This window comes from Shinella yambaruensis (assembly GCF_050859155.1).
Classification (GTDB): domain Bacteria; phylum Pseudomonadota; class Alphaproteobacteria; order Rhizobiales; family Rhizobiaceae; genus Shinella; species Shinella yambaruensis.
Map to the genome: position 1 here is coordinate 114,167 of NZ_CP150642.1, position 54,650 is coordinate 168,816.

General features: G+C 59.5%; 58 protein-coding genes and 8 pseudogenes (2 of these 66 running past the window's edge). 25 read left to right on the forward strand and 41 right to left on the reverse strand.

The window, feature by feature from the left end; all coding sequences use genetic code 11:
* The 4 genes from aac(3) to WMC41_RS29965 form a co-directional block, all read right to left on the reverse strand.
* Nucleotides 1–706: the 5' portion of an aminoglycoside 3-N-acetyltransferase gene (gene aac(3) / locus WMC41_RS29950; protein ID WP_432350101.1), read on the reverse strand. It extends 155 nt beyond the left edge of the window; only the first 706 of its 861 coding nucleotides appear in the window; its start codon is at nucleotides 704–706; its stop codon lies beyond the left edge, outside the window.
* Nucleotides 707–816: 110 nt separating this feature from the next.
* A complete protein-coding gene (locus WMC41_RS29955) occupies nucleotides 817–1,644 on the reverse strand; it encodes a DJ-1/PfpI family protein (RefSeq protein ID WP_432350103.1) in 828 nt (275 codons plus the stop codon).
* 220 nt (nucleotides 1,645–1,864) lie between these two features.
* On the reverse strand, nucleotides 1,865–2,290 hold the full coding sequence (locus WMC41_RS29960; RefSeq protein ID WP_432350105.1) for a BA14K family protein: 426 nt from the start codon (nucleotides 2,288–2,290) through the stop codon (nucleotides 1,865–1,867).
* Between the two features lie 39 nt (nucleotides 2,291–2,329).
* Nucleotides 2,330–2,755, reverse strand: coding sequence for an EF-hand domain-containing protein (locus WMC41_RS29965; protein WP_432350107.1), 426 nt, complete (start codon nucleotides 2,753–2,755; stop codon nucleotides 2,330–2,332).
* Between the two features lie 231 nt (nucleotides 2,756–2,986).
* Here WMC41_RS29965 and WMC41_RS29970 point away from each other — a divergent pair, with 231 nt between their 5' ends.
* The 11 genes from WMC41_RS29970 (at nucleotide 2,987) to WMC41_RS30020 (ending at nucleotide 9,946) form a co-directional block, all read left to right on the forward strand.
* Nucleotides 2,987–3,418 (forward strand): EF-hand domain-containing protein, encoded by a 432-nt coding sequence (locus WMC41_RS29970; RefSeq protein ID WP_432350109.1) that lies wholly within the window; start codon nucleotides 2,987–2,989, stop codon nucleotides 3,416–3,418.
* A gap of 49 nt (nucleotides 3,419–3,467) precedes the next feature.
* Complete coding sequence (locus WMC41_RS29975) at nucleotides 3,468–3,848, forward strand: hypothetical protein (protein WP_432350111.1); 381 nt, start codon at nucleotides 3,468–3,470, stop codon at nucleotides 3,846–3,848.
* 6 nt (nucleotides 3,849–3,854) lie between these two features.
* Nucleotides 3,855–4,475, forward strand: a complete 621-nt coding sequence (locus WMC41_RS29980; RefSeq protein ID WP_432350113.1) for an RNA polymerase sigma factor — start codon at nucleotides 3,855–3,857, stop codon at nucleotides 4,473–4,475.
* Nucleotides 4,472–4,921, forward strand: coding sequence for a hypothetical protein (locus WMC41_RS29985; RefSeq protein WP_432350115.1), 450 nt, complete (start codon nucleotides 4,472–4,474; stop codon nucleotides 4,919–4,921). The genes WMC41_RS29980 and WMC41_RS29985 overlap by 4 nt, the downstream gene beginning before the upstream one ends.
* A complete protein-coding gene (locus WMC41_RS29990) occupies nucleotides 4,918–5,316 on the forward strand; it encodes a periplasmic heavy metal sensor (RefSeq protein ID WP_432350117.1) in 399 nt (132 codons plus the stop codon). Before WMC41_RS29985 ends, WMC41_RS29990 begins: the two co-directional genes overlap by 4 nt.
* A gap of 110 nt (nucleotides 5,317–5,426) precedes the next feature.
* Nucleotides 5,427–6,413, forward strand: a complete 987-nt coding sequence (locus tag WMC41_RS29995; protein WP_432350119.1) for a GlxA family transcriptional regulator — start codon at nucleotides 5,427–5,429, stop codon at nucleotides 6,411–6,413.
* Between the two features lie 237 nt (nucleotides 6,414–6,650).
* The gene (locus tag WMC41_RS30000; RefSeq protein WP_432350121.1) at nucleotides 6,651–6,791 is read left to right on the forward strand and encodes a hypothetical protein; all 141 of its coding nucleotides are present in this window, start codon (nucleotides 6,651–6,653) and stop codon (nucleotides 6,789–6,791) included.
* Nucleotides 6,792–7,152: 361 nt separating this feature from the next.
* Entirely contained in the window at nucleotides 7,153–7,449 is a 297-nt protein-coding gene (locus tag WMC41_RS30005) for a DUF1778 domain-containing protein (protein ID WP_432350123.1), read from the forward strand.
* Entirely contained in the window at nucleotides 7,446–7,943 is a 498-nt protein-coding gene (locus WMC41_RS30010; RefSeq protein WP_432350125.1) for a GNAT family N-acetyltransferase, read from the forward strand. Before WMC41_RS30005 ends, WMC41_RS30010 begins: the two co-directional genes overlap by 4 nt.
* Before the next feature lie 442 nt (nucleotides 7,944–8,385).
* A complete protein-coding gene (locus WMC41_RS30015) occupies nucleotides 8,386–8,700 on the forward strand; it encodes a helix-turn-helix domain-containing protein (protein WP_432350127.1) in 315 nt (104 codons plus the stop codon).
* Nucleotides 8,693–9,946, forward strand: coding sequence for a type II toxin-antitoxin system HipA family toxin (locus WMC41_RS30020; RefSeq protein WP_432350129.1), 1,254 nt, complete (start codon nucleotides 8,693–8,695; stop codon nucleotides 9,944–9,946). The genes WMC41_RS30015 and WMC41_RS30020 overlap by 8 nt, the downstream gene beginning before the upstream one ends.
* Before the next feature lie 33 nt (nucleotides 9,947–9,979).
* Here WMC41_RS30020 and WMC41_RS30025 read toward each other — a convergent pair.
* Together WMC41_RS30025 and WMC41_RS30030 are read right to left on the reverse strand one after the other, a co-directional pair.
* Nucleotides 9,980–10,761: pseudogene (locus WMC41_RS30025) on the reverse strand (IS5 family transposase).
* 69 nt (nucleotides 10,762–10,830) lie between these two features.
* Nucleotides 10,831–11,727, reverse strand: coding sequence for a recombinase family protein (locus WMC41_RS30030; protein ID WP_432350131.1), 897 nt, complete (start codon nucleotides 11,725–11,727; stop codon nucleotides 10,831–10,833).
* Nucleotides 11,728–11,778: 51 nt separating this feature from the next.
* On the opposite strand from WMC41_RS30030, the gene WMC41_RS30035 reads away from it, so the two are divergent.
* Nucleotides 11,779–12,690: an HNH endonuclease gene (locus tag WMC41_RS30035; RefSeq protein ID WP_432350133.1), complete on the forward strand. Its 912-nt coding sequence runs from the start codon at nucleotides 11,779–11,781 to the stop codon at nucleotides 12,688–12,690.
* Here the strand turns inward: WMC41_RS30035 and WMC41_RS30040 are convergent.
* From WMC41_RS30040 to WMC41_RS30080, 9 genes and pseudogenes are all read right to left on the reverse strand, one after another.
* Nucleotides 12,687–13,643, reverse strand: a pseudogene (locus WMC41_RS30040) (IS481 family transposase). The gene WMC41_RS30035 and the pseudogene WMC41_RS30040 overlap by 4 nt on opposite strands.
* A 586-nt stretch (nucleotides 13,644–14,229) precedes the next feature.
* Complete coding sequence (locus WMC41_RS30045) at nucleotides 14,230–15,099, reverse strand: alpha/beta fold hydrolase (protein ID WP_432350135.1); 870 nt, start codon at nucleotides 15,097–15,099, stop codon at nucleotides 14,230–14,232.
* A 19-nt stretch (nucleotides 15,100–15,118) separates the two neighbouring features.
* Nucleotides 15,119–15,607, reverse strand: a complete 489-nt coding sequence (locus WMC41_RS30050; protein ID WP_432350137.1) for a GFA family protein — start codon at nucleotides 15,605–15,607, stop codon at nucleotides 15,119–15,121.
* On the reverse strand, nucleotides 15,489–17,096 hold the full coding sequence (tnpC, locus tag WMC41_RS30055) for an IS66 family transposase (RefSeq protein ID WP_432350139.1): 1,608 nt from the start codon (nucleotides 17,094–17,096) through the stop codon (nucleotides 15,489–15,491). Before tnpC (WMC41_RS30055) ends, WMC41_RS30050 begins: the two co-directional genes overlap by 119 nt.
* Before the next feature lie 41 nt (nucleotides 17,097–17,137).
* Nucleotides 17,138–17,491, reverse strand: coding sequence for an IS66 family insertion sequence element accessory protein TnpB (gene tnpB, locus WMC41_RS30060; RefSeq protein ID WP_269832258.1), 354 nt, complete (start codon nucleotides 17,489–17,491; stop codon nucleotides 17,138–17,140).
* Nucleotides 17,475–17,915 (reverse strand): IS66-like element accessory protein TnpA, encoded by a 441-nt coding sequence (gene tnpA, locus WMC41_RS30065; protein ID WP_332909300.1) that lies wholly within the window; start codon nucleotides 17,913–17,915, stop codon nucleotides 17,475–17,477. The genes tnpB (WMC41_RS30060) and tnpA (WMC41_RS30065) overlap by 17 nt, the downstream gene beginning before the upstream one ends.
* 189 nt (nucleotides 17,916–18,104) lie before the next feature.
* The gene (locus tag WMC41_RS30070; protein ID WP_432350141.1) at nucleotides 18,105–18,467 is read right to left on the reverse strand and encodes a GFA family protein; all 363 of its coding nucleotides are present in this window, start codon (nucleotides 18,465–18,467) and stop codon (nucleotides 18,105–18,107) included.
* A 178-nt stretch (nucleotides 18,468–18,645) separates the two neighbouring features.
* On the reverse strand, nucleotides 18,646–18,912 hold the full coding sequence (locus tag WMC41_RS30075; RefSeq protein ID WP_432350143.1) for a hypothetical protein: 267 nt from the start codon (nucleotides 18,910–18,912) through the stop codon (nucleotides 18,646–18,648).
* A 300-nt stretch (nucleotides 18,913–19,212) separates the two neighbouring features.
* Nucleotides 19,213–19,938, reverse strand: coding sequence for a DUF1236 domain-containing protein (locus WMC41_RS30080; protein ID WP_432350145.1), 726 nt, complete (start codon nucleotides 19,936–19,938; stop codon nucleotides 19,213–19,215).
* A 236-nt stretch (nucleotides 19,939–20,174) separates the two neighbouring features.
* Here WMC41_RS30080 and WMC41_RS30085 point away from each other — a divergent pair, with 236 nt between their 5' ends.
* On the forward strand, nucleotides 20,175–20,612 hold the full coding sequence (locus WMC41_RS30085) for a hypothetical protein (protein ID WP_432350147.1): 438 nt from the start codon (nucleotides 20,175–20,177) through the stop codon (nucleotides 20,610–20,612).
* Here the strand turns inward: WMC41_RS30085 and WMC41_RS30090 are convergent.
* The 4 genes and pseudogenes from WMC41_RS30090 to WMC41_RS30105 form a co-directional block, all read right to left on the reverse strand.
* A complete protein-coding gene (locus WMC41_RS30090; RefSeq protein ID WP_432350149.1) occupies nucleotides 20,609–21,268 on the reverse strand; it encodes a response regulator in 660 nt (219 codons plus the stop codon). The genes WMC41_RS30085 and WMC41_RS30090 overlap by 4 nt on opposite strands.
* A complete protein-coding gene (locus WMC41_RS30095; RefSeq protein WP_432350151.1) occupies nucleotides 21,265–22,362 on the reverse strand; it encodes a sensor histidine kinase in 1,098 nt (365 codons plus the stop codon). Before WMC41_RS30095 ends, WMC41_RS30090 begins: the two co-directional genes overlap by 4 nt.
* 43 nt (nucleotides 22,363–22,405) lie before the next feature.
* Nucleotides 22,406–22,954, reverse strand: coding sequence for a YecA family protein (locus WMC41_RS30100; RefSeq protein ID WP_432350153.1), 549 nt, complete (start codon nucleotides 22,952–22,954; stop codon nucleotides 22,406–22,408).
* Nucleotides 22,951–23,094 (reverse strand): annotated as a pseudogene (locus tag WMC41_RS30105) (transposase domain-containing protein); the annotation flags it as partial. The pseudogene WMC41_RS30105 and the gene WMC41_RS30100, both read right to left, overlap by 4 nt.
* Nucleotides 23,095–23,218: 124 nt before the next feature.
* On the opposite strand from WMC41_RS30105, the gene WMC41_RS30110 reads away from it, so the two are divergent.
* The 3 genes from WMC41_RS30110 to WMC41_RS30120 are packed head-to-tail and all read left to right on the forward strand — an operon-like array spanning nucleotide 23,219 to nucleotide 26,378.
* Nucleotides 23,219–24,460 carry a site-specific integrase gene (locus WMC41_RS30110; RefSeq protein ID WP_432344158.1) on the forward strand — a complete coding sequence of 414 codons (1,242 nt, stop codon included), beginning with the start codon at nucleotides 23,219–23,221 and terminating at the stop codon, nucleotides 24,458–24,460.
* The gene (locus WMC41_RS30115; protein ID WP_432344161.1) at nucleotides 24,457–25,380 is read left to right on the forward strand and encodes a tyrosine-type recombinase/integrase; all 924 of its coding nucleotides are present in this window, start codon (nucleotides 24,457–24,459) and stop codon (nucleotides 25,378–25,380) included. The genes WMC41_RS30110 and WMC41_RS30115 overlap by 4 nt, the downstream gene beginning before the upstream one ends.
* Nucleotides 25,377–26,378, forward strand: a complete 1,002-nt coding sequence (locus WMC41_RS30120) for a tyrosine-type recombinase/integrase (RefSeq protein WP_432344164.1) — start codon at nucleotides 25,377–25,379, stop codon at nucleotides 26,376–26,378. The genes WMC41_RS30115 and WMC41_RS30120 overlap by 4 nt, the downstream gene beginning before the upstream one ends.
* Before the next feature lie 140 nt (nucleotides 26,379–26,518).
* Here WMC41_RS30120 and tnpC (WMC41_RS30125) read toward each other — a convergent pair.
* From tnpC (WMC41_RS30125) to WMC41_RS30145, 5 genes and pseudogenes are all read right to left on the reverse strand, one after another.
* A pseudogene (gene tnpC / locus WMC41_RS30125) lies at nucleotides 26,519–27,916 on the reverse strand (IS66 family transposase); the annotation flags it as partial.
* A gap of 48 nt (nucleotides 27,917–27,964) precedes the next feature.
* Nucleotides 27,965–28,288, reverse strand: coding sequence for an IS66 family insertion sequence element accessory protein TnpB (gene tnpB / locus WMC41_RS30130; RefSeq protein WP_380689341.1), 324 nt, complete (start codon nucleotides 28,286–28,288; stop codon nucleotides 27,965–27,967).
* Nucleotides 28,289–28,314: 26 nt separating this feature from the next.
* A complete protein-coding gene (tnpA, locus tag WMC41_RS30135; protein WP_432350156.1) occupies nucleotides 28,315–28,773 on the reverse strand; it encodes an IS66-like element accessory protein TnpA in 459 nt (152 codons plus the stop codon).
* Nucleotides 28,774–28,857: 84 nt separating this feature from the next.
* Nucleotides 28,858–29,220: pseudogene (locus WMC41_RS30140) on the reverse strand (sensor histidine kinase); the annotation flags it as partial.
* A gap of 131 nt (nucleotides 29,221–29,351) precedes the next feature.
* On the reverse strand, nucleotides 29,352–29,759 hold the full coding sequence (locus WMC41_RS30145; RefSeq protein WP_432350158.1) for a DUF1236 domain-containing protein: 408 nt from the start codon (nucleotides 29,757–29,759) through the stop codon (nucleotides 29,352–29,354).
* Nucleotides 29,760–29,937: 178 nt separating this feature from the next.
* Between WMC41_RS30145 and WMC41_RS30150 the strand changes: the two genes are divergently transcribed.
* From WMC41_RS30150 to WMC41_RS30160, 3 genes are all read left to right on the forward strand, one after another.
* Nucleotides 29,938–30,255, forward strand: coding sequence for a PepSY domain-containing protein (locus WMC41_RS30150; protein ID WP_432350160.1), 318 nt, complete (start codon nucleotides 29,938–29,940; stop codon nucleotides 30,253–30,255).
* Between the two features lie 24 nt (nucleotides 30,256–30,279).
* Nucleotides 30,280–30,873 carry a general stress protein gene (locus WMC41_RS30155; protein ID WP_432350162.1) on the forward strand — a complete coding sequence of 198 codons (594 nt, stop codon included), beginning with the start codon at nucleotides 30,280–30,282 and terminating at the stop codon, nucleotides 30,871–30,873.
* 196 nt (nucleotides 30,874–31,069) lie between these two features.
* Nucleotides 31,070–31,738, forward strand: coding sequence for a BA14K family protein (locus WMC41_RS30160; protein WP_432350164.1), 669 nt, complete (start codon nucleotides 31,070–31,072; stop codon nucleotides 31,736–31,738).
* A gap of 91 nt (nucleotides 31,739–31,829) precedes the next feature.
* Here the strand turns inward: WMC41_RS30160 and WMC41_RS30165 are convergent, their stop codons facing one another.
* The 3 genes from WMC41_RS30165 to WMC41_RS30175 all read right to left on the reverse strand — a co-directional run bounded on the left by WMC41_RS30165 (nucleotide 31,830) and on the right by WMC41_RS30175 (nucleotide 35,224).
* The gene (locus tag WMC41_RS30165) at nucleotides 31,830–32,183 is read right to left on the reverse strand and encodes a hypothetical protein (protein WP_432350166.1); all 354 of its coding nucleotides are present in this window, start codon (nucleotides 32,181–32,183) and stop codon (nucleotides 31,830–31,832) included.
* Nucleotides 32,184–33,002: 819 nt separating this feature from the next.
* On the reverse strand, nucleotides 33,003–34,406 hold the full coding sequence (gene chrA, locus WMC41_RS30170) for a chromate efflux transporter (protein ID WP_432350168.1): 1,404 nt from the start codon (nucleotides 34,404–34,406) through the stop codon (nucleotides 33,003–33,005).
* Between the two features lie 5 nt (nucleotides 34,407–34,411).
* Nucleotides 34,412–35,224, reverse strand: coding sequence for a chromate resistance protein ChrB domain-containing protein (locus WMC41_RS30175; protein WP_432350203.1), 813 nt, complete (start codon nucleotides 35,222–35,224; stop codon nucleotides 34,412–34,414).
* 279 nt (nucleotides 35,225–35,503) lie between these two features.
* On the opposite strand from WMC41_RS30175, the gene WMC41_RS30180 reads away from it, so the two are divergent.
* Nucleotides 35,504–37,696 carry a putative bifunctional diguanylate cyclase/phosphodiesterase gene (locus WMC41_RS30180; protein ID WP_432350170.1) on the forward strand — a complete coding sequence of 731 codons (2,193 nt, stop codon included), beginning with the start codon at nucleotides 35,504–35,506 and terminating at the stop codon, nucleotides 37,694–37,696.
* A gap of 549 nt (nucleotides 37,697–38,245) precedes the next feature.
* On the opposite strand, the gene WMC41_RS30185 is transcribed toward WMC41_RS30180, so the two are convergent.
* Both WMC41_RS30185 and WMC41_RS30190 read right to left on the reverse strand, forming a co-directional pair.
* Nucleotides 38,246–39,306 (reverse strand): IS630 family transposase gene (locus WMC41_RS30185; protein WP_432347912.1). Its coding sequence is split into 2 segments (ribosomal slippage): nucleotides 38,246–38,814 and nucleotides 38,814–39,306, totalling 1,062 coding nucleotides; the frame shifts between segments, so codons are not numbered across the junction.
* Nucleotides 39,307–39,471: 165 nt separating this feature from the next.
* A pseudogene (locus WMC41_RS30190) lies at nucleotides 39,472–39,906 on the reverse strand (IS3 family transposase); the annotation flags it as partial.
* Between the two features lie 123 nt (nucleotides 39,907–40,029).
* Between WMC41_RS30190 and istA the strand changes: the two are divergent.
* Both istA and istB read left to right on the forward strand, forming a co-directional pair.
* A complete protein-coding gene (gene istA / locus WMC41_RS30195) occupies nucleotides 40,030–41,526 on the forward strand; it encodes an IS21 family transposase (RefSeq protein WP_288083247.1) in 1,497 nt (498 codons plus the stop codon).
* Nucleotides 41,523–42,281 (forward strand): IS21-like element helper ATPase IstB, encoded by a 759-nt coding sequence (gene istB / locus WMC41_RS30200; RefSeq protein ID WP_432349975.1) that lies wholly within the window; start codon nucleotides 41,523–41,525, stop codon nucleotides 42,279–42,281. Before istA ends, istB begins: the two co-directional genes overlap by 4 nt.
* Here istB and WMC41_RS30205 read toward each other — a convergent pair.
* The 5 genes and pseudogenes from WMC41_RS30205 to WMC41_RS30225 form a co-directional block, all read right to left on the reverse strand.
* Nucleotides 42,214–42,636: a SemiSWEET family sugar transporter gene (locus tag WMC41_RS30205; protein WP_432350205.1), complete on the reverse strand. Its 423-nt coding sequence runs from the start codon at nucleotides 42,634–42,636 to the stop codon at nucleotides 42,214–42,216. The genes istB and WMC41_RS30205 overlap by 68 nt on opposite strands.
* A gap of 80 nt (nucleotides 42,637–42,716) precedes the next feature.
* Nucleotides 42,717–42,851: pseudogene (hemH, locus tag WMC41_RS30210) on the reverse strand (ferrochelatase); the annotation flags it as partial.
* Between the two features lie 53 nt (nucleotides 42,852–42,904).
* Complete coding sequence (locus WMC41_RS30215; RefSeq protein WP_432350172.1) at nucleotides 42,905–44,152, reverse strand: class I SAM-dependent methyltransferase; 1,248 nt, start codon at nucleotides 44,150–44,152, stop codon at nucleotides 42,905–42,907.
* A gap of 72 nt (nucleotides 44,153–44,224) precedes the next feature.
* Entirely contained in the window at nucleotides 44,225–45,049 is an 825-nt protein-coding gene (locus tag WMC41_RS30220; RefSeq protein ID WP_432350174.1) for a DUF1365 domain-containing protein, read from the reverse strand.
* Between the two features lie 20 nt (nucleotides 45,050–45,069).
* Entirely contained in the window at nucleotides 45,070–45,450 is a 381-nt protein-coding gene (locus tag WMC41_RS30225; RefSeq protein ID WP_432350176.1) for a DUF2147 domain-containing protein, read from the reverse strand.
* Between the two features lie 120 nt (nucleotides 45,451–45,570).
* Between WMC41_RS30225 and WMC41_RS30230 the strand changes: the two are divergent.
* Nucleotides 45,571–45,972 (forward strand): annotated as a pseudogene (locus WMC41_RS30230) (DUF2177 family protein).
* On the opposite strand, the gene WMC41_RS30235 reads toward WMC41_RS30230, so the two are convergent.
* From WMC41_RS30235 to WMC41_RS30255, 5 genes are read right to left on the reverse strand one after another with little or no spacing between them, the layout of a single operon-like run.
* Entirely contained in the window at nucleotides 45,937–46,536 is a 600-nt protein-coding gene (locus WMC41_RS30235) for a hypothetical protein (protein ID WP_432350178.1), read from the reverse strand. The pseudogene WMC41_RS30230 and the gene WMC41_RS30235 sit on opposite strands and share 36 nt — an antisense overlap.
* The gene (locus tag WMC41_RS30240) at nucleotides 46,533–47,570 is read right to left on the reverse strand and encodes an SAM-dependent methyltransferase (RefSeq protein WP_432350180.1); all 1,038 of its coding nucleotides are present in this window, start codon (nucleotides 47,568–47,570) and stop codon (nucleotides 46,533–46,535) included. Before WMC41_RS30240 ends, WMC41_RS30235 begins: the two co-directional genes overlap by 4 nt.
* On the reverse strand, nucleotides 47,567–48,382 hold the full coding sequence (locus WMC41_RS30245) for a DUF1295 domain-containing protein (protein WP_432350182.1): 816 nt from the start codon (nucleotides 48,380–48,382) through the stop codon (nucleotides 47,567–47,569). The genes WMC41_RS30240 and WMC41_RS30245 overlap by 4 nt, the downstream gene beginning before the upstream one ends.
* Nucleotides 48,383–48,385: 3 nt before the next feature.
* On the reverse strand, nucleotides 48,386–49,036 hold the full coding sequence (locus tag WMC41_RS30250; protein ID WP_432350183.1) for a ChrR family anti-sigma-E factor: 651 nt from the start codon (nucleotides 49,034–49,036) through the stop codon (nucleotides 48,386–48,388).
* The gene (locus tag WMC41_RS30255; RefSeq protein WP_432350185.1) at nucleotides 49,033–49,671 is read right to left on the reverse strand and encodes a sigma-70 family RNA polymerase sigma factor; all 639 of its coding nucleotides are present in this window, start codon (nucleotides 49,669–49,671) and stop codon (nucleotides 49,033–49,035) included. The genes WMC41_RS30250 and WMC41_RS30255 overlap by 4 nt, the downstream gene beginning before the upstream one ends.
* Nucleotides 49,672–49,806: 135 nt before the next feature.
* Between WMC41_RS30255 and WMC41_RS30260 the strand changes: the two genes are divergently transcribed.
* Both WMC41_RS30260 and WMC41_RS30265 read left to right on the forward strand, forming a co-directional pair.
* On the forward strand, nucleotides 49,807–51,138 hold the full coding sequence (locus WMC41_RS30260; protein ID WP_432350187.1) for an NAD(P)/FAD-dependent oxidoreductase: 1,332 nt from the start codon (nucleotides 49,807–49,809) through the stop codon (nucleotides 51,136–51,138).
* A 131-nt stretch (nucleotides 51,139–51,269) separates the two neighbouring features.
* Complete coding sequence (locus WMC41_RS30265) at nucleotides 51,270–51,848, forward strand: biliverdin-producing heme oxygenase (protein WP_432350188.1); 579 nt, start codon at nucleotides 51,270–51,272, stop codon at nucleotides 51,846–51,848.
* Here WMC41_RS30265 and WMC41_RS30270 read toward each other — a convergent pair.
* Nucleotides 51,845–54,307, reverse strand: a complete 2,463-nt coding sequence (locus WMC41_RS30270; RefSeq protein WP_432350190.1) for a PAS domain-containing protein — start codon at nucleotides 54,305–54,307, stop codon at nucleotides 51,845–51,847. The two genes, WMC41_RS30265 and WMC41_RS30270, sit on opposite strands and share 4 nt — an antisense overlap.
* 169 nt (nucleotides 54,308–54,476) lie before the next feature.
* A protein-coding gene (locus WMC41_RS30275; RefSeq protein WP_432349837.1) for a response regulator crosses the window boundary here: on the reverse strand, nucleotides 54,477–54,650 show its 3' end. The gene runs 231 nt beyond the window's last position; 174 of the gene's 405 nt are visible here — the last part of the coding sequence; its start codon lies off the right edge, out of view — the gene reads right to left on this strand; the stop codon is at nucleotides 54,477–54,479.

Below are 54,650 nucleotides of genomic sequence, written 5' to 3' on the forward strand. Positions count from 1 at the left end.
GGCGACCGAGCTTCACGTAGGCATTTGCTATAGTTTCGACCGCATCCGGCTTTCCTTCGATAGCAAAGCAATCGAGAATACCGTTTGAATCGTACTCTGATACCGTTTTCCAGGCGACTTCACCATTTTTTCCGGGCATCGGCATCTCATACGTCACCCGCCGTTTGTTGGGGACAGCCGCAACCGCCTCGGCGTAGTGCAATGCGGTAACGGAGTTTAGCGGCGCACCCAACAGCAGGGCCTTCCCGCCAAGGCGGACGAACCGCTCGATGGGTGACCCTTCCCCCAAGGCGTGACCGAGTTCGTGAGGCTCCGTCAGCGTTTCAGCTAGCGGACCAACCGCTACCATCGATGCATCGGGGTGCGCGCTGCGCCGCGCGCCGGGGGTTTGAACCAGAAACTGATTCAGCAGGCCGAATCCAGGGTAAGTCCCGGCCGTTGCGGGGTCGAACGGCGGCCAGGTACGGCGGGCTTCGTCATCCAACCGAGCGCCATTCAGAGTCTCCTCGTAGGGTGATCGGTCCCACGATGCGTATCCCAACACAGTGCCAGTCGACCCAACCGCGGAGCGTAACGCGGCAACGACCGTCTCCGCTCCTCCTTCGACCGGACCAATCGATTTAAGTGAGGCATGCACCATCAACAGGTCACCGGTTTGCACTCCGAGTTTTCGAAGCGCCTCCGTTATTGCCTTCCGCGTATGCATCGCGATATCTCCTCTAAACTGCAAACTATACCTGCCGTGATATCACTCTACCTCTCGCTGCTTAACCGAGGTGGGGGCCGCCGCCGTTGGGTGGCTTTTTGGCCAAGCGCTTATCCGCGTCGTCTCGCCGCCCGCTCCGCCTCCGCGCGAATCGCAAGCAGCGATGGACCAAGAAGCCCACGCGCATGAGCGACGGTTTCGGCGGATGCCGTGTTTAGTGAGCCGCTGTCAAAAGGAGGCCTGGGATCGTATTCCATGATCAATTGCTGCAGGCGCGCGCGCTGCTCGCCACGTAGCTCCGCTGCGAGTTCAAGCCCAAAGTCGAGTCCGGCGGTAATCCCGCCGCCCGTAATTCGGTTTCGATCCTTTACGACGCGATCGCTAACGGGCGTCGCCCCGAACACTGGAAGCATGTCGAGCGTGCCCCAGTACGACGCCGCCTTGTAGCCTTTGAGGAGACCGGCAGCTCCGAGAAGGACGGAGCCGGTGCAAACGCTGGTGATGTATCGCGCACGTGATCCCCGATGAGACACGAAATCGAGAAGCCGATCATTCTGGAGCGCGGTCAATGTACCCTTCGGCCCGCCGGGAACAAAGAAGACATCCAGTTCGTCAGGACACTGTTCAAAAGTCATTGTCGGGACGATTGCCAGATCGCTGTCCGACATCACCGGGCCTTGGCTCTCGGCAATCAGATGAACGACTGTATTCGGAAGTTTCGACATCACTAGCTGGGGCGCAACAAGGTCCAAGGCGGTCATATTCGGGAAGAGCAGGAGCCCACAGGTCAAGGGCTTTTCGGAGTCGCGGGCAACCAGCTGCGATTGATCCTTCGCCTTGGTTTGCGCGGCCGAATCGCTGGATAGTAGTGCGCTAGTTGTACCAAACGTTAGCGCAGAAAAGACTTCGCGGCGAGTGAAGTTCAGGTCTCGATTCATAGATGCCTCCGGTTTCGCCGGCAGCTTAGTGACCCCGGAGCCTTGACGAACGACAAACCGCCATCAGTTTCGGCCAAGAGATCGTAGAGCTGCTTCGAATTCAGCGCGACCGGTTGAGGTTCGCTGCTAACCTGCCGCCAGCGACTTTCTCCCATGGAGAAGAACCGACCGACGGTGCCCCTGCCGATCGGTTCGTCACACGCGTTCGACATTTCCTACGTCAGCTGTAGGGCGACCAGCACTGTTCGCGCGGACCGTCGTACGGCTGATAGGTGTTATCGTACGCACGATATGACCGATATTGATCGAAGCACCACTCGATATGGGCGGCGGTCAGACGGCGCGCCAGTGGCACGGGATGGGCCAGTGTTCGGCCAACGATCACGCCGGTAGCGAAGGCCGCGGGCGGAAACCAGTATCCTCGATAGAAGCGGTAGCCAGGACGCGCGACGACAACGCCGCGATATCCATTGTAGTAGTGGACGCCGCGGACCACGTAGAAGCCGTGCCGGTGGGCGACTTCTCGCACGAGGCCCCCACTCTCGATCGTTACCGACGATCGAACGAGCGGATTCGCCGATGCAGGAGCGGCATGGGAAAAAAGGATGAGCGCTGCGGCGCCCATGGAGGCAATTGTCTTTCTCATCGCGTTGTGTGTCCTGTTCTTTGAAAGCCGAGCTGACGATTAGCGTTGCCGAAGCGACCTGAGTTCGGAGAGCGAAAGTGAACGGTCGCCGTTTGCATCGGCGTGCTGAAGCCGATCAGGAATGAACTGAGCGAATTCCGCTCTCGTAATTCCGCCGGCGCCATCCGCGTCCATCCGGCGAGCCTGCGTTTCCAGACCTTCCGCCGTTGCCATCTGGAGCCTACCGCCCTCTCTCACACGCTTTAGGGCGGCCTGCGCCTCACCTTTTTCGAGAACGCCATTCCGATTTGCGTCCAGCCGGTCGAACAAGGACGCACGCGCCGCCTGTATTTCGGTAAACTGAAGCGCTCGATCACCGTTTTGGTCCGTTTCGCGGAATGCCTGCCGGACTCTTTGTTCGTCCGCCGCGCAAGCGCTGCCAGTCGCGAGGACAACCATCACGCAGGCCAGCAATTTCAACTTCATTATTTTCTCCCCTTCCTCGGGTGGGATGCGTCAACGCGAGCTTCTACGCATGGGAACGGCAGCTCCTACGCGCCGCCGGACATTCTTCTTTGCGAGGGGCGTCCGTCGACGGCCACCGCCTTGACGTCAGGAATCCGTGATTGAGCGCGTAGGAGATAAGCCAGCGGTTCGTATTGGTTCACGTAGCTGCCCATCGGCAGACGAAACCAAAGAACCGAAGGAAGACATTCGATGAAAAAGGCTTCATACGCGCTGGTCTCAGCGCTGGTCGCCGCTTTGTCCCTGCCGGGGATCTCGGCTCACGCGCAAACGGTATCGCCTTTTTTTCAGCGGCTCGATGCGAATAATGACGGCGCTGTCTCGCACGGCGAGACAGTCGCCGCGCGGGCAAGAGTCTTTGCTCGCCTCGACGCAAATAGCGACGGTGTTATCGACGAAGACGAAACTGAAATGCGCGGCGATGCGATCATGGATCGCGCGACGGCCATGCAGGCGCGTCTCGCAAATCAGATGCGGCGGCTCGACACGAGCGGCGACGGAAAGGTGTCGAGGGACGAGCTTGGTGCTCGCACGCTCTTCTTCGACCTTGCCGACCGAGATGGCAACGGGAAGCTGTCGGCCGCCGAGTTTCTCGTCATCCGCGGCATCATGTTCGACCGCTGAGTTGACCGCAGCTCTGAGCAAAAATTGAATTAGCACTGAGGAGTTCAAGATGTTCATTTCCTGGAAGAGAACCGTCGCCGCGCTTGGTGTTGCCATGTTGCTTGGCGCGGCCCCGGCCATGTCGGCCGAATGGACGCGCGAAACGCGGAATGGCGGCCAGATCACCCGTAGCGTGATGAGAGATGGCAACATCTATTCCGGCCAGACGACACGTGTCGGGCCGAACGGTGCGACCTACACGTCAAATGCGACCTGCCGCAACGGGTTCGTCGACCGGTGCCGGCGCAGCTATTCTGCGACCGGCCCGAACGGACGGACCTACTCCGGAAACGCCGTGAGGGCGCGAGGCCCCCATGGCGTGCGGTCCATCGGTGTTCACGCCGGGGCGCGCGGAAATGTCGGCATCGGCTTTCGCCGCCACTGGAGGTAAGCTCGCGTGAGCCAAGCGCGTGCCCCCGAAATCGCAAGACTGCCGGAGCGCCTCGACGACGAGGTTTTGCTCGTCCGCGTGGCTGCGGGCGAGCAGTTTGCCCTTCGGCAGCTGATAGACAGGCACGGACGCGGTCTACGCCTCTTCGCCGGGCGCTATCTTGGTGGTTCCGATGAAGCCGAGGATATCGTGCAGGACGTCTTCATTGCGGTCTGGAAGAACGCGAAGCGCTTCGATCGTTCGAAAGGACGCGCGACAACGTGGATCTATCGGATCGCTGCAAATCGATGCGTCGACGTGAGGCGCTGGCGCAAATTGCGCATGTTCATCGGCTTCGAAGAGGCGCACGAAGGATTTCCTTCGGAAGACCCCGATGTCGACTCGTGGATGGGCGCTCGGCAGGAGTTGACCATCGTTCGCGCCGGCCTCGAAAAACTGCCGGAACGACAGCGAATGGCGCTGCTCCTTCGAGCAGTCGCCGACCTCGACGTTCCCGCGATTGCCGAAGTGATGGATGCAAGCGCCGGATCAGTAGAGCAACTGCTTGTCCGAGCGAGGCGAACGTTACGCGCCCAGCTTTCGGAAGTCGGGACGACTGAACCACAGAATGAAAGGAAAACAAGATGAACAGGGGCGAATTTGAAGGCTTGGAAGTTCGATTTGGAGCCGATGTCGCATCATGGCCGGCACCGTTTCGCCGCGAGGCCTTGCTGATTCTAGCGACTGATCGACGCGATACGATCAGCGAGGAAGAGAAACTCGACCGCCTCGTGCTTGAAGCAACGATCGAGCCGACTGACGAGCGTGCGCTTGCGCGCAATGTGCTGGCCAAAATTGCGCTGCCGAAGCGCCGACCCTTCAGCCTGCCGATCGGTCTCGGATCGTGGTCGATGCCGGCGAAAGCGGCGAGCATGGCACTTGTTCTTACAGTGTCGGCGGTCGGTGGCTACGTGGCCGCCGGGGTGGAAACGCAGATATCGGACAACGCTCTCTTGGCGTTTGCTGTCGGTGTTCCGCCTTCTGAGCTTGCGGAGACCATTACTGTCACACGAAGCAACGGAGGCCGCCTGTGAAACGATTTTCATGGCTGCGAACACTTCTGTTCGCCCTCTTCGCAGCGTCGCTGGTCGGAAACTTCTTCTCGCTCGGGTACGCCTTGAAAAGCCAGCGTGACGCGCCGGCGATGTCTATCCTCGCCGAGAGTGCGTTCTCAGCTTACCCTGACGAGGTCCGCTCTGAATTCCGACGATTGCTCCGCGAGAACAGACCGCGGACTGTCGCGGCGCTCGGCAAGCTGAGAGAGGCGCGTCGCGAATTAGCCTCGGTCGCCGGTTCGTCCCCGCTCAACGAGGCGGATGTGACGAAGGCGATGACCGACGTGCGCAACGCGACAGATGCGCTCCAGCGCCTGATGCAGGATCTGTTTTTGGAGGCACTTCGCTCGAGGGAACGCACAAGGTCGTCCTGATTGATTTGGAGTTGGACGCGCATCCGAGGGCGATATTATCGTCTGGAAGGAGGCAGGGTTCCCTATCGCACCGAGGAATACTTCAGTAGTTTTCTGCATGATGGATATAGGTGGGCGCGCTCCAGATGGTGCGAAAAATATTGCTGATCGCATACAACGGCGTTACCGCGCTTGACCTAGTTGGGCCGATGCAGGTCTTCTCAACTGCATCAGGTTATTCGAAGGCAACGACTGGCGTAGCGCTTTACGATCTCGCGGTGGCGTCCGTGGATGGCGGAGCCGTAGCAACGTCGACCGGCCTCCAGATCCTCGCTCAGCCCCTCCGCGAAATCGGCCTCGAGCAGATCGACACAATCATCGTCCCTGGTGGCAGGCCGAATGACAACAGCGTCTTCGACACTAGGCTCGTCCCATGGCTGGTTGAGAATGGTCCACGCTCCCGCCGCGTATGCTCCGTGTGCGTCGGGGCGTTCCTCCTTGCAGAAGCGGGCTTGCTTGCTGGTCGCTCTGCCACGACGCACTGGGATTTCATAGAAACACTAAAGCGCAAGTGTGACGGCGCGACCATTCTTGATGGCCCAATCTTCGTACACGACGGCAACATCTGGAGTTCGGCCGGTGTGAGCGCAGGCATCGATCTTGCGCTGCATCTTGTCGAAGATGACCACGGCCGGAAGCTTGCAATGGATGTCGCGAAGATGTTGGTGGTATACTTCCGCCGCCCGGGAAATCAGCATCAATTCAGCAGCAGCCTGTCGCTCCAGGCTTCGACGGACACCGATTTTTCCGATCTCCTTACTTGGGCAGCTGGCCATCTAAACGAGAATCTTTCCATTGAGATACTGGCGAGCCGCTCCGGAATGAGTCCGCGGTCATTTACCCGCAAGTTCAAGGCGGCCGTCGGGTTAACCCCGGCTGCCGCAATCGAGAAGATGCGCTTCGAGCGGGCCAAACAACTCCTGTCCGAGGGCGATCTACCCCTGAAGCGAGTAGCCACTGTCTGCGGCTTTCAAGATGAGCAAACGCTGCGGCGAGCGTTTTACCGGATTGCGGACGTGTCGCCCAGCGAGTACCGCCAGCGGTTCAGCAGCTCGTAGGTCTGGCCGACATTATTCGAACGAGCGACCCGGCTAGCGGCGATCATCCTCATAAGGCGAGGCTGTCTGGGACGCATCAGAGACCATTCCGCCGGGTCTAATAGTCGCGCTACCCGGCTACGTTCGGTGCTAGCCGGCGGGCGCCGATTGCCTGCGAAACGCGAGTCTAATGCCGCGGCGTGGGCGATCACAGATTGCCGGAAGCAATGGCGCTTGTAGCTGATATGGTGCAGGTTCATGGTCACGACCGGCATGATCTCAGGTATGAGCCTGGCCACCACCTGTGCACAAATTGCCCGCGCCACCTTGAGACTGATCGAGCAAACCGGGTCGTCGATGACCGGAATGGCCATGCAGGCAGGTGTTCGGGAGCATTAGGAGCTTCAGCGCGGCTTTCTTAAGCTCTATGGTAGGGGACCGTCCAGCATACGAAAACAAAGGCGCTAACGATCCGTTCGATCCGACTCAGGACCAAAGGAGTTCTCAGTAAACGTGTCACGCTCCTGGAGTGGATCGGGCAGCTCGGGGCGAGCGTCTGCTCCGGTACCCCAAGTTACTGACGATCTCCATGCCTCGCTTTCTCGAAACGTTTGCAAAGCCGGGTCGCTGGTTCGATTCCCTTCAAGAGCTTAATGACCGCCAGTGACGCGTTGCGTGACGTTTGTAACGACACAATCATTACGGCTATTGTAATGATGGTGTCGTTACGTTATATGAAGTACGCACATTGGAGTTTCTCATGTCGACGTCACACACAAGTAAGAACATGGACGCAAGTGTTCCACTAAATATGCGGATTAAGCCGGCGACGCGCAATTTGATTGACCGTGCAGCTGAGTTGCTTGGCAAGACTCGCACAGATTTCATGTTGGAAGCGTCTGAACGTCGGGCTGAGGAAGTGCTGCTCGATCGTACGATTTTTACGGTGAGCCCTGAAGTCTATGCCGAATACCTTGCTCGCCTTGATGCGCCTGCACAGATTAATGTGCGTTTGAAGCGCACCATGTCTACCAAGGCGCCGTGGGACAACGCGTGACCATAACTGCGCCTTCTCCTTTGGCCGATCATCATGAGTTCGCCGAGTTCGATTCCGACGTTTCTGAATTGGATAATTGGCTTCGTCGACGTGCCCGCGCCAATCAGGCAAGTGGCGCGTCACGTACCTTTGTTGTTTGTGAAGGAAGCTGTGTCATTGCCTATTACGCGCTCGCCTCAGGCGCAGTAAAGCCGCCAGAAGCACCCGGCCGTCTTCGGCGCAATATGCCGGATCCGATCCCAGTCGCCGTGCTAGGCCGGCTTGCTATTGACCGGTCATATCAAGGCCGAGGTATCGGTCGGGCGCTCGTCCGCGACGCTGGACTGCGCCTGCTCAGTGCCGCTGAAATACTCGGCATCCGTGGCGTGCTCGTGCATGCAATTTCAGATGAAGCACGAGCCTTCTATGAGGCTGTCGGCTTCCTGCCTTCTCCGTCAGACCCAATGATGCTGATGATAGGACTAGGGGACCTCAATAGTGCGCTTGATGACTAGTATGCAACTAATTACCCCGCAGACGGTAATCTGGTGTTCTGCATTGACGTGTGTCAATTGAAGGCCTTCGCCAAAGCCTCGCCGGTGAAGACAGAGCGCCGCGGTGCAGTCTGATTGAGGATGTCGGTGGAATACGCACCTCGCAGAACTCCGAAATTCTTCGTTGAAAATGACGTGATGGAAGCTCGTGTTTGGGCATGCTCATCCGTTTCTCTCTGGCATTAGTGCTGGGGCGAGGGGAAATTGGGGATGTGACTTTAGTAACGCATGTATGGTGGACGGGACTCGCTGGCCCTTACCCGGTCCTTCGGAGAACGGCAGGAATGATATATAAAGGGATCAATTAACAAGCGATGATCCGTTTATATATCATTGGCGTTGACTGAGCTCGGAATTTTTGAATTAGCTTGTCTACTCCACGGAGAACTTTAGGGTAGGTAGGATGGCACGGTCTGAGTCAGATGCCTTGCTGGAAATCGGGCAGTTGCTGAAGGCTACGCGTAAAGGCAGGCAACTGACGCAGGAGCAGGTTGCCGACATGGCGGGTATATCGCGCCCTCGCTATCGTGAGATAGAAGCCGGAAGCAGTGCTGCGCGCACGACGACCCTGATCAACATCGGCCGCGCTCTCGGGCTTGAGCTGATGCTTATACCGCAGGCGATGGTTCCGGCCGTCGACGCGCTGCTGCGACCGCATGACGATCTCGACGATCTCCCGGCATTCATGGCTCATGCAGACGGGGATGAGAATGCCTGAAGCTTCATCCGATCCGAGATCCATCTCGTCGCTCGACGTGCTGCTGAACGATATGAAGGTCGGCACGATCGTCAGGACGCCCGGCGATTTCAACGCCTTCAGCTTGGAGGACAGCTATCGCGCAACGGGCGGCTTCCCGGTGCTCAGCCTGTCTTTTCGCGCAGCCACTGGCGGCTTGCGTAAGGACCCGAAACCCGTTGCCAGAGCGTTGCCGGCGTTCTTCGCCAATCTGCTCCCTGAAGACAAGCTGCGGGAAGCAATGGAAAAACACCACGCGGGGAGTGTCCGCGCCGGAAACGATTTCGATCTGCTCGTCGCGCTCGGTTCGGATCTGCCAGGCGCCGTCCGCGTCGTGCCGGGTGACGGGACGATTGCCCGTCTCGACAATCTGCCCGCTACCAAGCCGAAAGCCCGGTTTTCGCTCGCCGGCGTTCAGATGAAGCTTTCGGTTATCAAGAACACGGGGAAAGGCGGTGGACTGACGTTGCCGATCGGCGACGAGCAGGGGGCCTACATTGCCAAGTTTCCATCGACCTCGTTTCCCGGCGTGTCGGAAAACGAATATGCCAATCTTGCACTGGCTGAAGCGATCGGCATGGAGGCTCCGGAGCGTGAACTCGTCGAGCAATCAGAGTTCGAAGGTATCCCGAAGGAGTTCGAGACGTTGTCCGACGGTAGAGTCCTGCTCGTCAAACGTTTCGATCGTGGCGCAAACGGCGAGCGGATCCATATCGAGGATTTCGCGCAGGTATTCGGCGTCTATCCTTCGCGGAAATACGAGGGTGCCGCCTATCATGATATCGCCGCAGCCTTGAACGTTGCCGTTTCGTCCGACGCTGCGCTCGAGTTCGTCCGCCGACTGGCTCTGGCTGCCATAACCGGCAATGGTGACATGCACTTGAAAAACTGGTCGCTGATCTATCGCGGAGCGGGCGACAAACCGGAGTTTGCGCCTGTCTACGACGTGCTCTCGACGATCCCTTACATCCCAGCAGATGCCATGGCTCTGTCGCTCGCCGGCGAGCGCCCCTTCAAGGCGTTGAATGCGCAACGATGGAAAGCCTTCGCCAATCGCGCGCGCTTGCCGGAAGCGGCCGTGCTTAAAGCGGTGGTCGATACGGTCGAGCGCGTCAACGAAGTTTGGTGGTCGCTGCCGGAACGTAGTGTCGCTCCGGCGAAGGTTCTCGAGCGTATCGATACGCATGTAAGACTGATGACGCCGATCCTTGGCACGTGCGCGGAGTGAAGCCATCTGGCCGAACCGTAGCCGAGGCTTGTCCTAGGTCCTGTTGACAAAGTATGGCAGCCATATCTTTGCGGCTGCCAGGGCGAGGAATGCCGAGAAGGATTTTCGTGTCTTGTCGTATCGGGTCGCGACGCGCCGGAACTGCTTGAGACAGTTGAACATCCGCTCGATGCGGTTTCGATCTTTGTAAACCCGAAAGTCGCAGGCAGGCGGGTTCTTTCGGTTGGTTTTTGGCGGAATGACCGGCCGGATACCGTGGATCAGGAGTTCTTCACGCAGGAAGTCACCGTCGTAGCCTTTGTCGGCGAGGAACAACCTCGGCTTGCCGACCGGTATCGCCAGCAAGTCAGGAACGGCGTTGTAGTCCGAAGCCTCGCCGCCTGTCAGGACGAAGCCAAGAGGGCGGCCCTGACCGTCTGCTCGGGCGTGGATTTTCGTCGTAAAGCCGCCGCGTGATCGACCAAAAGCCTCCTGATAAGTCCCCCTTTTGCGCCCGCCGCCTGCGAATGGCCGCGAACAGTGGTGCTGTCGATCATGTGCTGCCAGTCATCCGTCAGCCCCAGTTCGACGAGGGTCTCAAGCAGGGCGTCCCAAACGCCTTGTTCGGCCCAACGGCGGAAGCGCACATAGACCGAATTCCACTTTCCGTATCGCTCATGCATGTCGCGCCACGGGCATCCGACCCGAAGGACATGCAGCATACCGTTCAGATATTGCCGATTATCGTGCGACGGTCGGGACTTCCTGCCGCGTTCGGTGGGCAACAACCCCTCGATGATCCGCCATTCCATATCTGTCAGGTCGCCGCGAGCCAAAACTGCCTCCTAAAAAGCAGTCTTGAATCACGCTTCTGCTGATTTGGGAATCCACTTTGTCAACAGGACCTAGCCCGCGCGCCAGTTCTCCTGGCGGGTCTTCACCTGTTGCCAAAGGGCATTTTCAACAATTCTGAGCGACGGCACCTCCTGCACGACATGGTGTTCGACAGCATTCTCCCGAGAGACCCGACGTTCTGTCGCAGGATTTTTCCGATAGGCGAGGCGGTTGAAGACGATCAGTCCGATATAGGCCTGATTGTTCAGAATTCCGCTGCCACGATTACGATGACCGCGAATTGCGGTCCCTTGCCAAGGTCGACCGCGCGGGCCGGGTACCCCGCGTGCATTGAGTTCGTCAGCGATCCTGACCGGGCTCATGCCGTCTGCGTACCGCTCAAAAATCCAGACGATGGTTGCCGCCTCGGCGATGTCGATCGAACGCAGGCCGCGCACCGGCTCCCCGTTATCGTCGAACTCACGTCGCACTCTGTAGCCGTAACAGATGCCGCCTGGCACCCGGCCATGCTTGGCGACAGTCTTCATGCCTTCGCGCGTGCGATAGCGAACCTGTTCGAGCACCTCTTGATTGAGAACCGCCCTCAGTCCCAATTCCATTGACGACACCGCCGCGGCGCCGTGTACCGTCCACAGTTCGACATCATAAAACTGCAGGATCTTGAGAATGCGAGCGCTGTGCTCGAGGTCGCGGGAAAGGCGATCGAGGGTAAGGCAGAGAAAGACGTCATAGGCGCCAGTGCTCGACCTGGCCAACGCGGCGTGGAGACCGGGCCGCGTCTCAAATGACGAGCCGCTGACACCAGCATCAACGAAGGTGTCGGTCAGATGCCAACCTTGCCGTAGGACGAATTCCTTTCCGAGATCGAGCTGGGTTTCGATCGAAGCGGGGTTTTGTTGATCTGTCGAGTAACGCGCGTAAAGTACGACGCGCTTGAGGGCATGCATAGTGATCGTTCTCCCTGGTTTGAATCGCGGTCACCATGATAGAGATCGAGTATGGGATTCGGGGTTTTTATTCACCGCACAGATTCGATCTACGACGACAGTCCGGCTGAACAATATCAGTTTCCGAGCCAGTATCTCGGTCGCGTTCAAGCCTGCGTTGGGGACTGGATCATCTACTACGAGCCTCGAAAGGTTGCGGCGACGCGCGGATATTTCGCGGTGGCCAAAGTCGCGCAGGTCATTCCGGATCCTAAAGCGCCCGGGATGTATATGGCTCTGCTTGAACCCGGAAGCTATCTTGATTTCGTAAATGCCGTTCCCTTCAACGGGCCAAATGGTGTGATCGAGCACGGGGTGCTCAACGACGCCGGACGGATTTCGGGAAGGGCTCAAGCAGCAGTACGGCCGATCTCAGCCGCAGATTTCAATCGCATTCTGTCGATTGGGTTGGCGGAAAATCAACCGGAACTGCCGCGGTCGGGTGAGGCAATCGACGCGATACTGCCAAGCGGGCTCGCTGAGAGCACCCAGGCTCCTTTCATATTCGATCTGGATAGAACGAGAGTCACACAGCTTTCATCACGCGTCGTTCGCGATCGGCTGTTCCGCCGCTTGATCTTGCAGGCCTATGACAAACGCTGCGCGGTAACAGGCTTGAAGCTGATCAACGGCGGTGGCCGCGCGGAGGTTGATGCTGCCCATATCCGCCCCGTTGAAGCGAGTGGCCCGGACATTTTGTCGAACGGCATTGCGCTTTCCGGAACTGCACACTGGATGTTCGATCGCGGCCTTATCGGCCTGTCGGACGATCTCGAGGTTCTGGTTTCGCGTCACGCAAACGACCGCGACAGCATCCAAGGCCTCATCAATAGAACCGGAAAAGCGATCGTGCCGGCAGGTATCCACGAGCGACCTCATCCTCAATTTCTGAAATGGCATCGTGAGAATACCTTCAAGCACTAGGTGTTCAGTCCCGGCATCTGGTGGATCGGGTTCAGGATGAATCGATCTGGCTCTAAGGTCCAGAGCTTGCAGATGTATTCATATGGCGTGAGACCGCCGAGGGTCTTGAGCCTTCGTGCGAAGTTGTAGGCCGCCATGAAGTCGGCGAGGTGTGTTCGCAGCTGGTCGTGGCTGTCATAATGGAAGCGCTTGACGGTGGCCTCCTTGATCGTGCGGTTCATCCGTTCGACCTGGCCGTTGGTCCATGGATGGTTAGGTTTGGTTAGCCTGTGCTCGATCCCGTTGGCCTCGCAGATCATGTCGAAGCGCATTGGCCGGGAGTAGATGGTATTCCGGTTCCGAGGCTGCTCTGCGAACTGGATGCCGTTATCGGTGAGAATGGTATGGACCTGGTAGGGCACGGCTTCGAGCATATGCTGAAGGAATTCCCAGGCGGTCTTCCTGTCGGCCTTGTCGAGTTGGGTCACGGCGAACTTGCTCGTGCGGTCGATACCGACGAACAAATATAGTTTGCCTTCAGTGGTCTGAACCTCGGCGATGTCGATATGGAAGAACCCTATGGGGTAGCGCTTGAACTTCGACCGCTTCGGCTTGTCGCCTTCCACATCAGGCAGGCGCGATATGCCATGCCGTTGTAGGCACCGGTGCAGTGCGGATCGGGTCAGGTGAGGGATCGAGGGCTGCAGGGCGTAAAGACAATCGTCTAAGGGCAGAAGCGTATGACGCCGGAATGCCACGACCATCGCCTCTTCGGCTTCGGTGAGGACGGTGGACCGCGGCTCTGACGGCCCCGTCTTCATATCCTCGACCGTCGCACGCTTGCGCCACTTCGCAACGGTCTTGGGGTTGATGCCCAACTCCCTGCTCAGCTGCGCGAGCGAAGTTTACGATCGCTGTATTGCTGCTCGGACAGCGTGCGTGGTCGTGGCGCTTCCGTGACGAATTTGTCCCATAGGGCGTCCTTCCATTCCAAGGAAAGGATCGCACCATCAAACCACGGGATCAAACACCTAGGTCGGCCACAGGCATTTTGAAAGAACTGCGATATCCCCAAGGGGTTGATACCCGCTCACAGACCTTGTCCACGCGCATTTGTGACGATGGCCGCTTCGGGCCGGGGCCGTGAACCGCACAGGGGTTTGCCGAAGGCCATTGTCAGAGGCTTCGGTGGATTAATCAGTCGATCCGCTCCAGGCGGTCCGCTCGACGACTTCGACGTTGCCGCAAGAACCGCGCCGCTGGGTCAACTGGTCGTTAAAGACCGTTGATCGTCGTATCCGCGGGTGCAGGCCGGGGCATCGTCACGGATCGGACTGCTGGGCGCCCGGAATACGGTGGTGCGATTGTTGCCTCGGCTACTGCCGAGTTGCATGCACAGGTGCTTGTGATCCTGACAGCGGCATGAACTCCCCTGCAGAGCGCCCCTTGTCTCTGCGGCTTGACAGGCGCATCGTGTGCCGGTCTTTATTGCTCGCTCGGGCGATGATTGCCGACGTCTTCAATAACGAATGCGGATTGTCAGTTCGCCCCCATTCCGGGTTAAATTGCAAGAACGCGCCCGAGAAAATCTCGAACAAGCGAAGCGACCTCATCGAGATGCGTTTCGAGTAGCCAGTGCCCGCCGTCGAGCAGATGCAATTCGGCATTCGGCAGGTCCCGTAAATATGCCCTCGCGGACTTTTCTGGCATATAGTGATCGTTCGGACCCCATACGATCAACGTCGGAGGCTGGTGGTCGCGAAGATACTTTCGATGGTCGGCAAACCAGGTCCGGTTCTCCTTCAACCCCGCGATGAGGTTTATGGCGATCTCCTTGCGTTTCGGCGTGACCAGCGACCAATGAAGCTTCCAAAGATCAGGTGGGATCGCTGCTGCAAGATCGGGATCGAGATCGTTGAGAAACTCTTGCCTGAACATTTCTTCGCTCACCGCATCAGACAGTTTTTTCCTCATCTCAGAGCTTGGCAGTGTCCACGTCGCTTCAATATCCGCGTATTTCGGGCCAAGCGCATCTTCATAGGGAATGTCGCCGTTCTGAATGATGAGCGCGGTAACACGTTCGGGATGTTTGATCGCGAGACGCGCACCAATGGGAGACCCGAAATCGTGGAGATAGATCGCGAAACGATCGATGGCGAGCGTTTGCAGGAAGGTTTCGAGGAATGCGGCATATCCATCGAAACTGTAGTCGAAGTCTTCCGGAGTGGCGCTGTAACCTGCGCCTGGAAAATCGGGTGCGATCAGGTGCCAGCGGTCAGCCAGGCGCGGTATGAGGTTACGAAACTCATAGGAAGAACACGGATATCCATGTGGCAGGAGCAGGACAGGCGCATCCTGTCGACCCGCCTCGCGATAGAATGTGTCAATACCGCCGACCTCGAGCCGTCGGTGCTGCACGAGACTGGTCATACTCAATCTCCTTTGTTGTTCAGAACCGCTCTTTGGTTTCCTCTTCCGGAAGGCCCTGTCCGATGTCTGCCCACGGCAGCCGGCTTTCGACGCCGTAGTGGCCGGCGGGCTGGATCCGCTCGGGATGGTCGAGAGAGCCGGCCGTCAGGCGAACGAGGTCGTCACCGTCATATTGAAGGAAGAGAGGCGAACCACATTTCGAACAGAAGCCTCGCGTCGCTATGGAGGACGAGCGAAAGACGGCGGGTGAAACGTTTGTCCAGGTAAGCGACGCACGGCGGGCCTGCACGAGAACGGCAAACCCGCCGCCGGTCGATCGTAAGCGCGCATTTCCCTGCGCGTTGACTTGGCCGCTATGAGGGTGATCGGCTTTTGCCGATGGGCCTTGATCAGTCAGGTGCGGTTTTTGCGAAGTTGAATGGCAGGAGGTCGTTGATGTCGGCGCCGTCTGGACGCTGCGGCATTTCGGTGAAGACGTGTCGCAACCAGGCGAATGGCTCGACGCCACAGGCGCGACAGGTCAGCATAAGGCTGTAGATGACGGCGCTTGCCTTGGCCCCATCGACGGTGTCACAGAAGAGCCAGGATTTTCTTCCGGTTGCAAAAACTCTTATGTCGCGTTCCAATAAATTGTTGTCGATCGGCATCCTGCCGTCTTCGGTGTAGCGGGTCAGATATTCCCACTGGTTTCGCGTATAGGAGATCGCATCGCCGAGCTTGGTGTCGGGCACGACCTTGGGAACCATCCTGTTGAGCCACTCCTTCAGGGCATCCAGGACCGGAGCGCTGTGTTTCTGGCGCAAGCGTCGGATGCAATCGGCCCGCGTTTCGCCGTTATCGGGCTTTTCGTCCCGCACCTGCCTTTCAATCCGGTAGAGCTGGTCGAAGAACTTCAATGCCTGCGCGGGCCGCCCGCTTTGTTTCTTCCCGGCCTTAAAGGCCTTGACGAAGCGTCGCCTGGCGTGCGCCATGCATCCGACATGCGTTGCGCCCTTCAGGGTGCGCCAGGCCTGATAGCCGTCGCTTATCAGGATGCCGCGATAGTCACCAAGGAAAGTCTGCGGATGCACCTGCCCACGACCGGGCTGATATTCGAGCAGCACAACCGGCTCGAGGCTGTCCTGCCCGCTGCGATAGGCCCAGATGTAGGACTCGTCCGTTGCTTTCCTGCCCTTTTCCTTCAGCACCTGCACCGTGGTCTCGTCACCATGGATGACGCTCTGCGACAAGAGCCGCTGTTTCAGTGCATCGTAGATGCGAACGAGGTGCTTTTCGCTCGAACCGATCACCCAATGGCCGAGGGCGCCACGGCTGACAGGAACGCCAGCACGCTCGAAGGCCTGCGCCAGGCGATAGAGAGGTGTCCCGTCGACATATTTGTGAACCAGCGCGAAGGCCAGCGTCGAGGCCGTGGCAATACTGCCCGGCAAGGGCTGTGCAGGCATCGGCGCGATGATGACAGGCGTGCTGATCCCGGTGCGCTCGCAGTTGCGGCAAGCATACTTCGCCCGGGCATTCTGCAACACGGTCGCCTTCACCTCGATATGCAGCTGCTCGGTGACGAGTTCGCCCATGCGATGCAACGGATGGCGGCAGCACGGACAGGTCTTCTGATCGTCGGCAAGGTCATATTCAACGCGTTGGCGGGGCAAGTTTGCCGGAAGAGGTTTACGCCCGCGCTTGACGCCTTCGGGCTTTTCCACCTCTGGCAATCCCGTGTCGGGAAGCTCAGTGGCGTCTGTCTCGTCACAATCGGCCAAGCCCTCATCCGCATCGGCCTCCAGAGCGGCGTTCTCGGCTTCATTGAAGACGCGATCCATATGCTTTTCGCTGCGCGGCGCAAAACGATGAAGTTGTGCAAGCGCCAGTTCTTCCTCGAGCTTGAAGACACGCTGTGCAAGAGCATCCCTTTCAGCCCGCAGCGCGGCGTTCTCCGCAGCATTCGCCGCCAGAAGCGCCATCAGTTCCGCAACATCAGGAGTGCCGGCTCGTGTCATCGTAGCTTTGAATCTGAGCCGCCCCGCTCCGTCAACAGCCTTCAGCCGACAAACTCATACTGCCGGACAGGATGGCGCACCATCGCGTCAAGATCGATGCCGTCAAGCAACCAGCGCAACTGTTCGGTATCGAGCGTCACGACCGGCGCCTCGCGGCGGGGCCAGCGAAACCGGTCTTCGGACAAGGCTTTCAAAACGAGCACAAACCCTGACCGCTCGAAGAACAGGAGCTTCATCCGGGTGCGCCGACGGTTGCAAAAGACGAACACAGCACGCTCGAACGGGCTCAAGCCCATCGACTGCTCGACTACGATCGCCAAGCTGTTGATCCCCGCACGAAAGTCGATCGGGTCCCGGTGAAGATAGACGCGAAGATCGTCAGCCAGCCGGAACATTGCAACGCCCCAGAACTTCGATCATCGCGGACAAGGCCTTCTCATCCGCATCTTCAAGCTCAAGCCGCACACCGTTCGGCAGAGACGCCGTCAGTCGCATTCCTGCCGATGATGGACGAGCCGGCATGTCGGGCTGCCGCGCAATCGGCGACGCTGAAACCACCGGAACAAAAGCCGATGTTTCCTCCCCCGCAACAACCGTCAAAGCACCCTCTGCCTGCCGATCTCGGCGAAGCTTCACCCAATTGCGTAACTGATTGGCGTTGACGCCGTGCGCCAGTGCCAGGCGGGCGACTGATACCCCGGGCTTCATTGCAGCGTCGATCAGCCGGTCTTTCTCGATGGGATCGAACCGTCGCTTCCCGTTGGAAAGAACCTTCACAGCCCGAAGGGGCCCCGATCCAGTCAAGATATCCAATGCCATTATGTCCACAGTCTCCGTTGTGGACACAGAATCCTTCATTCGATTTTCAATGAACAGGTGCCCCGAATTGTGCGCTTACGGTCGATCGCTTGCACATGTCGCAGTGGCAGTATCCCGCATGCGGGGGATCGCCGTCGAAGGCGTATCGGCACGTGCCGCATAGACATCCACCCGTCCACCGTTTGCCGCTCATGGTCCGTCCTCTTCGTATTGCTCGGCGCCTTCGATCGGATAGAGCCAAGCCTCGCGCCTCTTGACCCAAAGTTCGTAGGTCGGCGTGAGCGCAGTTGGAACCGGGGCAAGGATACCGAGTTTGATTTCCGCCTCCCTGTCGTCGGCCGAAAATAGGCGTGCCCCGCATTGTGGGCAGAAGTGCCGCCCATCGAACTCAGCGGTTTGACCCGTGTGCTCGAAGCATTCGGCAGGCCATACTGCGAAGAAGGTGAAGGCAGAACCGCTTTCCTGCCTGCAGTCAGTACAGTGGCAGAGGCCGACGCGAAGAGTGCTATGCCACGAAAGATTCCGCTTGCAACGCAGAGGCCGTCCACACATGGCGCTTGATGAGTTTCAAGCGTGTGATCTGACCTTCCGGTTGCCCATTTGACCACGGTGAGATGATTGCATTTCTTACTGCGTCGGGGTCCTTTTCGACGCCGCCGGCGAGCGATCCGACCGCGCAAGCGCTGCAACCGTCTCCTAGGCCGCATTTGAGAATGAGCTTCTGCATGCGCTACAGTGCGCCTTTACCTCGAGACGGATCGATTGCGCCGGCGCTTTCTGCTCTCGCCATGAGAATCGTCTCGATCTTGCCAGTTGGGACATCATCGACGATCTTGAATGTGCCGGATTGGTGGAGTTCGGCGAGCCCCTCGGGGATCGGAACGTTGCTAGCAGCTAAAACGGCCTTTATGTCTCCAATCGTCTGCTCCAGCGAGGCGATTGTTGGTTCGTTGTTCGCCAGCCGTGTTACAAGGTACCGATAGGCAGACTTGCTCACTTGTGCGAACTCCAGAAGTGTTGCGGACAGATGTTTGAGGGCGAGGCAAGACATCAGGGGGTTCCGGTAACGTCCGACGCCAGATACACCTTGGTTGAGGGAGGCGGGATTTCCACGCCCAGAACAGCGAGGTAGATAGATATACCAAGCATGCAGCAGACGATAATTCCCACTGGAAGACCCACGCTGAACCCCTGGTCGGACGACTTGTCAAAAGAGCTTCTTGTCATAATCCATCTCCTTTCCTGACGCGCGAAGGGGCAATGGCGCTCGCCCCTCTCCGAGGCCTCAGTTCATCGATCAAGCGGCAATGACGTAAACCACCTTCAAAGTGCCAGGCTCGACAATGATGATGCGGCCGTCCGCCAGCACGAAATACTCGTAGCTGCGGTAGGCAGGAACGATCTCGATGATCCGGGGCGGCAACGGGCGGAGTTCGACCGTCTTCGGAACGACGACGCCGACATTGACCTGGATATCGAGATCAACGGGTTCCGCCTTGCTCTCAACGATGACATTGCGGATCTCGGTACGCTGCTCGGTCGTGATATTGATACTTGCCGTCGTTTCGTTCGATGGTTTGCTCGTTGAGGCCTCGTCGGACTGCTCGGCGGCAGGGGCGTCGGCTGCCGTCTCGGCATCCTTTGTGGTCGAAGATTGGCCGTTGGCGTTGAGCTGTGAGGACTTTGCACTATCCTTTTCCACGGCGGTACCCGTCGATCCGGCTGTTTCTGCACCTGTGCCGCCAGATACTCTCGGCGCCGAACCTTCGGCCGCAGAACCATTCTCGATCCTTTTGCTCGCGGCAGCATCGGCGCCGGCGTCACCCTCGATCGCCGATGTGTTCGCGCCGTCACTCGTGTCAACCTGTCCGGATGCTCCAGCTTGAGGGACGACGACGTTGGCGCCGCCCTGCGCGGTGCCGGCACTGTCGACGGACTGCTCCTGCGCCATGGCCGCTCCACCGATGAAGGCAGTGCCACCCAACAGGACAGCAGCAATCCTGTTTTTCGAAACAATGTTCATGATCTTTAGTCCTTCCGATTCTTGCTCTGCGCGCTACAAATGCGCACCGAGCCGTCAACACCGGTGCCGTGGCGGTGTTCCTGGCACAGGTCTTTTGCCAGAATGGACTGGACCAAGGTCCATACCCGGGCAGAGCAAATGGACCGTCAGTCTGCCGCATACGCCCAACGTCTGCTGCGTGGATGAACGCATAATGTTCTTGCGCGTTCTACCGGCGAGAGCGCAGGATAGCTATGATGAAGGTCTACAACTCAGCGAATGCGATCCTTACGATCAGCGTGGCGTTGGCGGTTGCCGCGGTGCCTGTTGATGTCGAATGGAAGGCCGGCACGCCGGCCCCTAAAATTGCCAGCGTCGATGCAAAGAACGGTGACGGGGACGGCGGCGGGCGCGGCGGGAAGGGTGGGTCCGACAGCCAAGGCGGCAAGGGATCCGACAGCAGAGGCGGTAAAGGACGGAACGGCGCGGATGGCAAGGCAAAGGGGCGGGCCGCGTCAGTTGCCACGAAGGAAGTCACACCCAATTCCGTCGCAGTTCGCTATCGCAACGGCTATCTGGAGCAAGTTGTCAAAGGCCGCTTCATAATGAAGGATTCGAAGGGCCGGACGATTGTAAACCGCAAGGCAACGGCGAAGGATCGGATGCGTCTTTTTCGGAAGACGATCGTTCCTTAACCCACGTAAGGCGGAACCGCTTCACCTGCATCCCGGTAAGCCATCGCCGCCTCGGTTCGGTTGCTGACGTTTAGTTTGGCGAATATACGCGTCAAATGGTGTTTGATCGTTTTCTCGTGGAGGTCAAGATCGCGGGCGATCCGCTTGTTACTCAGGCCGGCCGCCACGAGGCGCAACACATCATATTCACGCTTGGTCAAGTCACGGATGCCCGTTGCGGATGGCTGGTTTCCGACCTGCGAGAGGTCAGCAATCATTCGCGCAGACAGGGCAGGGGAGAGATACATCTCGCCGCCCTGGACAGCTCGCAAGATTTCGGAGAGGACTCGTGATCCAACACCTTTAAGCACATAGCCCTTGGCTCCCAGTTTCAAAGCCGTGGCAACGTCGGAATGCGATTCCGACACGGTCAATACGATGATTTTCTGCGCGGGCCGCCGTTCCAGGATTGCCGCCACCGCATTGAGACCGCCGCCCGGCATCGAGATGTCCAACAGCATGACGTCCGGATCAGCCTGCTCGGCGATCGCCTCGGCGTCCTCGCAACTGCCGCCTTCACCGACGATATCGTAACCTCCTATGTCCGTAAGGCAACTTGCAACCCCCTCGCGGAAAATGGGGTGGTCGTCGATGACAGCCACGCGGATTGTATTCATGTCGATGTCTCCATGTTGTGCAGTGGCAGGCTCATCGTCACAATCGTGCCGTCGGGCGAAGTCGTGAAGCTGAATGTCCCGCCGAGACTTTCAACTCTGTCTCTCATTCCCGCTAAACCGATGCTGCGGCCTTCTGACCTCTGCTGCGGAGGCCCATGGCCGGCGTCGCCGACCTGAACCTCGATGCCCGCCCCGCATGGCGCGATGTTCACCCACTGGCACGCACCAGCCGCGTGTTTATAGCCGTTATTGAGCGCTTCCTGAGTAAATCGGTAAATGCAGATCTTTGCTGCGACCGGCAAGTCCGAGATCGGGGCGCTAAGGCGCAAGTCGACCGCCTGACCGGTACGGGCACGATAACCGTTCAGCAACTCAGCCAACATCTCGCCAAGACTGGCCGACTCAATGTGCGGTAGCACCAATCCGCTGCATATTGTGCGTATCTCCGTCATTGCCTCGTCTAGACTTGCCTTGATGACGCTGACCTCCTTTTCACGGCGCTTTGTCGACGTCGTTGGATCGGACAACAGACCGCTATCGGCCCTTAGCGCAGCGAAGGCGACCAGCTGCGCCGGGCCGTCGTGGAGATCAGCTCCGAGGTTGCGGAGATAGCTTTCGTTCAAGGCAGTTGTGGCAGCGGCAGCGCGCTGGATTCGGGACTTCAGGGCGTCATTCTGGCTGAGAAGCTCTGTCAGTTCCGCAACGCGAGATTCGAGCTCTCGGCTCTGCAGGTCTATAGTCTTGCTTCCCCGAAAGACGATCGCAGATAAAGTGAGAAAGAAAGCTAGGGTAACGGCTGCCACCGCACTCCAACTCTGCCAGCGCGCCACGGAGAGATCCGACTTCAACCCCTCCGCAACTTCGTAAAATTCCGTGACGGCGACAATTTCACCGGACCACGGCTGAAGAAGGGGGCTGTAAATTTCAAGGAGCGGAAGGCCAGATTCGCGTTCGGCCACACTTTCGACGTCATCGAGTTCGTCGAACTCGGCCACCAGTTCTCCGCCGAGCGCCTTTTGCAAATCTTTGCTCGGGGTAAACTGTTCGCCGATTTGGGATGGGTCACTGGAATAGAGTGTGAGCGCGACGGACACACCACCTTGCCTGTAGGCTGGGTTGATGCTGGTGGCCGCGTTGTTACCGGTCCTGTCTTGTGATGGCGTGCAATTGCAGGACTGCGGATGAGATATGGTGGTGGGCCGTCGCCCTTATTTTGCGCCGCTCCTGAGGAGAAAGCCGGATGAGGAGCTTGGCGAGCTGCGGATTGACGGCCATGATGGGGGCGATCACCGGCTTTGGCGTGGCAAGGAGGATCGGCGCCCACGCTTCGCCGCCCAGACTGAGGCCAAGGGAAAATCCGATCGCCCAGGGACCGACGATGGTCTCGCCCTTGTGGTTCATGAAGATCGGAAAGTAGTGCCCGGGCGCGTCGCGCAGCAGGCTTTCGACTTCGTCGTGGCGGTTCAGCACGGTATTGACGAGCCGCTCCTCGATCGAGCCTGGCCTGGTTTGCGGTATTGAGCCGCCGAATACGTGCGGCAACCAGGTATGTGCAGGGATCTTCACCGGGCCGGCCACGACGGCCGCAATCAGCCCATCGATGGCGCTCACGCCGACATAGTCGTTGTGCCCATCGCCGCGAAGGTACTCATCGAGCTCGTCATAGGAAACGGCAGGCCGGGTCATGCGGCTTGACCGACCTGATCGGCTTTCCACTTCCAAGGCAGCAGCGTATCGAGCTGGTTGATCGTCGTGCGGCCAGATACGATCCGTTCGAGAACATCGGCAAGCCAGGTGTATGGATCCAGCCCATTCAATTTGGCCGATTATGCCGACCGGCGAACTATGCCGATTAAGCAAACTTTTGCCAACGTTTTCTGTAACATAGCGGTAACCCCAGCGGCATAGCTTAGGGTCTCTCCGTCGTAATTGACGCGAAGGAGAGGACATATGATCGCAAGTGACTATTTGAAGCGCAGCGCACTGTATCGGAAGCTGGTCCACGGTCCATATCGGGAGTTTGCGCGCGTTTACGCCACCAAGATGTCAAACGAAGGTTTGGGTCGGCACTGCACGCGGCGCTCGCTGAGCCTGTTTCGAGACCTGATGGACTGGTATGTTGGCAATGGACATCATCCGCAGGATTTAAGCGAAGCTCATGTCGATCGTTTTCTTGAGCATCGTTTCGAACACTGGAGCCCTGACACGGGCGACCGATCAGCGCTCCGACGCTTACTCTCCGCGCTACGGGAAGAGCGCTTAATACCAACTGCCCTCCCGGTTGAGCGTACAGAGCACGAGCAGATTATCGATGTATTCGCGGTATATTTGTCGAATGAGAGAGGACTCGCTGCCTCGACGGTGGAAAGCCACAAGCTGCTGTCATATCGATTTCTGCGGGAGGTCTGTCCTGCCGGCGCAGACGGGTTTGAAGCGCTCACCCCGGAGATTGTCATCGGGTATGTCGAACGACATGCGCTCGATGGCTCCGCCGACAGCGGCAAGGCAATGTGCGGAGTCGTGCGTGCCTTTCTGCGTTACTTGCATCTGAAGGGCTTCATTTCGACGGCGTTGGCCGATTGCGTGCCGTCCATCCGCCGCTGGCGACTTGCCGGCCTTCCAACATTCCTACCGCCAGAGAAGGTCCAGAAGGTTCTTGATGCCTGTGATCGGACGACGGCAATGGGTCATCGGGACTATGCGGTTCTGATGATCCTTGCCAAGCTCGGTTTGCGCGCCAGCGAAGTTGCCACCCTCAATCTCGATGATATCGACTGGCAGTGCGGCACGATCCTCGTACATGGAAAGGGGCGACGGCAAGCGACTATGCCGCTACGTCATGACGTCGGAACAGCTATCGTCGCTTATATCCGGCATGGGCGGCCCGCTTCGGCATGTCGGCGAGTTTTCTTGCGAACTCTTGCGCCGCACGTGGGTTTTGCGTCCGGCTGCGCCATCACGATGATCGCGAAGCAGGCACTCGAACGGGCAGGCATTGACGGCTATGCGCATCACGGTGCCCATCTTTTCCGCCACAGCCTCGCGACCGACCTTTTGCGGTCAGGCGCCAGCTTTGCCGAGATCGGCCAACTGCTCCGCCATCGAAGCATCGACAGTACAAGGATCTATGCCAAGCTCGATATCGAGAAGCTGCGTGAACTGAGCCTGCCCTGGCCGGGAGGTGCCCAATGAGCCGGCTTCGCACCGCGCTTGAGCGCTACGTCGGCATGCGCCAAGGGCTGGGATACAAATATGACGGTCCGGCAAAACGATTGTCGGAGTTCGTCGCTTTCATGGAAGCCCGCGGCGCCGAGACCATCACGACAGACCTTGCAATGGAGTGGGTCACCTCAATGGGCCGGCAGCCGAGTTGGTCCGTCCGCCTGGTTGACGTGCGCTGCTTTGCCCAGCACCTGGCTCATTTCGATCCTCTGACGGAAGTACTACCAAGCGACGCTGTACCGCCGGCACGGCGCACAAAGCCCTACATCTATAGTGAAGTCGAGATTCAGGCGCTTCTGGCAGCAGCACTGTCGCTGCCGCCGGCCGGCGCCCTTCGGCGATGGACATATAACTGCCTGTTCGGATTGATAGCGGTGACCGGGCTGCGCCATTCCGAAGCGCTCGGCCTGCTCCGGACCGACGTTGATCTCGACCAGGGCATCCTCACCATTCGAGAGACTAAGTTTGGTAAGTCACGGCTAGTGCCGCTACATGCCACGACAATCGCCATCCTTTCAGACTATGCCGCCCGACGCGATGCACACCTTGGTACGCCGCGCAGTCCCTATTTCTTCGTCGCCGAACAGGGCGGCAGATTGCTGCATCAATACGTGCACCGCGTGTTCTGGCGATTATCCCGGCAAATCGGATTACGGCAGGAGGGGAATCGCAATGGCCCACGGATTCATGATCTTCGTCACCGTTTCGCCGTCCAGACCCTGATCAACTGGCATCGGGCTGGCGAAGATGTGGAACGCGAACTGCCGGTTCTCTCGACCTTTCTCGGCCATACCAATGTTCGCGACACCTACTGGTACCTGTCCGCCGCGCCGGAACTGATGAACCATGCGGTCCGGCGATTGGATAAGCGTTGGGAGGCTCGGTCATGAGACGCACGAACGACTTGGCCGTGCTGATCGAGCGGTGGTTCACAGATCGGCTTATGAAGCATCGAGGTGTAAGTTCTAACACCATCGCCTCCTATCGCGACACCTTCAGGCTCCTGTTTGCGTTCGCACAGACGCGCCTTGGGAGATCCCCATCCCAGTTGACGCTGCGGGATTTGGACGCTCCCTTCATCGGCGCATTCCTGGAGGACCTTGAGACGAAGAGATCCGCCTCAGTGAGGACCCGGAATCTCCGCCTCACAGCCATCCGATCCTTCTTCCGGTATGCAGCGTTCGAGGAGCCCACACATAGCGCCCATATTCAGCGTGTGCTCGCGATCCCCAGCAAGCGATGTGACAAGCGGCAGCTTCAGTTTCTAACCAGGCCCGAGATTGAAGCGATCCTGGACTGCACGGATCGAAGCACGTGGCTGGGACGCCGCGATTACACTCTGCTATTGTTGGCCGCGCAAACCGGATTGCGGGTCTCGGAGATTGTCGACCTGGACCGAGACTCCGTAATGCTCGGCCAGGGCGCGCATGTGCGATGCGTTGGCAAGGGCCGCAAAGAGCGATGTACGCCGCTCACAAAGGTTGCACGGCAAGCCCTTCGTCACTGGCTCAACGAGCCCAGAAAGCGAAGCGCAACGGCGCTCTTTCCGAACATGCACGGTGGCAAGCTCAGCGCTGACGGCGTGCAGGCACTGCTGAACAAATATGTCGCCAAAGCACGTGAGCACTGCATCTCCCTTCGCTCAAAGCGGGTCTCGCCCCATGTCTTGCGGCACTCCGCCGCCATGGAGTTGCTACAGGCTGGCGTCGACTGCTCGGTTATTGCCCTGTGGCTGGGCCATGAAGCGATGGAAACAACCCTGACCTATCTTCATGCACATCTTGAACTGAAGGAATCTGCACTCGCAAAGCTGAAGCCGTACGAACGCGCTAAGGCCGAGCGATTTCGACCAAACGACCGGCTTCTGGAATTCCTGAACGCCCTCTGAGCATGAGAACTATGCCGAGTGTCAACCACCGGCATCCGGCCGAACCTGCCGGGAACGCGCCATGGACCGTTCCTATCAGAAGAGGCATTCGGCATAGTTCGCCGGTCGGCATAAACCTGCTTATGCCGCGCGCGGCATAAGGCCGTGTTGATCAACGAGGCCAGGATCGCGAAGGTCTCGCCGCCCTGGATATTGCCGACGAACATCGAGTTCTTTCTCGTCAGGGCAACGGACTTCATCGAACGCTCGATGATGTTGGAGTCGATCTCTATCGTTCCATCGTCGAGGAAAGCGTTCAGGCCCGTCCAATGGGTGAGCGCGTAATTGATGGCCTTGGAGAGGGCGGACTGCGTTGAGATGTCGTCCTTCAGGTCGAGCAGGCGCGCCTTCAACTGGCGCATGAGGTGAGCTGAGCGGAGCTGGCGGGTATTGTGACGATCCTCGGCGCTTTGCCCTCTGATCTCCTGTTCGATCTGGTAGACGCCGGCGAGGATCGATACAATCTCGAGCGCTTCCGGCGATCCGGTCAGCTTGACCACGTCGACGAATTTACGCCGGGCATGAGCCATGCAGAATGCCAGCCTCAAGGGTTTGGAATTGCTTTTGCCGCGATGTCTGGCAAGCGTCTTGTAGGCGGTATATCCGTCCACCTGAAGCACGCCGTTGAAGGATACCAATTGGCGCTCGGCCTCACGGGCGCTGCGGCTCTCGGAGAAGATATAGCCGACCGCGGGCGGAGCTGGTCCTTTCCAGGGGCGATCGTCCACGGCCTGTGCCCAGAGCTGGCAGACTTTCGTTCGCTTTCGCCCCGGATCGAGCCGCGGCAATCGGGTCTCGTCGGAAAAAACCCTTGGCTGGGAGCGGATGAAGGTCAGCAGCCTGTCGTAGAGTGGTTTGAGCCACCAGGCGACGCGCGTGACCCAGGCGCCAAGCGTTCCACGATCGAGGGCTATCCCATGGCCCGCGAAGATCTGGGTCTGCCGGTAGAGCGGAAGGTGCCACGCGAATTTGGAAACGACGATATGGGCCGCCAATGCTGTCGTCGCCATGCCGCCATCCATGAAGCGCGCCGGCGCGGGAGCCTGGACGACGCCATTCTCGCATGCCCGGCAGGCATAGCGAGGGCGAATGGTTCGTTTGACGCGCAAAATGGGCGGAACGACATCGAGTGCCTCGCTCGTCGTCTCTCCAATGTGATGGAGCGTGCCGGAGCAGCAGGCGCACGCGCGGCTTTCCGGCTCGATAATGACGTCGTAGCGCGGCAGGTGCTTGGGAAGAAAGCCGATATTGCGGGCTGCGGATTGTCGGCCACGAGCCTTGTGCCGGGAACCGTCAGGCTGATCGTCGTTGGCGGCGACCGGAACAGCCGAAAGATCACCGAGATCGAGACTGGTCTGTGCGGGGTCGATTGTCGAAAGCCCCTCTGATCTTGCGCCGTGGATGAGCCGCTTCAGATAGGCAACCTCTGCCCTCAGATCGAGGACCATCCGGCTCAGTTGCTCGACATCCTGCGGGAGCTGATCGTGGCGAAGAGACATGCCGAAAACTACCACACCGGCATGAATCTGCAAGCAAATACAATGGGATCAAGCGACTTTCGTCGGGCGCTTCACGGGCTTTTGCTGGACCTGCGTCCAGTCCAGACCCGCAACAAGCAGGCCGAACTCCTCGGGGGTCATGTGAAGAACGCCATCCTTGACAGGCGGGAAAGTGAACGTCCCGCTTTCCAGCCATTTTGTCGAAAGGATCATCCCTGACCCGTCCCAATAAATGCAGCGCAACCGGTCGCGCCGCTTGGCCCGGAAAACAAAAATGTCGCCGCAATAGGGATCGGCCGAAAGGGCAGACGCCACCAATGCGATCAGGCCGTTCATCCCGCGCCGGAAATCGACCGGCTGGGTTGCCACCATGATCCTCAGCCCCCTCGCAGGACCGATCACCGTCTACCCCGTAGCGCTGTCACCACCGCATGCGCCAGGTCGGGAGCAACATTGCCTGTAACGATCATCCGCCCGCCGCCGAGTTCGATCTCGATCCGGCCGGCGGTGCCGTCGCTGGCATCTGCTTCATCAGCGTGCCGTTCGTTTTGATGGTCGGCGATCATGACCGGCACGAAAGCGGGTTGTTCCACCGCGGCAACGGCTGAAGCCGGGCCAATCTGCCCTGCCGCCCGCCGCCATGTGTTCAAAAGTCCGCGATTGACGCCAAACCGACGCGCAATGGCCGAGATGTTCGCATCCGGCTCAGCGCTCTCGGCAAGCATCCGCGCTTTCTCTTCATCCGTCCAATTCCGCCGGCGAACAGGTCCCGTAATCACCTCGACCCGCCGATACTGCCCTTCGTGCCTGGCATCAAACATGGCTTCAAGCCTGGCACCATCGTTCCGCTCGTCCATTGAAAAATCGTCCTTCCAAATCAACGAGCAGAATCTCAAGCCCAAATCGCGCCGTTAAAAGGTGGGGTGTTCGTCGCGCTTACAATAGAGTATGCGGCCATCCCTAGCCCACAATCGGAACGCCTTAAGCCGTTCTCCCAAAGGTCCCTGGGCCAGGGTTTCATCAAGCGCACGGCTGCTGGTCTCATCAAGAATTTCGTCGCTTGCCATATCAGGGAGGAGCGGAGCGATGATGCTGTCGACGTAGAGAGCGGTGGAAGCGGCGGCGTTGCGTGTGACGGCCTGTTCAATGAGGTTTGTAACGAACAATCCGACGAGTGCCATTGCTCCAAGGGAGAATGCACTTCCTACGAGAAAGAACTGACGAGCCAGGGTTTGGCGCCCCCAAACCGAACAGCTTGACGGCGCTCGTGTCGACTTTACGCACGCGGAATTGGATGCGGTCACGCGCGTTGGCACCTCTGGTTTCCTCGCCTCCTGAAGAAATACTCCCTAAGTTTTCGTCCCAACGAACTAAGCGAACATTGGTTCCGTTAATGACCGCCTGCCCTTTCAAGAGGAAGGGCAGGCGGAATGAGTCAGTTCAATACCTGAACCACCGTATACGTGCTGGGGTCAACGATGACCCTCTGCTTGTTGACCACCGCGTAAGCGTAAGTCGGGTCTTCGGGGATCGGCGTCAACACCACCGTCTTGGGCAGGGGCTTGCCCACTTCCACCACTTCCTCAACGACGATCGTGTCGGAAGGTAGCGGCTGCTGTTCGACGTAGGTGACTACCTTCCGCGGCGGCGGATCGAGCGCGGTTCCCGCAATGGCGCCAACAACACCGCCAACAGCCGCGCCGACTGGGCCACCGACGACCGCCCCGGTCACGGCGCCACCCGCAGCGCCTGTGACGGCGCCATCATTGTCGTCGTCGGCCATCGCCGGCGGTGTGAGAAGAACGGCTGCGATAGCAGCCGAGGCAAGCAGGTTGAGTTTCATTGTTCCACTCCTTTGGGTTGGACGGCAAAGGAAGAGATTTAGGCAAGGAAGGTTCCGGCATTGGACCAATGCCCGCCGGCCTCAGGACAAAGGTCTGATTAGCGTGCGAAGGCGGAACCATTTTCACAACGCGCCGTTTCGGTGTCGCTACATAACTCACTGAATTGAGGACGTTATTATGAAAAAACTAATCCTGGCTGCGGCGCTTATGGGCGCCTCGACATTTGCCGCTTTTGCTCAGACGTCCACCAAGACGACCACCGATGGCGACACGCCGGCGGTCGCCACACCGGATACAAAGAACGCGACCGCACCGGTCGAGGGTGCCAACAGCTTCACCGAGGCGCAGGCGAAGGAGCGCATCGCCGACGCCGGCTATGCCGATGTCACCGACCTTGCCCTGGACGACGAGGGCATCTGGCGGGCCAAGGCAATGAAGGACGGCAAGGCCGTGACCGTCGATCTCGATTACCAAGGCAACATCGTCGCGCAGTAAACTAAACAATTCAGGAGATTTCCAATGAAAACCATTACCGGACTGTTTGACGACTACTCCGATGCCAGCGCCGCCGTCAGCGCCCTGGAGGCACGCGGCGTGCCCTCCAGCGATATCAGCATCGTTTCCAACAATGCGGATGAACGCCATGGCAATGATAATGATGCCGCGGAAGGTGCGGGCACGGGCGCAGGTATCGGCGCTGCGGTCGGCGGTGTCGGCGGCCTGCTTACAGGTCTGGGTATCATGGCTATTCCGGGCGTTGGCCCAGTGGTCGCGGCCGGTTGGCTCGCTGCAACGGCCGCTGGTGCCGTTGCAGGAGCTGTTGCCGGCGGTGCTGCGGGAGGCTTGATCGGCGCGCTGACGGAATCGGGCGTTCCAGAGGAGCACGCCCACGTCTACGCAGAAGGTGTGCGTCGAGGCGGCACCCTCGTGACGGCGCGCGTTGAAGAGAGCGTATACGCGGAGGCCAATGCAATCCTTCGCCAAAACAACTGGGTCGATCCGACGGCGCGCCGCGCGGCCTATACCGAGCAAGGCTGGTCGAGCTTCGGCGACAGTCTCGATCCCTATGATACTGCGGAGATCGAACAGCAACGGCTGCGATATCGCCGATAAGTCGTAGCCAGGCGGCTTCCCAGAGCCGTCTAGCTTAATTGCCCTGAAGCCAGCTTCCTTCATTCGGAGACCAGCTATGAACCGCATCATCTACATCGTTGGCGTGATCGTCATCGTCATCGCAATCCTTTCCTTCCTTGGTCTGCGCTGAGGCGCCACACGCGAATAGCGCCGGGCCGTCCATAGAGGTGAAATCATGAAAACTGTGGCAGCAATCATCGCTAGTCTGTTGCTTTCGGTCGTTACCTTTTCAATCGGTGCGTTCGGCGCCATTCTCTATCTTTCGACACCCGACGAGGGTTCCCTCCCGAAAACCACAGTGGCAGCGGATCTATGGACCACCGAGCCCACCGTTGTGGCGCGGAACCAGCGCCAACTGGAACGACCTGCAACGCGTCAGATATCGACGTTTCACGACGTATCAGGCGACTCATCCGGGGAAACTATGGAACTTAAAGTTTCATCCGATGACGAGCTGGATATGTTTGTCACGGGTTCGGTTGCGGGACAGGAAAACCAACGTGCCACGGCGGTATCACGCGAACATGTGCAATGGTGCATGTCGAGGTACAATTCCTACCGAGCCGACGACGGCACCTATCAACCCTACGATGGCAAGCGCACGCTTTGTATTTCGCCTTACATAGCGATTGAGCGCGAAATGCATGCCCAGGAAGCCGGTGCGGCCAAGGAGGTCCTTTTAAGCGCACATCGGGCGCTCGGCAAAAGCGGCCTGAGCGTTACAGCAGCCACCGCTGATTTGAACGATCATATTCACAAATGCAGTAAGCGTTATAGGTCCTACCGACCTGAGGACAACACCTACCAGCCATTTGACGGGGGTCGACGGCGGCAATGCCGATAGTGGCAATAGCGGAAAGTGTTCGTCGTATTCTGAAGGCGAAACGACCTCGTTTTTCGACGTTTGACCTGGGCGGCGGGCGGTTCTATCCAGCTCAAGGTTGATTAAGGGCGATATTAACCGGCAGGCAGGCTCCCTGGCTTTCGGTTCCAGCTCGACGTCGTCTACCACAGCCCTCGGTGGCCCGTGTCGCGCGTAAATCGTCTTCAGTGAGATGAAGCAGGCCTTCGGTCGCACTTTCTTGATCGTACTTCTCGCTCGCGATGGCCTCGAGCAGCGACCTGTGGCGTTTCAGAAGTCCGACAGGGCCAACCGGGTCGGCGTCGAATGACTGCAATGAGCTGGCGAAGACGAAGACGTTGATTGTCGTTTCCTGGAGTGTCTGCATTGGCCAGAACAACCGGAGTTCCTTCGGCGCAGATGCGCCGTTTTTCCTGATGAGAGGCACTTCATTTCCTGTGCTGATGGGAGGTGCACTGGAGCGCGGCTGTTAAACTCCCCTGCCCGCTCGCTTGAGACGAGCGACGATGACGTGGAGCAGACCGGCAGAAAGTCAATGATTTGCAGCTCTGAGCGGGGAGCGCCCTTCTAATCCGGACGACTACGAACGCGCGCCAGAGCACCCTCGCTGCAGGCCGTCGCGGGGAAATTCAAGTTCAACCGTACTGTCGGTCGCACGAGCGGGCAAGCCCAGGCACGGATCGCAAATACCGCAGCCATCGTCGTCCATCGGCTGGTCCGACCGCCGGCAACAGAGACAGACCGCAGAGCATCGGGGACCAGCCTTCATCTTTGCGGGCTGATAATTTCCATGCCCACGTCAGACGCGATATCTTCGAGAAACCGTAGCATTGCACTTCTTCGCTGACCCCGATGCCAAATGATGGGCGCTGCGGGCCGCTTTGCAATACCGTGCGTTCGTGATGTGCGCTCGCCTTGCCGCAGTGAAGGACTCTACGCGTGGCCTCTTCTTTTTTCTGGCCGGAGGGACTTGCATAGCGCCTGAGTGGGATCCCCGGCGCGTAGCGCCTTCGCATCATCAGCCTTGGGACGGCATTGGCGATCAGCGCGTCGGCTATTACTGTGCAGGTCGCGGTATTGTTTTCGGTCGCGCCCAGCTGATAGCCACATCAGCTCAATGGCGATAGAGAACTCTGATAAGGTGAGAGTGTGACAGCAACGGGGTCGACGGTTCACATCCCTTCAAGAGCCAAAGCGATCTCGCAGCCTTCACGCCGCCGTTCTCGTCATGGACGCTTTCCTATCCCTAGCTTCGAATGGCCAATTGCCAACCGATCCCGAGAGCCGCCGAAATCGCCAGCACCGTGATGACGGACAGTCTGAGGCGGAAGATCGCGAACCCTGCCAGAACGGTCAGGACTAGTGACGGCAGGAGCAGCGATCCGAAGACGGGAACGTCCAGCGTGAGCGGACCAAGGACGACAGGCTTGACCTCGGCGAACAGCACGTGAAGGCCGAACCAGACGGCAAGGTTGAGGATGACTCCGACGACCGCCGCCGTGATTGCCGACATGGCGCCGCCGAGCGCGACGTTGCCGCGCATTTTCTCGATGAAGGGCGCGCCGGCGAATATCCAGAGGAAACTTGGAAGGAAGGTCACCCAGGTCGTCAGGATCGCGCCCAGCGTCGCGGCCGCAAGTGGAGAGAGGGACCCCGGATCGCGATAGCCTGCGAGAAAGCCGACGAACTGCGTCACCATGATGAGCGGACCGGGCGTCGTCTCGGCCATGCCAAGGCCGTCAAGCATTTCGCCCGGGCGAAGCCAGCCGTAATTTTCCACCGCAGCCTGAGCCACATAGGCAAGGACCGCATAAGCGCCGCCGAAGGTCACGACGGCCATCTGGCTGAAGAACAGAGCGATCTTCGAGAACACGTTGTCCCAGCCAAGCGCCACGATCAGCGCCGTGACGGGAATGAGCCAGAATGCCGCCAGGGCGCCGGCGGTTTTCAGCGACCAGGCGAGGTTGGGCCTGGCGTGAAGCGGGATATCCTCGCCGAGAACGGAATCCCTGTCTTCGAGTATCTTGCCCGATCCCGACTTGTGCCCGCCGCCTTCCTTGAACGCGGCAAGACCCGCCCGTCCTCCGACGTAGCCGACAAGTCCGGCCGCGACGATGATCAGCGGAAAGGGCACCTGCAGGAAAAAGATCGCGACGAAGGCCGCCGCCGCCATGGCGACCATGACGTTGTTTTTCAGCGCCCGGCCGCCGATCCGGAAGACCGCCTGGACGACCACGGCGAGAACCGCGCATTTCAGGCCGAAGAACATGCCCTCGATCGCAGTGACGTCGCCGAAGATCACATAGATGTAGCTGAGCGCCAGGATGGCGAGAAAACCCGGCAGAACGAACAGCAGGCCGGCGATCATGCCGCCCTTGGTCTTGTTGAGAAGCCAGCCGATATAGATGGCGAGCTGGTGGGCCTCCGGCCCCGGCAGCAGCATGCAGTAGTTGAGCGCATGCAGGAAACGGTGCTCGCCCACCCAGCGCTTCTCGTCGACGACGATGCGGTGCATCACGGCAATCTGGCCGGCCGGGCCACCGAAGCTGAGCGCGGCCACACGTGCCCATACCTTCACGGCTTCGGAGAGCGGAACGATGTCTTCGCCGGGTTCATCCAGACGGACGCTGGTCTTTGCAAGGTCGGTCATGATGTTCACGCCTTCCTCGGGTTGGGCCAGTTGTGGGTCTCGTCGGTCGCGTCCCGGCACCATCTGTAGAAGGCATCGTAGAGCGTCATGCCCGCCGCGAGTTGTTCGAGATCGTCGTTGAACATGCGCGACAGGCCGAGCGAAGCGGCAAGCAGCCCCGGCACTTCGGGGGCAAGATCGGGTCTCGACGTGTCGGCTCCCCGCACGATCGTCGCGAGGCGGAGCATGGGGTCGGTTCCCAGGCCGAATTCCTCGACCATGACGTCGAAGGTACAAAGCTCGCCACGATGGCTCCAGTAGGTCTCATCGATGTCGAAGGGCGCAGCGTTGAAGCGGTCGGCGATCGCCGATACCTCCGCGGCTGGCACAAACAAGAAGACTGCGGACGGGTCGACGAAGCGCCGGATCAGCCAGGGACAGGCGATACGGTCGATCTTCGGCCGCGCGCGCGTCACCCAGACCGTTCGCCCGCGGCTGTCGCGAAGCGGCAGCTTTTCTTCGGGGACAAGGGCGGCCTTCGACGCGCGCCAGGCCTCGAAGCCGCCTTCGAGAACCTCGGCAGCCTTGCCAAGAGCGCGAAGATGCGCGGCGACGCCGTGGCCGAGCTCCTGGCCTTTCTGGCACAGAACGACGGATGGCCCCGCCAGGTGTTCTGCCCAATCCGCCACGGCGCGGTAGTCGCGTCGTATGGATCCGGGCAGCAGACGAGGATCGGCAGCGAAATCCTCGTCGTTGCGAACGTCAACTATCACCGGCGCGTTCGGCGTGCCGACGATGCGGTTGAGTTTTTCGGGCGTGATTTCAAGAAATGACGGCATAGCGCGTCCCTCCGGTTTCTCGGGTTCAAAGGACGCGATTCTTCGGCCGTGGCCTCGTGGGGCGATCGCTACCCCATGGGCGAGAATTTGCATCACGGCCCAGTGATGTCAAGGTCAGGTCATCCCGGCTCACCCGCGATATGGGCTTGCTTCGAGGGTGTCGATCCTTGTGAGAGTGAATAGCACCTAGAAGGGTACGCCACCGTACAAAGGAAATTTGCCGGGCCTTAATCAAGCTATCTTTAGTCTCGGCCTGAAATTTTCAACCAAGAGCCTTCCATGCCTGCTGGTCAACTCCGCTTCATCCTGAATTTCGCAGTTCCTCTCGCACTTGCTATGGGCCTGAGCTTTGCACTGTATCTCACGTTGACCTGGTCGGCGCGACAATCGGATCATCTGGCCCAGGAACGTCAGAGCCAGCTCGTCACTCTGATCGTTTCCAACATGCAGGCCGACATCGCACATGACCAAGAAAGCTCATCGGTCTGGGATGATGCCGTGCGCGTTGTGATGAGCGAGACGCCGGATCGGGAGTGGCTAGAAAACAATCTCGGCCAATGGATGCAAACCTATTTCCAGCATGACGGCGCATTCATTGTCAGCCCGAAGGGCGACATCCTGCTGGGTTTCCTCGACGGGCAAACGGATCGGCATGTCGCTTACGCTCGCATTGCAGATGTGGCCCGGCCGCTGATCGAGAAACTTCGCTCGCGCCTTGCGCGGCAAGACAATACAGGGGTCGATGATCATGTGCTGAGCATCGGCGAAAGCGATATAGGATCGATTGGATCTCGCCCTGCCATCGTCAGCCTCAAGCCCATCATCTCCGATAGCGGAAAGGTCGAGCAGGTCCCGGGGCGAGAGTTCATCCATATCGCCGTTCGTTTCCTCGACGGGAGTTTCCTCGACACGATCGGAAGGGACTATCTTTTCGAAAATCTCCGGTTCACGCCTATTGGCGCGATCGGCGATAGCCAGAGCCGTGCCCCATTGCGCACCGTGTCGGGCAAACTCATCGGTTACCTGGCCTGGGCACCGTTCCGGCCGGGTACAGCGGTACTTAGCAATGCGACGCCATTTCTCGCCGGAGGCGCGGTCTTGCTTCTGGTGCTGACGGGGCTTCTGGGTGCGCTTGCATGGCGACGGTCCTCCCATCTCGTTCGAAGCCGACGGCAACTGGAGAACATGGCCAACAGCGACGGATTGACCAGCCTTCCCAATCGCGCATCCTTTTCGCGCCACCTGGGGGCAGTGCTCGCAAAGCGCCAACCGGCCGACACCGTTGCAGTGCTTTATCTCGATCTGGATCGCTTCAAGGAGGTCAACGACACATTGGGCCATCCCGTTGGCGATGCCTTGCTGGTCGAGGTTGCCGCGCGTTTGAGGGAAACGATCGGCCCATCGGCGGGGATGGCCGCACGGGTCGGCGGAGACGAGTTCACCGTGGCCGTGGCCGCTGCCGACATTCGGGCGATCGAACGGCTGTGCGAGGCGCTGGTCGCTGCGGTCCGGCGCCCCTTCGTCATTAAGGGGCACCCGATCACCATTGGACTGAGCGCCGGCGTCGCGATTGCAGAAGAGGACTGCAGGGACGCAAGCGAACTGACGCGAAAGGCTGACATCGCGCTTTACCACGCCAAGACTGCGGGACGAAACCGCTACGCCATCTTCGGCACCCACATGGATGAATTGGTCAGAGCGCGCCGCGAGATGGAGCAGGATCTGCGCATGGCCCTCGAGGGTCGCCAGCAGATTAATGTCCATTATCAGCCTGTCTACTCTGCCAAGGATCAGACGTTGAAAGGTGTCGAAGCGCTTGTGCGATGGCGGCATCCGCAAAAGGGGGCGATCCCTCCAGATGTGTTTATCCCGGTGGCAGAGGAGACGCGCTTGATCGAGCCTCTTGGAGAATTCGTCCTGCGCGAGGCCTGCTTTGCCGCCGTGCATTGGGGGGATCTGACAGTTGCCGTCAACGCTTCTGCCATCGAATTGCGAAATGAGACCTACGCAATGCGCGTTCTGTCCACCCTGAATGCCGCAGGCCTTGATCCGACACGCCTGGAAATCGAGATCACGGAATCGGCTCTCGGCGACGACTCCGATCACTGCAAACGGAACATCGCCGCCCTGCGCGCAGTCGGGATCCGATTTGCCCTCGACGATTTCGGCACGGGCTTCTCCTCCTTTGGGCGACTGCAAAGCCTCGACGTCGACAGGATCAAGATCGACAAATGCTTCGTCGACGGCTTCGGAAAGCCCGGTGGAAATGAGGAAATCGTGCGCGCGATGATCAAACTCGCGCAGGCAAAGGGATTGAGAACGACGGCCGAGGGCATCGAGACCCCCGAGCAAAATGCCGTGCTGCAGGGCCTTGGATGCGATGATCTGCAAGGGTATTTGCTTTCAAGGCCGGTGCCGGCGGAGGCTATCAATGCAATGTTGGCGGATGGCGGACTTACGGCGCGCGCGTAGTACAGCGGGCGCGCCACCACCGCTTGGAGATGATGCCAGAGCGTTCCACCAAGGCGCAGGATACTGTGCATGTCGCGTCAGTCGGCTCGTCGGTCCCGTGGAAGGCAAATTTCCTTCGGTAAGCGCCCTCCCGATCAAATTGGTTGCTTGCAATGCCCTCAAGGACGGCCCGTGCCACTTCAACGATCCGATGGGACCGACCGAATCCGCATTGCTAACGGTCGTAGCGGGCGCGACCCTTATGTTTCGACTATTCCTTAGCAGATGAATTGAAGCAGTTGTTTCAATGAGGCTACGGTTCTGATCTGCTGTTCGGCGGTTGGAAATCCGAGCCGAGATCAGATAGCTACATTTGCTTCTCGTCTTCATGGAAGGCGTGGTCGCCCGCGCCTCAAGCGAACACTACCGCCTTGACGTGACGTCCTTGCGCGTCAGAAAGAGACATACACTGGCTTACATCTCTCACAATTTGCTGACCGCCTCGATGATATGACGCAATGCGATCGGCTTTTGAAGTCGCACGACATCAGTTATACGGCCCCTCACTGATTAGAACCCATTCGCCCATTCTCTGCGCCCGATCGACATGATGCGCCATGGCTGGCTTTCGAGCTTCCGCCAAGCATCGCAGCAATGATCGACGATGTCGTCGTATGATTTGAACACGCGGTTTGATAGCCAGTTGTCGCGCATGAAATGCCAGAGGTTTTCGACCGGGTTCAGTTCCGGCGATTTCGGCGGGAGTGGCAGAATGGTGATGTTTTCGGGCACGACGAGATTGTTGGACATGTGCCAGCCTGCCTGATCCATAATGAGGATAGCGTGCGCGTCGGCATCGACGTGACGGGCGATTTCGGCCAGATGCTGGGTCATTGCGTAGGTGTCGCACCATGGCATGACTAGCGCCGCCGCCTTGCCGCGCTTCGGGCAGATTGCGCCGAAGATGTAGGCCGATCTTGTGCGCTGATCGTGCGGTGCTGAAGGCCGTGTTCCACGCCTGGCCCATCGGCGGGTGATCTTGTTCTTTTGCCCGATACGGGCCTCATCCTGAAACCAAATCTCTATGCGTTTTCCTCGGGCCGCTCCGGCAGCAATCTCTGCCACTGCGGCCGGGAAGCTTTTTTAAAATCCTCAATGGCTTGAGGGTCTTGCGCGTGATGTTTGGGTCGGACAGCCAGCTTGCGATAGCCCATGGCCCGTACTTCACGGCTCAGCGTTTGCTCGCTCACCGAAACGCGAAATTCTTCCCAAAGCCATTGCGCCAGATCGCACAGACGCCAACGAACAACGCCGTCGAGATAGGGTGTCGGCCCACGCTCGATTGCTTGCGCCAAGGCCGCACGCTGCTGATGGTTCAACCGCGATTGCGGACCCGGAGCCTTGCCATTGATCAGGCCTTGGGGACCATGTTCGTTGAACCGCATGACCCAGTCCCGGACGATTTGGAGCGTGACGCTGCCGAGGCGCGCGGCATCGGAACGCGAGCCTCCATCGTAGATCGAGGCGAGTGCCAACAGACGGCGCGCCTGAGCGGCATCCTTCGTCTGCCGCGCCAGCCGCCGCAGACCGTCTCCATCAAAATCCACCCGTAATGAAATCCCTGATCGCATCGCAGACCTCCGGTTTGCACCAGAGATTCAGATTCACCGCGTTTTGGGAAGGCCAAAGAGTCGAGGTCAGCAAGGCGGCGTATTAGTTCATCCGGGATCATATCCGTATCGTAACCGGTCAAGAAAACGAATTGAATAGCCCCGAGTTTCGTAGACACCCTCGGGTTAGATTTTCTGCCGCTTCTCGAACTCTACCGGCGACAGCATGCCGTTTCTGACATGCTTGCGTTTCGGGTTGTAGAACATTTCGATGTAGTCGAACACATCCTGACGGGCTTCGTCGCGTGAACGATAGACCCTGCGGCGTATCCGCTCCCGCTTCAGGAGATTGAAGAAGCTTTCGGCCACGGCATTGTCATGGCAGTTGCCGCGTCGACTCATCGAGTGAACCAGATTGTGGTGCTTCAGGAACGAGGCCCAGTCCATGCTGGTAAATTGCGAGCCCTGATCCGAGTGCACCAGAACCTTGTCCTTTGGCTTTCGCCGCCAGACAGCCATCAGCAACGCCTGCAGCACGACATCAGTCGTCTGGCGGCTCTGCATCGACCAGCCGATGACACGGCGGGAATAGAGATCGATGACGACAGCGAGATAGGCGAAGTGAGAGCGGCGGTGCAAAAGTCTGCCACGGTAGCGGCGGCATAATGCTGCCGCGGGCGGAGTAAAATCCGGCCACCTATCTCCTTTCTGCAATGAACGCAGGAGGGACAGGGGATCTACACCGTGGAACTATATCTGAGGGTTCGCCTGGCTGTTTCCGAAGGGATGACGCAGCGTCAGGCAGCTAAGCATTTCAACATATCGCGCGACAGCGTGGCCAAGATGGTGGCCTATTCGACGCCGCCCGGCTATCAGCGGCGATCACCGATCCGGCGTCCGAAGCTTGATGCGTTCGTTTCGACGATCGACCATTGGCTCGATGAAGACCTGAAGGTGCCGCGCAAGCAGCGCCATACGGCCAAGCGGGTGTTCGACCGGCTTCGCGACGAATGCGGGTTCACCGGCGGCTACACGATCATCAAGGATTATATGCGCGAGCGTGATCAGCGCCGACAAGAGGTGTTCGTGCCGCTGTCGCATCCGCCCGGCCATGCGCAGGCGGACTTCGGTGAGGCGACGGTCGTGATTGGCGGCGTGGAGCAGAAGGCGCGCTTCTTCGTGCTCGATCTGCCGCATAGCGACGGGTGCTATGTGCGCGCCTATCCTGCGGCGGTGGCCGAAGCCTGGGTCGATGGCCACATCCATGCGTTCGCGTTCTTCGGGGCCGTACCGCGGTCGATCGTCTATGACAACGACCGCTGCCTTGTCGCGAAGATCCTGCCGGACGCCACACGCAAGCGGGCGACGTTGTTCAGCGGTTTCCTGTCCCATTACCTGATCCGGGATCGCTACGGCCGTCCCGGCAAAGGCAACGACAAGGGGAATGTCGAGGGTCTGGTGGGCTATGCCCGGCGTAACTTCATGGTGCCGATCCCGCAGTTTCCGACATGGGATGCGTTCAACGCCTTTCTGGAAGAGCAATGCCGCAAACGCCAGCGCGACAAGCTGCGCGGCGAGAGCGAGACGATCGGCGAGCGCCTGCAGCGGGATCTGGCGGCCATGCGTCCCTTGCCGGCGTCGCCTTTCGATGCCTGCGACCAGGCGAGTACAACGGTGACGGCCCAGTCTCTGGTGCGCTACAAGACCAACGACTATTCCGTGCCGGTCGCCTACGGCCACCAGGATGTCTGGGTTCGGGGCTATGTCGACAAGGTGGTGATCGGCTGCCGCGGCGAGATCATTGCCCACCATCCGCGATGCTGGGAGCGGGAAGACGTCGTCTTCGATCCCGTTCATTACCTGCCGCTGATCGAGCAGAAGATCAATTCTCTGGATCAGGCTGCTCCTCTCCAGGGCTGGGACCTGCCGGACGAGTTCGCCACGCTGCGCCGGCTGATGGAAGGCCGCATGGCCAAGCATGGGCGGCGGGAATATGTGCAGGTTCTCCGTCTCCTGGAGAGCTTCGACCTTGCGGACCTGCATGCGGCCGTGAAGCAGGCCATCCAGCTCGGCGCGATCGGCTTCGATGCGGTCAAACATCTGATCCTGTGCCGGGTCGAGCGCAGGCCGCCGCGACTGGACCTGGCGATCTATCCCTACCTGCCAAGAGCGACGGTCGAGAAGACCTCGGCAAAGGCGTATATGCGACTTCTGTCGTCTGATGCGGGTAAAGCGGCATGAGCACCGAAGCACCCGACATCCTGCTCGCCCACTATCTCAAGACCCTCAAGCTACCGACCTTCCAGCGCGAGCACCAGAAGCTGGCTCGGCTCTGCGCCACCGAGGGCGTCGATCACGTCGGCTACCTCTTCCGGCTTGCCGAGCGGGAGATGATCGAGCGCGATCGCCGCAAGGTTGAACGGCGGATCAAGGCGGCCAAATTCCCGGTCGTCAAAAGCCTCGACAGCTTCGACTTCACAGCCATCCCGAAGCTCAACAAGATGCAGGTGCTGGAACTGGCGCGCTGCGAATGGATCGAACGCCGCGAGAACGTCATCGCCCTCGGCCCCAGCGGCACGGGCAAGACCCATGTCGCGCTCGGCCTCGGCTTGGCCGCCTGCCAAAAGGGCCTGTCCGTCGGCTTCACCACGGCGGCTGCCCTGGTCAGCGAGATGATGGAGGCGCGTGACGAGCGACGTCTGCTTCGGTTCCAGAAGCAGATGGCAGCCTACAAACTGCTGATCATCGACGAACTGGGCTTCGTTCCGCTGTCCAAGACCGGTGCGGAATTGCTGTTCGAGCTGATCTCGCAACGCTACGAACGCGGTGCCACCCTGATCACCAGCAATCTGCCTTTCGACGAATGGACGGAGACCCTGGGGTCCGAGCGTCTGACCGGCGCGCTGTTGGATCGCATCACCCACCACGTCAACATCCTCGAGATGAACGGCGACAGCTACCGCCTCGCCCAGAGCCGCGCCAGAAAGGCTGGCTGAAACTCCCCTCAAAAAATCGCCGCGCCGGCCTGAGACCCCCGCTCGGGCTACGCCCTCCCGGCGGTCTCAGGCCGACGCCATGGTGGCCGACTTTTGCTCCGCCCCGTGGCCGGAAATTATTCCGCCGTTGACACCCTTCCGTCCGCTCGCGACTTCCAAGCTTGCGCAGGAGAATGAAGGCTGAAAGGCAGAAGCAAATCGCATTGGTGCCAGTGATCGGCCACTCTGCTTTGAGGACGCCAAAGGCAGCCCACAGCGCAAACCCGGTAACGGTGAGTACGTACATCCGGGTCGAGAGCGCCGACGTGTCGCCTGACTTTACGACCTTCCATGCCTGCGGGACGAAGCTGCTCACTGAGCAGATCGAGGCGAGATAGCCAATTAGAAGGGTTGCGTCCAAGTGTTCTCCATAAACCCCTCTCCTTGTCGCTTACGGAACTCCTTCAGGTAGCATCGCATCGACGCGTAGTCCGTGCCGTCGGGCGTGCCGAGATTGACGAGCAGCACGCCGACCTTGCCATGCTTGACAGGCGGATGGCTGTGTTCGATTTTTGCAGATGTCATTCGCATTCTTTGTCGTGCCAATTTCAGTTACCAGGACGCCTGGGAGAAAGCGCGGAAGTTTACCGCCTCGCGCGAGTGGGGTCGGCAGACCGTTCCAATACATAGAGGCCGACATCTATGGTTCCCGCCTTAAAACCGGCCGCGCAGTAGCAAAGATAATAGTCCCACAAACGGTGGAACTGTTCAGAGTAACCCAATGCGTTGATCCTCGGCCAAGCAGCATGGAAGCGCCGCCGCCATTCGAGGAGCGTTCGAGCATAATCCAGTCCAAAATACTCGGATTGTACCAATTGAAGTCCTGCGCGCGTGGCCTGCTCCTGAATTATGCCTTTGGTCGGAAGCATGCCACCAGGGAAGACATGTCGCTGAATGAAATCTGCCCCGCCTCGATATGCGGCAAAACGGCTCTCGTCGATCGTGATGACCTGAAGCACGGCGCGTCCGCCCGCGCGAAGCCTTTGCTGCAGAGTCTTGAAAAACAGCGGCCAATAGGCCTCTCCAACCGCTTCCAGCATCTCGATGGACACGATCCGGTCATAGCTTCCCGTGACATCCCTATAGTCTTTCAACTGCAGACGGACCGCTTCCTGCAGGCCGTTGGCCCGGATGCACTCCGTCGCATATTCCAGTTGCGCGGCGGATAGTGTGATACCATCCACCGTGGCGCCCGCATGGCCGAGACTTGCGGCGAGTGCTCCCCAACCGCAACCGATCTCCAGAACTCGCTCGCCACCCTCGATCGACAGGAGCTGTTTGACCCGCTCTATCTTTGCTTGTTGGGCGTCCTCCAGGCTGAGGGTCGGTTCCGTGTAGAGCGCGCAGGAATAAGTCATGCTTGGGTCGAGCCACTCCCTGTAAAAGGCATTGCCGAGGTCGTAATGATAGGCGATGTTCTTCCGGCTGCCGGTCTTGGTGTTCGCGCGCAGAACATGGCGAAACCGTTGCAGCAGCCTGACCGCAAAGCGACCTGAAATCTTCTCGTCGAGTAGATCCAGGTTGCGTGCGGCCAGTTCGAGGCAGGCTTCTAGATCCGGGGTAGACCAGTCGCCGTCAATATAGGCTTCGGCAAAGCCAAGATCACCGCCGGTCGAGAGCCGTCGGACGGCCCGCCATTTGTGAATATTGATCACTGTCGAGGGCCCCGGACGTGTGCCGATATGTTCAACACGTTCGCCTGAGGGCAGGATGAGCGTGATTTTCCCGATATCGACCGATGCGATGACAGAGTTCATTGCGCGCGCGAAAAGTCCGATCCTCGATCTGTTTTTGCCAAGACCACGCCTGAAAATTCTTGCTAATGCGACCACGATGTCTTCCTGAAAAGTTTCGATAAAATTATGGGTGCAGGCGCTTTGGACGCCGTGCGGCTCAAAGCCGTCTCACGCTTTGTCTGTGAAACTTGCTGTTTCCGGTGGTGGCGGACTTGTGCGGAAGCGTGCACCTTTCAGCCAAAGCTTGAAGGCTTCCCAATGAATACCGGCCGTCACCTTCATCGTCATGAAGGGAAAACGGATCAGGCAGCGCGCCAGCATGGCGTCCGTCAGCGGCGCCGCGTCCGCATTGAACGTGGCGGCCATGACCGGCTCTTTCCCCGCGGTTTCATGAATTCGTAGCCGGACAGTTCGGCCGGGCGGGAGGACGCGGAAATGGTAGCGCAGTCCCATGTCCATGAAGGGGGAAACATGAAAGACCTTCGTTCGCGTCTGCCGAATGCCGGCGGCGCTGATGTCGCCCGCAAGGACCGGTGCTACGTAACTGTGGCGTTCGCCGAAGGTGTTCCTGACCGCATAGATTATGGCAATCGGCCGGTCTTCATCGTCATAGGCGAAATAGGTCGAGAGCGGGTTGAAGACATAACCAAGCATGCGTGGGTAGGCGAGCAGCAGAATACGGGCCGCGGGCCCTGCGAGACCAGAGCGAGCCAGCAGGCCGTCGGCGAACTGTCGCAGCGTCTCTCCGTCATCTTCGACGTGATCGCGTTCGTGGAACGACAGGATTCCCGCGCGGTTGACGGCAAGCAGGCGGGTTAGTCCGGCAAGATCGACAAGCCGGTCGACATCGACCAGAAGGGAAAAGACGCTATAGCTAAAGCGATGACCGAAGGGATGGAGCCTCTGATGCATCACCTTTCCGGGGTAAAGCGTGCCGGCCGCAGAGGGCGGCGGGCCGTTGTCAGCCATGCTGGTAACCCGAATCTGCTTCATGCCTTTCTGTTTTCCGTTCATCATCGGGCCGACTGCCAACGCACGTTCTTGCAAAGCACGCCGCCGAGAATACAGCCTCGCGTGAGAAGCACATTGTCGGACACCTGCACCGTGATCGAATAGGTGCGCTCGCGTTTCTCATCAAAGGCGGTGCCAAATAATGAATCCTGAGATTTGGGTTGGAGCGACATGATCAGGCGGTCGCCGACCTCTTCGCCCTTGCTGGTGTCCCGGATCCAGAGATTGGTGGCGCAGATATTGCTGCCGCATGGAGCAATGCGCACACGCGCATTGCCGTCGTCGCGCAGCCAGACACCGCTCGGATCGACGGATTGCTGCGCGTGGGACATCGCGGCAGTTAGCATTATCGCGGAAAATGCAGTCAGAACCTCTATCCTCATCGGTCCATCCTCGTGGCTTTTCCTTAAATACGCACACGCGTGCAGATCGGTTCACCTGAGGTGATCCGTCAGGGCGACGAAGGCGTAGAAATGTCGACACACGTAATGGGAGACATTGGTATGAAAACCATCGTCATCGCCTATCTGGCGACGGGCATCGCCTTTCTGATCGTCGATGCCATCTGGCTTTAGACGATGGCCGATATGCTTTATAGGCCGCTCTTGGGCGACAAACTGGCGCCGCAGTTTCATCTGGCGCCGGCCGTTGTCTTCTATCTGATTTACGTTGCCGGCATCGTATTTTTCGCCGTGATGCCCGCGCTCGACGGGGGAGGACTCGGCAAGGCTGCGCTGAATGGTGCGATCCTCGGCCTGGTGGCCTACGCGACGTATGACCTCACCAACCATGCGACGCTTAAGGACTGGCCGCTTTCCGTTACGCTCGCCGACATTCCGTGGGGAGCGTTCGTCACGGCGACCGGCGCCTCAGCCGGCTTTCTCGTGGCGAGCCGCATCGGCTGACAGTTCCGCCTCAGCCATAATCCCTGAGAACAGGATGGCGACGAAAGCGGTGAGCATGCCGGCGCTCATCAGGTTGAGCCGTGCCAGGGCGGCGTATTGCACTGCATTGTACTGCGCGAGCGGCAGAGCATAGACATCGTGCAATAGAAGGAAAACGCCGAAGGCGAGCGCGGTAATCGCGAGGGCGACGACACGTTCCCGCGGGCGAAACAGCAGAAGCGCGATTATCCCGCACGGAACGAGGAAGATTTCGACTGCCGAGGCGGTGCCGAAGAGCCACGCCGAAAGCACGGTATTGCCGATCCCCGTCAGCGGCAGCAGAGCCCGCCCTGCCACGTCATTCCGGCGCGCCACGGCCGGCACGGCGAGAAAGAACGGTGTCGACAGGAACGTGAACCAGGCGGCGGTGATGTCGGCACTCACCAACCAGAAGAGATAGAGTGGGTAAAAGGGCTGGTTCGACGCGACCAGCAAGGAAATCACGTTCGCCGCAGCGACACGCGGGTCGCGATGGTGTGCGTAGGCCCGCACCATCGCGGTGAGGTGTTTCAGAAAGAAGATCACCGGCCCGCGCCGACGGGGCTGAGGCGATAGTGGCTTACGCCCCATTCTTCTCCACCGGCATGGCCGAAGAGCCCGGCCGTGGCGAGGAAAAACATTCGCCAGCGCCGCATCCAGACGGATGCGTCCTTGCCATAGGTCGCCTCGAAGATGGCGCGGACCGCGTCACGGTTTCGGTCGAAATTGTCGAGCCAGTCCAGCGCGGTGCGCTCGTAGTGCTTGCCGTTCCAACGCCAGTCCCGTTCGACGGTGAAACTGTCGTCGAACGCGCGAACGAGTCCATGGCTGGGCATGACGCCGCCGGTAAAGAAATACTGCGCAATCCAGTCCGCCTTGTCTGCATGGTCGAAGCGATAGGCCGTCTTGCGATGCGAGAAGACGTGCAGGAAAAGCCGCCCGTCGTCTCGGATCCAGCTGCGTGCACGCTGGAGCAGGCAATGCCAGTTGGACATGTGTTCGAACATTTCCACCGACACGATGCGGTCGAAGGTGCCGTCCGGTGAGAATGTGTTCATGTCCGCGGTGATCACGGTCAGATTGCGAAGGCCGCGGCGTTTGGCTTCCGCCTCGATATAGGTGCGCTGCGAGGATGAATTCGAAACGGAGACGATGCGACCGGACGGAAAGCGCTCTGCCATGAACAGCGAGAGGGATCCCCATCCGCAGCCGAGCTCGAGAATATCCTGCCCGTCTGCGAGGTCCGCGTGAAGGCACGTCTCCTCCAGAGCCGCGGTTTCCGCCTCTGCGAGTGTCGTGGCGGGCGAGGCATAGAGGCAGGATGAATATTTACGGCGCGGGCCGAGCACCAGCGAGAAGAATGCTGCGGGAAGCTCATAGTGCTGGGCATTGGCGTCATCCGTGTGCACGGCGATGGGCCATTCGCTCATGGAGCGCGCAAAGTCCTGATCCGTCGGACCGGTCCCCTCCGCCAGCAATCGGCGCGTGCGCCCAACGAGCCGGCTGATGCCGAACCGCAGGGCATGATCGGGTAACGGCAGCCGCTCGGCGGCGGTGATGGCGGTCACGGCAAGGTTCATATGGTCTGCTCCCGTTTTTGCGCGCCCGGCCAGAAGGCGTTGACGCGCTTGATATAGGCGGTGAAGGCAGCGCCGCGCGAACGCATCATGTGCGCCTCAAGCGGCGGAATCCCTGAAACATGCACCAGCAGCCAATACATCAGGGTGGGACCTCCAAGTGCCAACCAACCCCAGCCCCAGTCGCCAGCAGGGCCGATAGCCACGACTGCATAACCAACCCATCCGAGCCATTGGAAGAAATAGTTGGGATGGCGCGACAGGCCCCAGAGCCCGACATCGCAGACCTTACCCCCGTTGGTGTCGTCGTCGCGAAACCGCGCCAGCTGCGCATCGGCAATGCCTTCCCCGACGACGGCGATGACGATGATCGCGATGCCGGCAATATCGCTCCACTGCCAGCCCATGGCCGGGTTGCGTGCTGCGGCGAAGATCGTTGTGGTCAGGAGAAGCGCGGCGGCGGCCTGGATTTGCAGAAACAGGAAGAGACGCCCGCGCCAGCGCTCGCCCCATTCCTCCTGAAGTTTCGTGTAGCGAGGATCCTCACCGCCCTTCAGCGTGCGCCGCAGGATATGCAGGCCGAGACGACAAGACCAGAGCGCAGCCACCGCTGCCATGAGAAGCCGTCGCTGCTCATCGCCCTCCCAGTCCGAAACCGGAACAAGCGCGGCAGCCACACCCGCCCCGCCCACGAGAAAGGACCAGACGGTATCGACCCAGCCGGATCCCGCCCCTTTCACGACCGCGAGCCAGACGGCTGCCATGCCCAGCGAGATAGCAGCGGCCAGAAGAAGGAGGAGCGCCGCCGCCGGCATGGTTCAGATCCCGAAGATCGGCTGCAGCATGCGGCCGATGACATTCTTGAAGCGCATCTTGCCTTCCAGGGCGGCGAGGCAGATGCACTCGCCATCTTTGTCGACGATTGGCTGGTGCTCGACGTCCTCATCCATTTCAGCAAGGTCTCCGGGGAGGAAGCGGCCGAAACGATCGGAAAACGATCCCGACACGATATAGGTGAATTCGGTGCCGACATGCCCGTGATCGGGGAGCGCGCGGCCGGGGCCGACCTTGAGCAGGATGAGATTTGCATCGGGATCCTGCGGCACGCCGACCCGGCTCATCTTCATACCAGGGCCGATCCAGCGCCAGCGTCCGATATCGCAGCCGCGCAAAGCGTCCGGCAAGCGAATGCCTTCAAGCTCCACCGGCGCCAGCGGCGGCGGTGCGATGGGGGCGGCATCCTCGTCATCGAGCATGGAGAGCACGTCGATCAGCGCAGTTGCCGACAATTGCGTTGGTTCCGTTTCTTCCAGAAGAGCGCCGCCCAGCGCTTCATATTCGCCGACGCGGGCGCGACAGGCCGGGCAGCGTGCCAGATGCGCCTTGACGACGATGGCGGGCGCGGCGGCAAGCGTGCCGGCCGCATAACGCATCAGGGTCTCGTCGGTTGCGTGATGTGTGGTGGTCATGATTTGTCTTCCAGCAGCCCGCGAAGCCGGTTCATGGCCAGGCGTGTTCTAGATTTCACGGTGCCGAGCGGGATGCCCAGCTCATCGGCGATTTCAGTCTGCGATTTCTCGCTGAAATACGAAAGGCGGATGATCGTCTGCTGCTCGGGCGAGAGCGCGGTCAACGCGTCGCGCACCGCCGCATCCCGCTCGGCGCCGAGCATTCCATCCTCGACCGTATCCTCCGCGTTTTCAGGATCCGGCGGCAGGGCCGACGGATCCTTCTGCCGTCGCAGGTGGTCGATGCGAATGTTGCGCGCGACCGTAAAGATCCAGGTCGCGACCCCTGCGCGTTCGGCGTCAAAATATGATGCCTTGCGCCAGACGGTCAGCATTGTCTCCTGAACGAGATCCTCCGCGGCTGCGGACGACATTGTCCAGCGTAGGAAGAAGGTCTTCAGCTTCGGCCCGAAGTAGCGGAAGAGAAGGGCGAAAGCCTGACGATCCCGACCTTGCGCGACCTTCAGCATCATCTCAACAAGTGCACCGGGCGAGGGGGGCTGTTGTGTGTCCCTTGAACTCACCACGGCAAGCCGCCGGCCTGTCGGCACATCTGGTTTGCGATCAATCTGTATCGGGCTCGAAACTTCATTCATGCGTCCTTCTACGCGGCAGTTTCGTCGGCGGATCACACTCCTCGAAATCGCTCCTTCGCAGTGATCCGTCAGATTCCTGCGCTCGTAAAGGATACAGATAGTTGTCCAGAGTTCGAAAGCCGCAAAAGGATTGCCATGCGCCATTTTCCTCAATCGGGTCGGCCACTCAAAATCGCGGTCGTCGGCACAGGCATCGCCGGTCTTTCAGCGGCGTGGTTGTTGTCGCAGCGTCACGATGTAACGGTTTTCGAGGCGGACAACCGTATCGGTGGCCACTCTCACACCGTGGATGCAGGCGGCGCCCCGGTCGATACCGGCTTTATCGTCTATAACGAAGCGACCTATCCAAACCTCACGGCCCTGTTTGCGCATCTCGACGTACCAACCAGGGCCTCGGACATGTCTTTCGCCGTGTCGATGGACGGTGGTAAGCTGGAATACGCTGGCACGAACCTTGCCGGACTTTTCGCCCAGCGCAGCAACCTTGCCAGCCCGCGCTTCTGGTCGATGCTGCGAGACCTCGTGCGTTTCTACCGTCAGGCGCCAAACGGCGTGCGCGATCTCGATCCTTCCGCTAGCCTCAACGACTATCTCGATAGCGCCGGCTTCGGGCGGGCGTTTCGCGAAGACCACCTTTATCCAATGGCGGCTGCGATCTGGTCGACACCGGCACTTGAGATCGGGAATTATCCGGCGCTGTCCTTCGTACGCTTCTGCGAGAACCACGGCTTGCTGAAATTCATGCGCCGACCAATCTGGCGAACGGTTGATGGCGGAAGCCGCGCCTATGTCGACCGTCTTACGGCGCCATTCCGCGACAGGATCCGGATAAATGCGCCGGTGAAGTCAATCCGCCGCGTCAACGGCGCGGTTGAGATTTCCGTGGGCGGCGCCGAGGCCGAATGGTTCGATCACGTCGTGATCGGCGCCCATGCCGACCAGGCGCTGGCGATGCTTGCCGATCGCTCCCCACGCGAGGATGAACTGTTGAACGTGTTCGCATATGGCGACAACGAGACGGTATTTCACCGCGATGAAACCTTGATGCCAAGCCGCAGGCGTGTCTGGGCAAGCTGGAACTACCTCGCGCAATCCGGACGTGACGGCGCTGCATCGCGCAAGCCCTGTGTTACCTACTGGATGAACCGGTTGCAGGGAATTTCCGATCCTCGTCCGTACTTCGTCACGCTTAGCCCCCTACATGCCCCGGCCGAAGACAAGGTAATCTGGCGCGGGCTCTACCAGCATCCTCTCTTCAATGCTGCGACGCTTGCCGCCCAAAGGCAGCTATGGTCGCTTCAGGGGGAAGCCAATACATGGTTCTGCGGGTCCTATTTCGGTTCCGGCTTCCACGAGGATGCCATTCAGGCGGGTTTGGCCGTTGGCGAAACCTTGGGAGGAAATATGCGGCCATGGTCCGTCCAAGGAGAATCCGATCGAATATTCCGTAGCCTGCAGGGCGCTTGATTGCATGCGCCTTAAGGTTCTTCTGTAATTCTCGATGCTTCCTGCCCACCAGTCTGATACCACGTCCCTAGAGTGAAAGGATCTTCCCTCGCGAAGGTCTTGCGACGATCCGCTTTCTGTAATGGGAACACATGGGACACAGTGAAAGGCGGTTTGCGCTTCGGGATCGAACCCGAGCCAACCATGAGAAGCTCGACGCCGCGATCGGCGCATTTGAGAACCTTGCGGCGTATCGGCGCTATGTGACCTTCCTCGGCAGATTTCGCTTCGCGATGGATCGGGTCTTGCACGATATCGTCTGGCCACGGGATTGGTCCTGGCGTCCGACCCCCGTGTCCGCTTCGATCGCGCAGGACGCGAAAGATCTGGGGCTCCGGCTAACACCGACCGAAATGTCGGATGTGCTGTTTGACGATCAAAGTGGTTTGTTGGGTGCGGTCTATGTTCTCGAGGGATCGACTCTCGGTGCGCGCGTTTTGAGATCCCAAGCCGCCGCGCTTGGAATGACCGATGGTTTCGGTGCACGACACCTGGCGGTCATGACGCGCGACATGTCGTGCTGGCAGTCCTTTCTTCGTCAACTGGACGATGTTGAAGACTTCGACATCGAATGCGCCGCCCAGGCCGCGAATGCTGTCTTCGATCTCGCCTTGCGATGCGTCGAGACAGGCGGGCTACCGTCTCCCGACTTCAAAGCGAGCGCCGATTAGCCATCGATTACACGCCGAACCTTCTCGGCCAGCTGCTCCAGACTGAAGGGCTTTTGAAGCAGATGGGTTCCGGCGTCCAGGATGCCGTTGTGAACGACGGCGTTTCGGGTGTAGCCGGTTGTATAAAGGACCTTCAGTTCCCCCAGTTTCTCCGACGCCAGGGTGGCGAGTTCACGGCCCGTCATCTCAGGCATGACGATATCCGTAAAAAGGAGCGCGGGCTTCAGGCCTTCTCCCAACAGGGCAAGCGCTGCCGCGCCGCTAGCGGCTTCCGCCACTGTATAACCGAGTTCGCGCAGCGCCTCGACGGAGAAATTGCGCACCCGCTCGTCATCCTCCACCACCAGAATGAGTTCGCCACGGACGCCGCGCGCAGGGTCAGCATTCTGCGGCGATATCTCTCTGGCTTCCGTCTCGCCGTAATGACGGGGTAGGTATACTTTTACGGTGGTTCCGTGGCCTGGTTCGGAATAGATCTTCACGTGTCCGCCGGACTGGCGCACGAAGCCAAAAACCTGGCTGAGGCCGAGCCCCGATCCCTTGCCGACCTCCTTTGTCGTGAAGAAGGGATCGAAGGCCTTTGCGAGAGTGTCGCCGCTCATTCCCGTGCCGGTGTCGGTGACCGCAATCATCACATATTGGCCGGGCGACATCGTGTGTTCTTGGGCATAGTCCTCGGAGACGAATGTGTTGGCCGTTTCAACGGTGAGCCGGCCGCCGTTCGGCATGGCATCTCGGCCGTTGACCGCAAGATTGAGGACCGCGTTCTCAAGTTGGCTGACATCGGCATTTATGCGCCATAGCCCCGCGGCCAGCACGGTCTCGACCTGAACCTGCTCGCCGAGCGCCCTCGTCAGCAGCTCGCGCATGCCGGCGACCATGCGGTTCGGTTCGATGATTTCGGGCTGGAGTGGCTGGCGACGGGAAAAGGCGAGCAGACGTTGGGTGAGAGCGGCTGCCCGGTTTGCGCCGTCCTTGGCGGCGTCGATGTAACGGGCAAGATCGGTTTCGCCGCGCGCAAGGCGCCTTTCGAGGAGGTTCATGGCGCCTAAAATGACGGCAAGCATATTATTGAAGTCATGCGCGACGCCGCCGGTGAGTTGCCCGACCGCCTCCATCTTTTGCGCCTGTCGCAACTGTGCTTCGGCTTCCAAGAGTTTGACGGTGCGCTCCTGCACTTCCTTTTCAAGTTCTTCCCGCGATCGGGCGAGAACCTCACGTGCGTCGATGATGTCCTGGATGTCCGTGCAAGTACCGAACCAGCGGGTGATTGCACCGTCCTCATTGCGCACAGGCTGCGCGCGGCCAAGCACCCAGCGGTACTTTCCGCTTCGATGACGGAGCCGATATTCGATGTGATAGGGTTCTCCGGTCTGCAGACAATGCCGCCAGACGGTCCAGGCGCGGTCCTGATCCTCCGGATGGAACATTCCGGCCCAGCCCTCGCCATCGGTTGAGCCTGAAGGCACGCCGGTGAAATCGTACCAGCGCTGGTTGTAGTAGTCGTGATATCCCTCTGGGGTCGTCGACCAGATCATCTGGTCGATGGAGTTCGTGATTGCCCGGAAGCGCTCCTCGCTGTCGCGGAGCGCGGCTTCCGCATTTTTTCGGTCGGTTATATCGAAGCTGATGCCGGGGAAGCGCAGAGCTGTTCCGTCCGGCGCAAGCGTCGGCCGACCCTGCGCGATGACCCATCTGTGTGCGCCGTCCGCCTGGACGAGGCGGTATTCCTGAGAAAAGATGCTGCCATCCTTCAAGGCCGCCGTAATAGCTTTTTCGACATTTGGAAGATCGTCGGCGTGAATGGCATTGAAGAAATTGGCGATTGATGCGCCGGTGCTCGCCTCTTCGCGCGGGACGCCGTAAAGCTTCGCGAAGCGCGCATCGGCAATGACCCGATTGTTGGGAACATCCCAGTCCCAGGTGCCTACCGTATCCGATGCGCCCAGAGCATATTCCAGCCGCTCCTCGCTGGCACGCAATGCGCGCTCGGCCGACAGGCGCGCCGTCGTCTCGTTGCCCTGGTTGAATATGCCGAGGACCTTACCGTTCTGCCCGAAGATCGGCGCGAAGCTGTAATCCCAATGGGTCTGTTGTATGCGGCCCCCGCGCTGCATTGGTAGCATCTGATCGGCGACCGAAAACCCCCTGCCGGTTTGCAGAACGGCGAGGAGTTGGGGCTCAATCACATGCCAAATATCGGCCCAGACCTCGCGGGCCGGACGTCCCAGTGCCCAGGGGTGTTTTTCCCCGGCAATCGGCGCCCAGGCGTCATTGTAGAGAAGGCGAAAGTCGTCCCCCCAGTAAAGGGCCGTGGGAAGCGAGGTGTTGAGACATAGACTCAGCACCATGCGCAGTTCCTGCGGCCAGTCTGCTTCCGCGCCGAAGAGCGTCTTCGTCCAGTCGATCTCCTGGATTCGCTGGTTCATCTCGCTGCGTGTCTTGGGAACAAAGGTCATATTGCCGTTTCTCGACGTGTTGCCGGCTTATATGGGAAAGTTCGAAGAAATTGAAAGCACAGTAATCCTGTGAACTTATTAAAAAAAATGAAAGGGATATAAGAGGGATGAAACGACTCCAGAGACATCGATGCGGCGCGGTCGTGGGGCCGGGGGGAGTGCCCAGACGCTACGAACGTATGCGCCTAGCCGGCAGGGCGTTGCCCTTCGCCCTGATCTGATCGTTAAGTTCAGCGATCACGGTGTCGAGACTGTAGGGCTTGGCGAAGATTCGTCCCGCCGCCGGCAATGCCTCCAGCATTAGATCGGATCTGCCCGAGACGACGATCCTGGCGGCGTCCGG

What these genes read in the sequence shown, in the direction of transcription:
- WMC41_RS29955 (WP_432350103.1), bottom strand. Translation starts at nt 1,644, where the DNA reads ATGAATCGAGACCTGAACTTCACTCGCCGCGAAGTCTTTTCTGCGCTA.
- WMC41_RS29960 (WP_432350105.1), bottom strand. Translation starts at nt 2,290, where the DNA reads ATGAGAAAGACAATTGCCTCCATGGGCGCCGCAGCGCTCATCCTTTTT.
- WMC41_RS29965 (WP_432350107.1), bottom strand. Translation starts at nt 2,755, where the DNA reads ATGAAGTTGAAATTGCTGGCCTGCGTGATGGTTGTCCTCGCGACTGGC.
- WMC41_RS29970 (WP_432350109.1), top strand. Translation starts at nt 2,987, where the DNA reads ATGAAAAAGGCTTCATACGCGCTGGTCTCAGCGCTGGTCGCCGCTTTG.
- WMC41_RS29975 (WP_432350111.1), top strand. Translation starts at nt 3,468, where the DNA reads ATGTTCATTTCCTGGAAGAGAACCGTCGCCGCGCTTGGTGTTGCCATG.
- WMC41_RS29985 (WP_432350115.1), top strand. Translation starts at nt 4,472, where the DNA reads ATGAACAGGGGCGAATTTGAAGGCTTGGAAGTTCGATTTGGAGCCGAT.
- WMC41_RS30000 (WP_432350121.1), top strand. Translation starts at nt 6,651, where the DNA reads ATGGTCACGACCGGCATGATCTCAGGTATGAGCCTGGCCACCACCTGT.
- WMC41_RS30005 (WP_432350123.1), top strand. Translation starts at nt 7,153, where the DNA reads ATGTCGACGTCACACACAAGTAAGAACATGGACGCAAGTGTTCCACTA.
- WMC41_RS30015 (WP_432350127.1), top strand. Translation starts at nt 8,386, where the DNA reads ATGGCACGGTCTGAGTCAGATGCCTTGCTGGAAATCGGGCAGTTGCTG.
- WMC41_RS30020 (WP_432350129.1), top strand. Translation starts at nt 8,693, where the DNA reads ATGCCTGAAGCTTCATCCGATCCGAGATCCATCTCGTCGCTCGACGTG.
- WMC41_RS30030 (WP_432350131.1), bottom strand. Translation starts at nt 11,727, where the DNA reads ATGCATGCCCTCAAGCGCGTCGTACTTTACGCGCGTTACTCGACAGAT.
- WMC41_RS30035 (WP_432350133.1), top strand. Translation starts at nt 11,779, where the DNA reads ATGGGATTCGGGGTTTTTATTCACCGCACAGATTCGATCTACGACGAC.
- WMC41_RS30045 (WP_432350135.1), bottom strand. Translation starts at nt 15,099, where the DNA reads ATGACCAGTCTCGTGCAGCACCGACGGCTCGAGGTCGGCGGTATTGAC.
- tnpC (WP_432350139.1), bottom strand. Translation starts at nt 17,096, where the DNA reads ATGACACGAGCCGGCACTCCTGATGTTGCGGAACTGATGGCGCTTCTG.
- tnpB (WP_269832258.1), bottom strand. Translation starts at nt 17,491, where the DNA reads ATGTTCCGGCTGGCTGACGATCTTCGCGTCTATCTTCACCGGGACCCG.
- tnpA (WP_332909300.1), bottom strand. Translation starts at nt 17,915, where the DNA reads ATGGCATTGGATATCTTGACTGGATCGGGGCCCCTTCGGGCTGTGAAG.
- WMC41_RS30070 (WP_432350141.1), bottom strand. Translation starts at nt 18,467, where the DNA reads ATGTGTGGACGGCCTCTGCGTTGCAAGCGGAATCTTTCGTGGCATAGC.
- WMC41_RS30080 (WP_432350145.1), bottom strand. Translation starts at nt 19,938, where the DNA reads ATGAACATTGTTTCGAAAAACAGGATTGCTGCTGTCCTGTTGGGTGGC.
- WMC41_RS30085 (WP_432350147.1), top strand. Translation starts at nt 20,175, where the DNA reads ATGAAGGTCTACAACTCAGCGAATGCGATCCTTACGATCAGCGTGGCG.
- WMC41_RS30090 (WP_432350149.1), bottom strand. Translation starts at nt 21,268, where the DNA reads ATGAATACAATCCGCGTGGCTGTCATCGACGACCACCCCATTTTCCGC.
- WMC41_RS30100 (WP_432350153.1), bottom strand. Translation starts at nt 22,954, where the DNA reads ATGACCCGGCCTGCCGTTTCCTATGACGAGCTCGATGAGTACCTTCGC.
- WMC41_RS30110 (WP_432344158.1), top strand. Translation starts at nt 23,219, where the DNA reads ATGATCGCAAGTGACTATTTGAAGCGCAGCGCACTGTATCGGAAGCTG.
- WMC41_RS30115 (WP_432344161.1), top strand. Translation starts at nt 24,457, where the DNA reads ATGAGCCGGCTTCGCACCGCGCTTGAGCGCTACGTCGGCATGCGCCAA.
- WMC41_RS30120 (WP_432344164.1), top strand. Translation starts at nt 25,377, where the DNA reads ATGAGACGCACGAACGACTTGGCCGTGCTGATCGAGCGGTGGTTCACA.
- tnpB (WP_380689341.1), bottom strand. Translation starts at nt 28,288, where the DNA reads ATGGTGGCAACCCAGCCGGTCGATTTCCGGCGCGGGATGAACGGCCTG.
- tnpA (WP_432350156.1), bottom strand. Translation starts at nt 28,773, where the DNA reads ATGGACGAGCGGAACGATGGTGCCAGGCTTGAAGCCATGTTTGATGCC.
- WMC41_RS30145 (WP_432350158.1), bottom strand. Translation starts at nt 29,759, where the DNA reads ATGAAACTCAACCTGCTTGCCTCGGCTGCTATCGCAGCCGTTCTTCTC.
- WMC41_RS30150 (WP_432350160.1), top strand. Translation starts at nt 29,938, where the DNA reads ATGAAAAAACTAATCCTGGCTGCGGCGCTTATGGGCGCCTCGACATTT.
- WMC41_RS30155 (WP_432350162.1), top strand. Translation starts at nt 30,280, where the DNA reads ATGAAAACCATTACCGGACTGTTTGACGACTACTCCGATGCCAGCGCC.
- WMC41_RS30160 (WP_432350164.1), top strand. Translation starts at nt 31,070, where the DNA reads ATGAAAACTGTGGCAGCAATCATCGCTAGTCTGTTGCTTTCGGTCGTT.
- chrA (WP_432350168.1), bottom strand. Translation starts at nt 34,406, where the DNA reads ATGACCGACCTTGCAAAGACCAGCGTCCGTCTGGATGAACCCGGCGAA.
- WMC41_RS30175 (WP_432350203.1), bottom strand. Translation starts at nt 35,224, where the DNA reads ATGCCGTCATTTCTTGAAATCACGCCCGAAAAACTCAACCGCATCGTC.
- WMC41_RS30180 (WP_432350170.1), top strand. Translation starts at nt 35,504, where the DNA reads ATGCCTGCTGGTCAACTCCGCTTCATCCTGAATTTCGCAGTTCCTCTC.
- istB (WP_432349975.1), top strand. Translation starts at nt 41,523, where the DNA reads ATGAGCACCGAAGCACCCGACATCCTGCTCGCCCACTATCTCAAGACC.
- WMC41_RS30220 (WP_432350174.1), bottom strand. Translation starts at nt 45,049, where the DNA reads ATGAAGCAGATTCGGGTTACCAGCATGGCTGACAACGGCCCGCCGCCC.
- WMC41_RS30225 (WP_432350176.1), bottom strand. Translation starts at nt 45,450, where the DNA reads ATGAGGATAGAGGTTCTGACTGCATTTTCCGCGATAATGCTAACTGCC.
- WMC41_RS30240 (WP_432350180.1), bottom strand. Translation starts at nt 47,570, where the DNA reads ATGAACCTTGCCGTGACCGCCATCACCGCCGCCGAGCGGCTGCCGTTA.
- WMC41_RS30245 (WP_432350182.1), bottom strand. Translation starts at nt 48,382, where the DNA reads ATGCCGGCGGCGGCGCTCCTCCTTCTTCTGGCCGCTGCTATCTCGCTG.
- WMC41_RS30250 (WP_432350183.1), bottom strand. Translation starts at nt 49,036, where the DNA reads ATGACCACCACACATCACGCAACCGACGAGACCCTGATGCGTTATGCG.
- WMC41_RS30255 (WP_432350185.1), bottom strand. Translation starts at nt 49,671, where the DNA reads ATGAATGAAGTTTCGAGCCCGATACAGATTGATCGCAAACCAGATGTG.
- WMC41_RS30260 (WP_432350187.1), top strand. Translation starts at nt 49,807, where the DNA reads ATGCGCCATTTTCCTCAATCGGGTCGGCCACTCAAAATCGCGGTCGTC.
- WMC41_RS30265 (WP_432350188.1), top strand. Translation starts at nt 51,270, where the DNA reads ATGGGACACAGTGAAAGGCGGTTTGCGCTTCGGGATCGAACCCGAGCC.
- WMC41_RS30270 (WP_432350190.1), bottom strand. Translation starts at nt 54,307, where the DNA reads ATGACCTTTGTTCCCAAGACACGCAGCGAGATGAACCAGCGAATCCAG.